The following is a 57,671-nucleotide window of genomic DNA, read 5'->3' as shown; positions in this document are numbered from 1 at the left end:
GCACCCTTCACTTCATCAGCACTGCGCTCTGCAATACTGTAGTTCTTTTGGTGACAAGGTAACGCACCATTATTCAATTTAAATTGTTTATCAGCACGCATACGAAGACAGCTCAGAAGCTCGTCTGAACTCGAGAAGATAGAGGCTTTACATCCACCAAACTCAGATTTTAGCTGTCCACCAAATGCGGTGTAGAGAGCAATTAGCCCCGGCTCAGTTCCTAGACGTTCACCGTAAGGTGGGTTTGAAACGATAACACCGTGTTCGAATCCTGCAGGACGAGTAATGGTTGCAGCATCACCTTGTGCAAACTCAATCAATTCTTCAACGCCTGCTCTGCGCGCGTTTTCTTGAGCAACTTTTAATACTTTAGGGTCGTTATCGAAGCCAAAAAACTTAGCGTCAACTTTCTTGACACCCCGTCTAGCTTGAACATTAGCCTCTGATTTAATCTCTGCCCAAGTCTCTGGTTCAAAGTCTTCCAACACTTCGAAACCCCATTGCTTTCGCTTAACGCCAGGGGCCATGTTGGCAGCCATCATCGCAGCTTCAATAAGCAAAGTACCAGAACCGCACATTGGATCGAGTAATGGTTGATGCCCATCCCAGCCACAACGCATGATAATCGCAGAAGCAAGCGTTTCACGTAACGGGGCACGACCCGATTCTGGTCGGTAGCCACGTTGATGCAAACCACTGCCTACCATATCTATCCCAAGCAACGCTTTATCTTTATGCAAACGAACGTGAATACGAACATCTGGACGTTCTTTACTGATGTTGGGACGCGGCAAACCTTTATTTTCAAAGCAATCTACGATGCCATCTTTGACTTTCATCGCACCGTACTGGCTATTTCTGATCTCACGGTTTGTGCCGTTAAAGTCCACAACAAAACGTTTAGAGCTATGAAATTGGTTAACCCAGTTAATAGCAGATGTAGATAAATACAAGTCCATGTCGTTGTTACACGTGAACTCAGATAAAACACGTACAAATCGAGACGCTAAACGGCTCCACAAACAACAGCGATAAACCTGTTCGTTTGTCGCTTTAAATTTTACGCCTGCCTGTACTGGTTTCGCATTTTCAATGCCTAGTTTAGTCAGTTCTTCAACAAGCAAATTTTCCATGCCATTTGAAGTTACCGCGAGATATTGATTCATAGTGTTCTTTCGCTGATAAAAAATGGCTTCAATTATACCTGACTTTACGATCAATGCCTCGTTTTTAAAGGAATTTCCCCACCTGTTAGTTCAAATCATCACCAACAAAATGATCTGAAACTTTCAACATCTTTAATTTGAGTGTTTTTTATTCACGAACGAAATTTTGTTCCCTTGGCAAGAAGTGAATACTTATTTACATTAATTTTGGTGTATACCAGGGCATGGTTGTTAATGTAAGTTACTTACATTTTTGCCTTATAGGGGAATAAATGGGGTCATTTTAAACGCTAGGTTGCCTAGTTAAGGGAGTCATCAGATTGAAATAAGTAAAATAAAAGTGACCAGCTTCATGTTTGCATGCATAGAAAGCATACAATTTCATGGTTGATGGGGCTCTAGTATCAAAGGAAAGGACAAAAAAAATCGACCTAACGAGGTCGACTAATGCAAACAAAGGAACGAAATAAAGAAAAAATTAAACAGGTTTACCCCACCATTGCCATAGGGGTTATTGCAAAGAGGTGATTTGCACAAGCCATGCGGTCATGCATTACTTTAATCGGCTGCCCAAACTGAAGCGCCTTATTGCCATCAAGCACAAACGCTTCTTGGTTAACATAAGCACATAAGCTCGACGTCTCGCCTGGTTCTAACACGATGAACATGCCATCAGAATATTGGTTTGTTAGAAAGACCATGTCCCCTTCTTCAGGCTCGTAACCTGAGGACTGTGCGTCAAAGAACCAGCTTTTAGGCTGTACAGGTTTATGAAAGCGCTTTGCTGCAACACAATACAGTGTTAACTCAGCTTGGCGGTATTCGCTGATGTCGAGGCATCGAATACGTTCATTAAACGTTTGGAATGCACTGGCGTCATCAACGGTAAATTCATTGTTTGAGAAGGCACAGTTAACCAACAATTTTCGGGATAAATTGGTTTGGAAAATCATTTCCTCCCCCAGATCCAGCATTAAGCAAGCTTTTTGCTCGTCAAAATACCAATTCCATTTGTCGCTGGGTTTAAGCATTATTCCGTTCTCTCTTGACTAGTTAAATCAGTGGTAAAGAGGTAAGACGCTTAATTACCTACTCGTGATTTTTAAATTTTACAAACGAACGGATAAAAAAAAAGAGGAAACAAAGTCCTCTTTTTTATGTAATAGCTACTGATTTTTCAGTGGTTTTTGATGTGTATGTTAAAGATTCTTAACAATATCACGTACTAGGCCTGGGCCGTGGTAAATAAAACCGGTGTAGACTTGAACAAGTTTAGCGCCTGCCATCAGCTTTTCTTTGGCTGCAACATAGGAATCCACACCACCAACACCGATAATTGGAAGTTTGTCTCCTAGCTCTTCATGAAGCTTACGTACGACTTCCGTAGAGCGTGATTGCACAGGGCGACCACTTAAACCACCTGCCTCATTGGCGTGTTTCATTCCTTCTACGATCGTGCGATCCAGAGTTGTGTTAGTCGCGATCACACCATCTATATTGTTTTTCAATAAAGAATCGCAGATTTGGCAGATTTCTTCGTCACTCAAATCAGGCGCAATTTTTAATGCTAGCGGGACGTATTTGTTGTATTTCTCTGAAAGTTCCGCTTGTTTCGCTTTTAATTCAGAAAGTAGTTCATCAAGCGCTTCACCATATTGAAGTGAACGAAGACCCGGAGTGTTTGGTGATGAGATATTAACCGCAATGTAGCCTGCGTACTCATACACTTTCTCCATACAAATCAGGTAGTCCTCTGCCCCTTTCTCAATTGGTGTGTCTTTGTTTTTACCAATATTAATTCCGAGAACACAGTTGAATTTTGCTTGCTTTACATTCTCGACCAAATTATCAACGCCTAGGTTATTAAAGCCCATGCGATTGATGATCCCTTCAGCTTCGACTAAGCGAAATAAGCGTGGTTTATCATTCCCTGGTTGCGGACGAGGTGTTACTGTGCCAACTTCGACAAAGCCAAAACCCATGGCATCAAATGCTTCAATGCATTCACCGTTTTTATCTAAGCCAGCCGCAAGACCTACTGGGTTACGGAATGTTAGTCCCATACACTCAACTGGACGAGTTGGTAATTGTTGGCGGTAGAAGAGATCAAGTGGTGTGCCGTTAAAGCGTTGGAAGTTCTTGATTGCAAGATCGTGTGCCTTCTCGGCATCGAGTTGGAAAAAGCCAGTTCTGGCTAGACGGTAAAGCATTGTGCCTCCGAAAGAAAAAAGCCCCGTATAAACGGGACAATATTATTTACTGTTTTTCATCGTAATTCAATGAAAATGAATGTATTAAGTAAAAACCTATATCTTTCTAATATTTTCAAATATAAAACAAACAATTAGAGTAAGATTTCAACAATAAAATTTATAACTAACCAGCCTAAAGCAATCGATTTCAGCCTATTTTAACTTCCCAACGCCGTTACACTGTAACTTAACTGGCGCTATAGTAGAAACGATGAGCAACAAAAAAGCCTCGCTAAATAACGAGGCTTTTACTTACAATTTGACTAACTCATCTACTCTTTCGACGAACAGTTGAGATTCAAGAGTACTAATTCTCGAAGTGCTACAGAAAACTTAGCAAATTCGTGGACAGAGCCAACTTTGAACTCATTCAAGATGCTTTCCCAACGGTGCAGTGATTGCTCGTTAGTTTCCATCCAATCTTCTAACGCTTTCATCACGTCTAGCTCTTCCGTTGCACAGCCGCAATTTAATACCTGAGCCGTAAGTTGACGTTGTTGCCAGTCCAGATCTTCTCGGAATGCAGCTCTTGCTAGTGCCTGCCAGTTATTATCAACGGCTTGGCTGTTAATTTGCTTCAAGAACCAGTGTAACGATAAACGGTCACCTAAGTTAAAGTAGAGCTTCGATGCTTGCTCAACCGTTTTGCCTGTTTCACTCGCCACTGATGAGATATCCAGTGCAGATTGTAAGCTGGATAAACGAGCGACTTGATGTGCAAGTTTCTCTTCTACCCCTTTCTCAATCCACCCTTGAGCAAGTTCATTGTGTTCTTCTACTTCAGACTCAACCAGCATAGTGTCTAAGGTTTCAGTGATAACATTGACATCTTGCTTGTAGATAGCAATCAGCTCACCAACTGTGCATTTACCACTGCGGTTGCGAAGCAACCAACGTGCAATTCGACGTAGTGCTCGACGAACATAAAACATGATTTCGTACTGAGCTTGAGCTGTGGCGATATTATCGAGTTCACGAGTCTGCTTAAGAATTGCTTCTAGATCGAAAATTTCACGAGCCGCACTGTATGCGTTAGCAATATCGACAACACTTGCACCGGTTTCTTCTTGCAAACGAGTGACGAAATTACAGCCCATTTCATTAACCATCTGGTTAGCCAATGCTGTAGCGATAATTTCAGCTCGCAGTGGGTGATTAACCATTTGATCTTTATAGTTACGTCGTAACGCACTTGGGAAATATTCAACAAGCTGTTTCGCATGGAATTCATCATTCGCGATTTCATCCGTAACAAGTTGCTGTTTAAGTACCATTTTACCGTAGGCAACTAACACTGATAGCTCAGGGCGAGTCAGACCTAGTCCCTGTTTTTCACGCTCGATTAGCGTTTCATCATCAGGGATGTATTCGAGAGCACGATCCAAGTACCCTGCTTTTTCCATGGTATGGATGAATCGAATTTGTTCCTTAACAATGCCAACACCTTGCTGTTCAGTCACGGAGATCGACTCCGACTGACGGTAAGCATCATCTAAGACAATTTCACCCACTTCGTCTTCCATAGACTCTAGAATTTGGTTACGTTGCTTAACCGTAAGATCGCCATTTGAAACCAGTCCATTAAGGAAGATCTTGATGTTGACTTCATTATCCGAACAGTCAACGCCACCCACGTTATCAACGAAGTCTGTGTTCACTCGGCCGCCAGTCAGTGCGTATTCAATACGACCAAGCTGAGTCATACCCAAGTTACCGCCTTCGCCAACTACTTTTGCTCTTAAGTCACGGCCGTCAATGCGCAGCATGTCGTTAGCACGGTCACCAACATCCGTATGAGTTTCTGTCGAGGCTTTAACGTAAGTGCCGATACCACCATTCCAAAGCAGATCGACTTTCATTTTCAAGATCATCTTAATCAGATCATTAGGCGCTAAAGATGCTTTCTTAGTACCTAACATTTTCTGAATTTCTGGCGTTAACTGGATCGATTTTGATCGACGAGAGAAGATGCCACCACCTTGAGAGATCAAATCTTTATTGTAATCTTCCCAGCTTGATCTTGGCAGATTAAACAAGCGGTTACGTTCTTCCCAGCTGGTGGCTGAATCTGGATTTGGATCAATAAAGATGTGCATGTGGTTAAAGGCAGCTTGCAATCGAATATGCTTCGATAACAGCATACCGTTACCGAACACGTCACCTGCCATATCACCTACACCGATTGCGGTAAAGTCAGTGGTCTGGCAGTTGATGCCCATTTCACGGAAGTGACGCTTAACAGATTCCCAACCACCTTTTGCAGTGATACCCATCGCTTTGTGGTCGTAACCATTTGAACCACCTGAAGCAAATGCGTCACCTAACCAGAAGTCGTACTCTGCAGAAACAGAGTTCGCTAGATCTGAGAATGTTGCTGTGCCTTTATCTGCAGCCACTACTAGGTATGGGTCATCTTCGTCATGGCGCACAACGTTTTGTGGTGGCATGACTTCACCTTCAATGATGTTATCTGATACATCAAGTAGCGCACGAATAAATCGTTTGTAACAACGTTGGCCTTCAGCAAAGATCTCATCACGGGTTGTGAGAGATGGCTGGCGTTTACAAACAAAGCCGCCTTTTGCACCCACAGGTACGATAACGGTGTTCTTAACTTGCTGAGCTTTTACGAGACCAAGAATCTCTGTACGGAAATCTTCTTGACGGTCTGACCAACGTAAACCACCACGAGCCACTTTTCCGCCACGAAGGTGAACACCCTCAATATCTGGTGCGTACACAAAGATCTCGAACGCGGGTACAGGCTGCGGAATCTCTGGAATATCGCTCGGTTTCATTTTCAAAGATAACCAAGGCTTAGGTTGCTTGCTTTCGTCTAATTGATAGTAGTTAGTACGAAGTGTCGCCATGATCATGTCGATGTAACGACGAATAATACGATCATCATCCAAGCTCTCTACACGATCCAACTGCTCTGTTAGCTTTTTAATCAGATCGTTTTGGCCTTTTTCACTGCCTTTGTGTTTCGGATCGAATCGCTTGGTGAACAGCTTGACTAGACCTGTTGCTAAGTCTGGGTAGTGGCTTAGCGTGTCTTCGATGTATTGTTGACTGAATGGGAAACCGACTTGGCGCATGTATCGAGCATAAGCACGAAGAATGGAAATCTCACGCCCAGATAGCGACGCACCTAGTACCAATCGGTTAAAACCATCACTTTCAAGGTTGCCCGCCCAAATTGCGGCAAATGCTTGTTGGAAACGGTCACGAGCCTCACGAAGATCAACCGTTTTCTCGCTCTTATGCAGCATAGAGAAATCAAGGATCCAGAATGTCTGTCCGTTGTTTTTCTCGATCTCATACGGTGATTCACCTATCACTCGTAAGCCAAGGTTTTCAAGCATTGGCATTACGTCAGAAAGATGGATTGGCTCATCGCGATGGTATAACTTCAAGCGAACAGCTTTTGAATCCGCCCCCTCTTCTTGAGGTCGGTAGAACAACATGCCAAGTTTATTATCATCACTTAACGCTTCTAAGCGTTCAATATCTGCAACCGCAGAACCTGGCATCATGTCCTCTTTGTATGAGCGAGGGAACGCACTCATATATTCTTTTGAAAGAGGAAGGCCTTTGCTTTCACCAAAGTTAGCAATGATGGATTCTTTTAGTCTGTCATCCCAAGAGGTAGAAACTTCCATTAGGTTTTGCTCGATCTTTTTCACGTCTACGTCAATGTTGTTATTGTCTACACGAACAATGTAATGTGTTCTCGCTAGCGGGCTTTCTGAGAAGAACGTTGTAAATTCAACTTCTTGCTCGCAACCAAAGTACTGCTTAAGAATGCGTTGAGTTTGACGACGTAACTCTGTGTTGTAACGATCTTTAGTGACATAAACCATGCAGCTAAAGAAACGACCAAATGGGTCCTTACGAACAAATAAACGCAGTAAGTCACGATCTTGCATTTGTACAACACCCATACCCACCTCAAGCAACTCTTCTTCATTTGCTTGGAGTAGTTCATCGCGTGGGTAGTTTTCTAAAATATTGTGCAATGCTTTGTATGAATACGATCCGTGACGGTATCCGCTCGCTTCAAGGATACGGTCCACTTTTTCACGAATCAGAGGGATGCTTTGTACCGCTTGGTTATACACGGCAGAGGTATATAGACCAGTAAAGCGATGCTCACCTATTACTTTACCGTTTTCATCAAACTTCTTAATACCGATGTAATCAGTATAAGCTGGACGGTGAATACGAGATGCTTTGTTACCTTTTGTGATGATCAGAGCGTATGGCTTTTTCGCTTCTAACCGCGCTGAATCTGAAAGCTCAGATAGCTTGACGCTACGCACACGCTTGTCATCAGCAAATAGACCAAGTCCTTTTTCTTTAGCAGGAACAAGCTCGGTATCACCATTGACTTCTTCTAAGTCATAATCTTTGTAACCCATAAAGGTAAAATTATGATCTTCTAGCCAACGAAGAAATGCGATCGTTTCGTCCATACGATCCGTTTGGATAGAAACACGATCTTTATTTTTCTCAAGTTCATCAGTCACAAGCTTAAGCTTATCAACCATTTGCTTCCAGTCATCAACGACTAAACGAGTGTCAGATAGAATTTTTAACAGCTCTTCTTTAAGCGCTTGCATCTCTTCTTTACTAGTAAGGCGGTCTACCTCGATATGGAACAGTGATTGAAGAACACCACCCTCACCGTTTACGTCGGTAACTTGGCCTTTTTTATCACGCTGTATCTGTGTTGGGTTGTTTAACATTAGGTGGCAAACAAGGTCCAAACGCGCTAAAGCCATTTTGACTGAGTCCACTAAGAATGGACTATCTGGAACAACAATTTCTACGATTGTGTGTGTGGATTGCCAGCCTTGACGACTTACGGTCGGGTTAAATACTCGTACCGAAATCTCTTCTGGTTTTTTTTCATTGATATGGTGCCAAAGGCTGACGACAGCACCATAAAGATCGGATTCGTTTCGCTGAATCAGGTCATCATCAGCAATGTTACTGAATAAGTGTTGAGCAAGTTTAGTTACAAGCGTTTGGTGAGAAAGCTCGAGTTTGTCTTGAATCAGTTGGTAAACTTTTTCAAGCAGAACCGGCACTACATTTTCACGCGCGGTCATATTCACACTCCACATTAGAATTGTTGTTTTGTAGGGGGACTTAGTAGCTAGGTTGTTACCTTAGAAACTAAGCATAGGTAATGCATGTGCCCATTGTAAAAGCATAATTACAAATGTTTAACAACTAATCGTGGTGGTAAGAGGTGAAATGTCCGATTCTGTGACTAAGATTCCTATTTAACTCTCTGCAAATACAATACATCACAGAGTTTCTAACTTAAGAAACTTATTATTTTGGTCAGTTGTTAGTCTAAACTGGCCTTTAATGCCTAATTGACTAAGAAATGGTCTGAATCGTGCGGCGGGTAACTGCAAACGTAAACCGTTATGTGTGACGACTTGAACAACACTTGCCGCGCCAGAATAATGGGATAAAAACGTTTGATATGAAATGTTGAGGTTGAAGTAGTAATAGTTCATGAAGTAAAAACTAAGTGACATAAACAATAAGGTGGCCTTAATGACCACCCTATTGTGTTGTTTACTATTCGTCTAGTGCTTTAGTCACTTTTTCGAATAAGTCTTTAGCAAGATTATCCATTGCTTTGAGCTTTTCAAGTTCTGCTTTGATCAAAGCTTGGCGACCTTCATCGTATTTACGGAACTTAAGCAAAGGATCAATCATTCTAGATGCAACTTGTGGGTTCGAATCATTAAGTTGGCGAAGGATTTCTCCTGCAAATTGGTAACCTGCACCGGATTTATCATGAAAACGCACAGGGTTGGCACTTAAGAACGAACCAATCAAACTGCGCGTACGGTTCGGGTTCTTCAAACTAAATGCTTCGTGGTTCATGGTAGCTTTCACTTTTTCAAGTGCATCCTCTGCAGGATTGCTACCTTGAAGTGCAAACCACTTGTCCATAACCAAACCATCGTGCTTCCATTTATCGCTATAATCTGCCATTAGAACTTCACGACACTCAAGCTGTGCACTATTTGCCGCACTCATCGCTGCAATCGTATCTGTCATGTTATTTGCAGATGCGTATTGTGCTTTCACTAAATCATTACCTTTTTCCGTATGTGCTAGGTATTGCAGACAACGGTTACGTAATGCACGCTTGCCAATCGCAGCATGATCGATCGTGTACTCTGTTTGCTTCAGTGTATGATAAGTTGCACTTAGCTCATCTTCTAACTCTTGAGAAAGTGACACTGTAATGCTGTTTAGCACTTTGTCTACGACATCGATGTCAATTTGCTGGTACCAGCCAGTAATCTCATTAATTGAAGGCAAAGAGAAAACTTGAGCAATGAAAGCTGGCTCAAGCGTCTCATCCAATAGCACACCACGGAACGCATCTATCACGCCTTCAGAAAGCGATACTTCTTGTCCGGCTTGAACGTTTTTCACGTTCTGACGAATGTACTTAGCCAATAGTATTTGGCTTGCATCCCAACGAGCAAAGTCATTCGTCGCGTGTTTCATCAAGAAGACTAATTCATCATCACTGTAGTCGTATTCTAGTTTTACTGGTGCCGAAAATTCACGCAACAAAGATGGCACTGGTTGTTCTTCGACATTTTCGAATACGAACGTTTGCTTATCTTGTTTAATATCTAATACGTTATGAACAGATTCACCGTTAATCAGCAATGGGATAACTTGACCTTTCGAATCGTACAGCTCGATATCAAACGGAATGTGCAACGCTTGCTTTTCAGCCTGGTCTTGCGTTGGCTCCGTAAATTGCTCTACCGTTAGCGCGTAAGTTTTTGCATTGGCATTGTATTCGCTATTTACGCGCAGCGTCGGTGTACCAGATTGGCTGTACCATAGACGGAATTGTTTTAAATCGACACCGGTGGCATCTTCCATTGCAGAAACAAAGTCTTCGCATGTCGCAGCAGTACCATCGTGACGTTCAAAGTAAAGTTTCATCCCTTTTTGGAAGCCCTCTTCGCCAAGGAGTGTATGGTACATGCGAATAACTTCGCTGCCCTTTTCATACACTGTTAGCGTGTAGAAGTTGTTCATCTCAATGACTTTGTCAGGACGAATCGGGTGAGACATTGGGCTTGCATCTTCTGCAAACTGAGGGCCACGGATGATACGTACGTTATCGATGCGATTATCTGCGCGAGAGCCTAAATCAGAAGAAAATTCTTGGTCACGGAATACGGTTAAGCCTTCTTTTAGACTTAGTTGGAACCAGTCACGGCAAGTGACACGGTTGCCAGTCCAGTTGTGAAAATACTCATGACCGATCACAGCTTCGATACCTAAGTAGTCACGATCGGTCGCCGTTTGGTCATTCGCCAGAACATACTTTGAGTTAAAGATGTTTAGGCCTTTGTTTTCCATTGCGCCCATATTGAAGAAATCAACGGCAACGATCATGTAAATATCCAGATCGTATTCAAGGCCAAAGCGTTCTTCATCCCACTTCATCGAGTTGATCAGCGATGTCATCGCATGGCCTGCACGATCTAAGTTACCTTTATCAACAAAGATTTCTAAATCAACACTGCGACCTGACATCGTTGTGTATTTGTCACGCAGTACGTCAAAGTCCCCTGCGACAAGAGCAAACAAGTAAGCTGGCTTTGGATGCGGGTCCTGCCATTGAACCCAATGACGACCGTTCTCTGCATCGCCTTCTGCAATTCGGTTACCATTGCTCAGCAAATATGGATAAGCGGATTTATCTGCGATCACTTTTGTCGTGTATTTTGCCAGAACATCAGGACGATCTAAGTAATAAGTAATACGACGGAAGCCCTCGGCCTCACACTGAGTACAAAATGCGCCGCCTGATTTGTACAAACCTTCGAGTGCTGTATTCGCTTCAGGATCAATTTTGGTGACGATTTCAAGTTCAAACTCGGATGGAAGATCGGTCAGTACAAGCGATGATTCTTTCACTTCGTGATGAGCCCAATCCTCACCGTTTACTTTTACAGCGCGCAGCTCAAGCCCCTCGCCATCGAGTTCTAGCGTTGTTGTATCGCCTTTTTGAGCAACCTTTGATATCGCCGTAACGATGGTGTCATTGTCATAAAGATCAAACGTAAGATCGATATCGGTAATCGCGTGAGATGGCTCTTGATAATCTTTACGATATTTGGCCTGGGGAGCTTGGGACATGAGCATAAATCCTTGTATGTCGAACAACAAAAATACCAGACTGCATGATCAAAAATGCAGTTCTGGTATCACTATATAAGCTATTTGTAGGGGTTGTGGTATCAGAATACAAGTCTTTCCATCAAAAAACGGAGCTTTTAGTGCTCTAGCTCCGTTTTTTGATTAACATTTAAACAACATTGACAATTTACCGTATGCTCGCGTAATTTGTCGTAGCAAGATAAGCTATCAAGGCGTTACCCGATTAAGTACCGCGTACATATCGCCATTTGAATCTTCGATCGTTAATTCATTTTTGTTGAGCTTATAGGTGGTCCCGTGCTCGCCATTTTCATAGAGCAAGACTAAATATTCATCTTCTGTGTAGAAAACACCTTGCTTGATTGACTCATCCCCTTCTTCGTTGGATACCCGAAACATAAACACGAAGTCAGGTTGAAGTATCAGATCCATATGGTTGATGTTGTTTGCCACAAGGCCATCTCCGGATACATAAGAGCTAGACCATATGCCCGCTAGCGAGTTAGACAACCCTTTAGTAAAAGTCACACCATTAAGATCAAGCGTATTGTGATTATTGCGATAGGCATAAATTTGAGGCTCATCTGTGTTTAAGCCAAGAACGATGGTGTCTTCATTGGCGTTATACAATCCTTCCCAATGATCGACAGAATAATCTTTCTTTTGAATATCAATAGAAAAGCTGTAGTCGGAACCCAGTGACAGTTTTATCGCACGAAAATTTTCAGCCGACTCTTCGGGGTTTGGGTTCATTAAATACCAGTCTCCGATGAGAAACGGCGTGTCAAAGTGACTTAATTCATCTTCTCTGGTGTTTTCTCCGCTAAACACACTAAAGCAGCAAAAGCTAAGTAAAATAAAGAACCATTTCATATCGGCATCCTTATCGTTTTCTTTTAGCTTAGGCAGTAGTCCTCACTTTCGCGAAATTTTAGATGTAGATCACGTAAATTATTGGGAAAAAATAAGCGAATATCTTACTTGATACTCAATACAAACAAAGATGAAAAGACATAAAAAAAGAGTGAGCCTGAAAGACTCACTCTTTTTACTTTGAATTGCCAGTTATTATGACTGATTTTTCTGCTTGAGCAGATCAACCATAATCGCGACAGACTCATCTAAATAAACATCAGGCGCTTCATAATCTTTAGGTATATCATCCAATGTTTTGAATGCTTCCTTACCTAAAGCAGCTTGACGCTCATTGATGCGTTGCAAACGAAGTGCTTCCGCTTTATCCGATTCAGCCTTACGAACTTTCTCGTTCAAAGACAACATATTATCGTCTTTTTCTTTACGATACTTCTCTATGTCTTCATTGATGAAACGGAATTCCATCTCATCAGAAATACGCTTGTTATGAAGAGCGGTGAGTTTTTCAACTAGTGCTTCGTTGCTTGGGAAGGTTTGATATTTTGCTTTATCAATCTGATCCCAAGGTAGTGCATTGTCTTCTACACTTTCACCCGTTTCAGAAGCTTCAATTGGTGTTGGGTACGAAATATCAGGTGCAACACCACGATTTTGCGTACTTCCACCGTCAATACGGTAGAACTTCTGAATCGTGTACTGAACGTAGCCTAGCTCTTTATCGAAAAGATCGTAGATATGATTCAGTGAACGATGCTGTTGAACTGTACCTTTGCCGAAAGAATTTTCACCTAAAATAATGGCACGATTATAATCTTGCATTGCTGCGGCGAAAATTTCAGACGCTGAAGCACTGTAGCGGTTAATCAACACCGTCAGCGGACCATCGTAGCTCACTTTTCCGTCAGTATCAGAGTTCACCTTAATACGACCATAGCTGTCACGAACTTGAACAACAGGACCTTCTTTAATGAATAACCCTGTTAATGCTGTCGCTTCCGTTAATGCACCACCACCGTTGTTACGTAGATCAACGATTACGCCGTCAACGTTTTTGGTTTTTAACTCAGCAAGCAGTTTATCGGTATCTTTCGACAAACCGACGTAGAAACTTGGCACTTCTAAAATACCAATCTTCTTACCATCTTTTTCGATGATCTCCGACTTAACTGCGCGATCTTCTAGGCGAACTTTGTCACGAACAATTGTGACAATGTAACTCTTCGCATCGTTACCTTCTGGCAAGATCTGTAGATTAACCTTTGTGCCTTTTGGGCCTTTGATTAATTGAACTACATCATCCAGACGCCAACCGATCACGTCGACAATCTCTTCACCATCTTGTCCAACACCGATGATTCGATCCCCTTCGCCAAGTTGCTTGCTCTTCGACGCAGGGCCACCAACAACAAGTGAACGAATTACTGTGTAATCGTCAGTCATTTGCAGAACGGCACCAATGCCTTCCAGAGAAAGGTTCATTTCCGATTGGAATTGCTCAGCATTACGTGGAGAAAGGTGGCTAGTATGAGGGTCGACTTGTCGGGCGAAGGCATTCATATATAACTGGAATGCATCTTCGTTATTAGTCTGTGTGATCCGCTTCATCGCGTTGTTATAACGCTTCTCTAAAACCTCTTTAATCTCTGGCCATTCTTTGCCAGTCAGTTTCAGATTTAACGCGTCATATTTCACGCGCTTACGCCATAACTCGTTGAGCTCCGCTTCGTCTTTTGGCCATGCAGCTTCAGAACGGTCTAACTCTATCTCGTCGTCAGTATCAAACTTGATCTCTTCGTCGAGTAGCGTTAACGCATAAGCAAAGCGCTCGAAACGCTTTTGCATTGAGAGGTTATAAACATCAAAAGCAATTTGGTTGTTACCAGCTTTTAGCTGATCATCAAGCTCAATTGACCAGTCTTTAAAAGAGTCGATGTCCGCTTGAGTAAAAATATTTCTATTATAATCAAGCAATTCTACATAGCGTTCAAAGATCGCTTTGGAGAAATCATCATTGAGGCTGAAATGCTTATAATGAGAGCGGGTAAATCGAGAGGTGACTCGTTTGCTAGCTGTTTCGTGCTGAACTTCAGGAGCGAGAACCGGCAAGTCATCTTTATGTAGTTTGGCTTCGAGAGCCTGAGCTGATGCTGCTAGCCATAAGCTAGCAGCAATCAGTGTCACTTTTGAACGGCAATTCATGCGTAGGAGTATCTCCTTTATGCGCGCAAGTGCTCCGCTTTCACAACCATTTGTAGGCCGTTAGCAAGTTGAACACGTACATCATCCTTATTGATCTCAACAATGGTCGCTGCCATGTTTCCTTTGCCCATGTTCACGTTAACTGCGTTACCTACTGTGATTTCGTCAGCATTTAGAGCGCGCGTTTCTACAGGCTTAGTTGTTTTTTGTACTTTTGGTTTGTTAGTACGACGAGGCTGTTGAGGCTTTTTAGCCGCTGGTTTCGCTTTCGCCTTACCCTCTTCACGAGCTTTTTGTGCTTGTTCTTTACGACGAGCTTGAACTTTTGCCTTGCTTTCTGCAAGTGTCGCTTTCGCGTGTTCAACGTGCTCTTCTTCTAGCTCACCACAAGGGTTGCCGTCTAGGTCTACACGTACTGCACCTGGTTTTACACCATGTAGGTAACGCCATGATGAAGTGTATTGTCTTAACGCTGCACGAAGCTGTGTTTTGCTTACTTTTTCGTCTTCACTTAGACGTTCCGCAAGATCTTGAAAAATACCAATTTTCAGAGGTTTTGCTTCACCTTCTAAAGTAAAGCACTTAGGGAAACATTCAGCAATATATGCAATAACTTCTTTGCTGTTTTTTAACTTTTCAGTCATGAGGGTTCCTGATTTGAGCGGATTTCCGCGAAGCATTAAGAAAAAATATTCTCGTATTATAGTGACATGCCAAGGAAAAACCACACTCGAGGGCTAATTTATGCGTCGTTCGCGTGTGAATTAGGCAGCTTTTCTACTTCAGCCATGAAATGAGTGAGACCTTCTTCGTCTGTTTCATTGAATCGACCAATACTTGGGCTGTCAATATCAAGGACACCAACCACCTCTCCATTGATAGAAAACGGAATCACAATTTCCGAATTACTCGCTGCATCGCACGCTATATGTCCCTCAAATTCATGAACGTCGTATACTCTTTGTATGGTGTTAGTTTTTGCAGCAGTACCACAGACACCGCGCCCCATAGGAATGCGGACACAAGCTGGTTTTCCTTGGAACGGACCAAGAACGAGCTCTTCACCTTTTGCTAGGTAAAAGCCAGCCCAGTTAAGATCGTCCAATTCCATGAAAAGCAGTGAGCTCAAGTTTGCTAGGTTAGCAATAAAGTCAGGCTCAGACTCAATTAGAGCAACGGCTTGTTTGGTTAGTCTATGGTATTGTTCTATGTTCATATTAACTTCCTACTTACTATAAAAGCTTCCATTCTCACGGTATGGCGCTAAAATGCAGCCCTACTTTATAATAGGACTTATTCTCAATTACAATGCTTCTGAAAAATGACACTATTAGCCGTTCTTGGTTGATAACACAAGTAAAAAAGCACAAGTCCAAGCTGATCATAGCGAACTTGATAGCGGTGCTTGCAACCTTGATTAGTGTTCCAATCCCCCTTCTCATGCCGTTGATGGTAGATGAGGTTTTATTGGACCAACCAGCAAAAGGCTTAGCTGCTATGAATGCCATTCTCCCTGAAGCGTGGCACACTCCGACGGGTTATATATTTTTCACCCTTTTCTTGGTCGTCCTGATGCGAGCTGCAAGTCAGGGGTTAAATATCCTTCAAAGCCGACAATTTACACTTGTTTCTAAAACGATCACGTTTGAGATGCGCAGTAAAATGATCGACAAGCTTGGTCGTATCAGCATCCGCCAATACGAAACCAAAGGCAGCGGAGGCATCAACGCCCACCTTATCACTGACATTGAAACCATCGATAAATTTATTGGTTCTACGTTAGCAAAATTTGTTATCAGTTTTTTAACGGTCATTGGTACTGCCATCGTTCTGCTTTGGCTCGACTGGCGACTTGGTCTATTTATTTTGCTAGTTAACCCTATTGTCATTTACTTCTCACGTAAACTAGGAAGTATGGTTAAACATCTGAAACGGAAGGAAAATCATTCTTTTGAAATTTTCCAAAATCGTTTAGTTGAAACATTAGATGGCATTTACCAGCTGCGCGCAGCCAATAAAGAGCGAGAATTTCTCCAACAACTCAAAGACAGTGCGAACCAAGTTCGTGTGGATGCAGACAAGTATGCGTGGCAATCAGAAGCGGCAGGTCGCGTCTCTTTCCTACTCTTCTTAATCGGTTTTGAGTTATTCAGAGCCGTCGCCATGCTGATGGTCATGTTTAGTGACCTCACTATTGGTCAAATCTTTGCTGTTTTTGGTTACCTATGGTTTATGTTGTCTCCTGTTCAAGAGCTGCTCGGCATTCAGTTTTCTTGGTACAGCGCGAAAGCTGCGTTAAAACGCATCAACGACTTATTAGTATTAGAAGAAGAACAAAGACCGGTACCTAAGGTAAATCCTTTCAAAGAAGACAGAGAAGTCGATGTTAAAGTAGAAAACGTAGACTTCTCTTATAATAATGAAAACAAAGTCCTAGATAACCTTTCTTTACATATACCGGCAGGAAAGAAAGTGGCGTTAGTTGGTGCGAGCGGAGGCGGTAAGTCGACCTTAATACAACTACTTATTGGGGTTTATCGTCAAAACTCCGGTAGCATTCGCTTTAATGATGAATTAACAGAAGATATTGGTTTTGAAGTAATTCGCGACAAAATTGCCGTGGTATTACAGCAACCTATACTATTTAACGACACCTTGAGGCATAATCTAACACTCGGTGGGAATTTTGACGAAATGTCACTTTGGCGAGCTCTTGAAGTAGCTCAGCTGCAAGATGTTATTTCTCAACTGAACCACGGTTTGGATACTCAAGTCGGCCGTAACGGCATTCGTTTGTCAGGTGGTCAACGACAACGCCTTGCCATCGCAAGAATGGTGCTGAGTGATCCTCAATTTGTTATTTTAGATGAAGCCACGTCTGCGCTTGATACCGCTACTGAAGCGGCATTGCACAAAGCATTGACTGAATTCTTACGTGGTAGAACAACATTAATCGTTGCGCACCGTCTATCAGCCGTAAAACAAGCCGATTTGATCTACGTGCTTGAAGATGGAAAAGTGACGCAAACAGGTACTCATGGTGAGTTAGTTGAGCAAGAAGGCTTATATCAAACCTTATATGGGGGCATACAGTCCCACGCTTAAATCGTTCAAGTTAGAGAGGTCGTTATGACCTCTCTGTCTAAGCACGCCATGCAGCCAAATAATGTGCGCTTGTGCCAAGGTTGCGAATTGCCTGTCGATATCGTCGACTTACCCAATGGAAAAAATGCACACTGTCCTCGTTGTGGCACACAGTTGTATCGAGGCGGTAGCCCTAGCCTCTCAGGTAATCTAGCCGTCGCGATAACCTGTATCCTGCTATTTATTCCATCACACTTTTTTAACTTTATTAGTATCCGACTCTTTGGTGTGATGATTCCGGCAACCCTACCTTCAGGGATGATCACATTGATGGAAGAAGGCTTTGTTCTTCTTTCACTGCTTATTCTATTTTGTAGCTCTCTAGCGCCTCTGACGGTTTGTGTTTCAGTGGTTACGGCACATATCTCGCTGCATCAACGGTGGTTTCGAGGGCTTCGTATTTCACTGTGGCTAATTCAACATTTGAAACATTGGGTAATGCTGGATGTGTTCTTAGTTAGCATCGCCATTTCCTGCTTCAAACTCCAAGATTATTCCGACATTTTTGTAGGCCCAGGGTTAATTGGTCTGGTTCTTTTGCAGATATTTACCGTTTTGTTAGTTTCTCGAATCAGTGTGCGTCGTTACTGGGAAGCCTGGAAACCAGAAAGCCTTTATTCCTTTGAACACAAAGACGTGCATTGCCATGAGTGCCACCTGTCTCAACCTGAAGGTGACCATTGTCGGCGTTGTCACCACGAGTTATATCATCGCAAGCCCAACTCCATTCAGAAGACGTGGGCTTACCTCATTGCGGCAACGATAGCGATTTTCCCAGCCAACTTGATTCCTATTTCCATCTTGCTGACCAATGGCAAACGTTTGGAAGATACTATTTTCTCAGGCGTAGCTGGGTTGGTAAAAAGCGGTATGTATGGCATCGCAGTGATCATTTTTGTGGCCAGTATTGTTGTGCCAGTTGTAAAAATACTTGGCCTTGCCTACATCATGCTTTGCATTCAATTCAAACGTTCGGTGTTTAAGAGACAACGAATGATGGTTTACTTTGTTGTTAAATGGATCGGTAAATGGTCTGTGATGGACTTGTTTGTTATTTCTATCATGATGACCTTAGTCGATCGTGGTCAGATACTTGATTTCACACCAGGTTATGGCGCCGTGGCCTTTGGTGTTGTCGTGGTGTTGACCATGCTTGCAGCGGAAAGTATTGATCCAAGGCTAATCTGGGACCAAACAGGCCCAACACAATCAGAAAAAGAGTCAATGAATGAGTGATCAGAACAGTTCTCAAACGTCATACGTACCAGATGTAAAGCGGAGCAAAGGCATATCTCCTCTTTGGCTTTTGCCAATTTTGACCATGGTCTTAGCTGGCTGGCTTGTGGTGAAGTCGATACACGATGCAGGACAACGGGTGCAAATCTATTTTTCTGACGCTGCTGGCTTGGTCGCCGGGCGAACCACTATCCGTTACCAAGGGCTAGAAGTCGGTATGGTGAGAGACATTAACCTCACTGAAGATCTCGGCAGTATTTATGTTGATGCCGATATCTACCCTGAAGCGGCAAAATTGCTGAACGATAAAACTCGCTTTTGGCTGGTAAAACCAACAGCAAGCCTAACGGGAGTTTCGGGGCTCGATGCGCTCGTGTCGGGTAATTACATATCGATTCAACCTGGAGATGGTCAAGAGTTTGAAACAACGTTCCATGCGTTAGACTCTGCACCAACAGATTTGCGCGTTTCACAAGGTTTGAACATTAAACTCAAAAGCCGCGATTTAGGTGGTGTGTCGATTGGTTCTCAAATTGTTTATAAGAAAATTCCAATCGGTGAAGTCTACAGCTACCAGCTGGATGAAGACGCAAAATCTATCACGATTCAAGCCAACATTCAGGATCAATACCGACATATCATTAACAACCGCAGTCGGTTCTGGAACGTAAGTGGAATCGGTGCCAGCATCGGTTTTGAAGGCGTCGATGTAAGGCTAGAAAGCATGAGTGCTCTACTCGGAGGCGCGATCGCCGTCGACTCTCCGGATGACGGTGAGCCTGTAGAAGAGAATACTGAATTCCGTCTGTATAAAGATTTGAAAACTGCAGGTCGAGGTATCGCTGTTAAAATCGTCCTCCCTGATGACAGTAAAATCAGTGGCGAAGGCGCACCCATTATGTATCGCGGAATCGAGATTGGCCAAGTTACAGACTTAAACCTATCCGAAGGGCGAGAAGTGATATTAGCGTCAGCTGCAATTCAACCTGCTTTCAGTGACATGCTGACGACAGGTACCCGATTCGTCTTAGAAGAAGCAAAAGTGTCCCTCTCTGGTGTTGAAAACATTGCCAATCTCGTGAGAGGAAACTTCTTAACCATCGTGCCAGGTGCCGGTGATCGCTCTCGCCGCTTTACTGCCATTCGTAAAAACGTTTTTAACCAACAGCAAGAAAAGTCCATCGCTATTCGTTTAGTGTCTGACAACTCGTTTGGCCTAGATAGCGGTGCCAACGTGCTTTACAAAGGCATCGTTGTCGGTTCAATTATCAACGTAGGCTTAGTTGAAGAAGGTAAAAAATCACAACATGAAGTATTTATGGACGTATTGATTGATCATGAATACAAACATCTGATCAAATCAAACAACCGTTTTTATGTAACCGGAAGTGCCTCTGCAGAGTTAACGGAATCGGGCCTCAGCGTTACCGTTCCTCCGGCAAAGCAGTTGTTAACTGGGTCCATTAGCTTTGTAAGCGAAGGTAAGCAAGATATTCAAAAAGAGTATCAACTGTTCCAAAACGAATCATTGGCAGAATTAGCACAGTACAACCAAAGTGGCTCTAGAGCACTCACACTGTTTGCTTCTGAATTGCCGCCGATTTCCAAAGGCAGCCCTCTGCTCTATCGTAATCTTCCTGTTGGTAACGTCTCCGATTTCCAATTGGTTGATGGCGGTGTGTTAATTAAAGCAACCATCGAAAACCGCTTTGCTTACCTCGTAACACCGCAAACCGTCTTTTGGAACCGTTCAGGGATCGAGATAGATGCATCGCTAGCCGGTGTGAGTGTGAAAGCTCACCCTTTAAAATCATTAATCGAAGGTGGCATCGCTTTTGACTCTGTTCCTGGCGTTGAAAACAAAATTGGAGACAACTGGAAGTTATATACAGATCAAAAAACCGCTCGCAAGTTTGGACGCGTTATTGCGTTAGAAACAGACGGCTCACAAGAAATTGCCAAAGGAATGCCGATAGAGTATCAAGGCGTCAAAGTTGGTGAAGTCACACTGGTTGTACCGAATTTTCGTCGCAATATGGTTGAAATTACCGCAAGAGTTCTACCTGAATACGTAGAAAATATTGCGGTGGAAGGCTCACATTTTTGGCTAACTGAGCCAGAGATTGGCTTAGGGGGCGTGAAAAACCTTGGCGCATTGGTGTCGAAATCCATCAGTGTTGAGCCAGGTAAAGGTAAAGCTAAATTTGATTTTCAGTTGGAAAACGGTTCAGAACGTGTTCAGGGCATGATGTTTACTTTACAAAGTGAACAACGAGGCTCAGTACAAGTCGGAACGCCTATTCTGTACCGCCAGATGGAAGTCGGCCAAGTAACCGACGTGAGCCTAGGAGAATTTGCCGATCGCGTCGTCACGACCATCAAGATACAGCCTGAATATGCTTACCTCGTTCGTCAAAACAGTGTGTTTTGGAATGTTTCAGGAGTAGATGTCTCCATCGGAATTACTGGTGCGAACATCAAAGCGGGCACATTTGATAGTTTAGTTCGCGGAGGAATTGCGTTTTCAACGCCAGAGCAATCGACTATTCCACCAGCGGCAAAAAGTGGGCAATCTTTCTTTTTGTATCCACAAGCTGAAGAAGGTTGGACTCAATGGCGTACTGCGATTCCTAAGCCGTAGAATAAAGCTCAATTCACATACAATTGAAGTTTGAGTACCTTAAAAGAGCAGCAATCGCTGCTCTTTTTTATTGCTCGGCCCTTGTCACTATTCGTTTCTGCTTCGCTTTCGTATATTATTTGCCACAAATTCTGCAAACGAGATCCCACATTGCATCCTCATGTTTACATCCCAGACGCGTTTCTGGAAAAAATCCAAACTATCCTTCCTGCTCACCTCAACATGGAAGACTTTATCGCATCGTGCCAAAAGCCACTGCGCAAAAGTATTCGTGTTAATACGTTGAAGATCAGTGTTGAAGCGTTTCTAGAACGTGCCGACGCAAAAGGCTGGAAGCTTTCTCCTGTGCCTTGGTGTGACACAGGGTTTTGGATTGAAGCGGACGAGTCAGTTGTACCATTAGGCAACACTGCAGAGCACATGTCAGGCTTATTCTACATTCAAGAAGCCAGTTCAATGATGCCAGTATCTGCGCTGTTTATGAATGACGAATCTTACGATGCCGTGTTAGATACAGCAGCTGCACCAGGATCAAAGACCACTCAAATCGCGGCTTTAATGAACAATGAAGGCGTTCTCGTGGCCAATGAATACGCCGCAAGTCGTGTAAAAGTGCTGCATGCCAACGTGGAACGTTGTGGTGTACGTAACGCCGCACTAAGTAACTTCGACGGGCGCGTTTTTGGTGGTTGGCTACCAGAACAATTTGATGCGGTTCTGCTCGACGCGCCCTGCTCCGGCGAAGGCACCGTTCGCAAAGACGAAGATGCAATGAAAAACTGGACGCAAGCTTCCGTGCTCGACATCGCTGACACACAGAAAGATCTTATTGAAAGCGCCTTCCATGCACTAAAGCCCGGTGGTGTGATGGTTTACTCAACGTGCACACTCAGTACCGAAGAAAACCAACAAGTTTGTCATCACTTGAAAGAAACCTTTGGTGATGCCGTTGAGTTTGAAAGCCTTGAGACCTTGTTTGAAAACGCAAATGCTGCTCTAACTGAAGAAGGTTTTTTGCATATCTTTCCACAGGTCTACGACTGCGAAGGATTCTTTGTAGCAAGAATTCGTAAACTGGCAGCTGTTGAACCACCAAAGGTCAAAAAGCGCATGGGCAAGTTCCCGTTTACCAAAGCATCGAAAAAAGAATCGGTTGAAATTGCCCAACAGCTGCAAAGTGCGTTAGGTATTGAACTTCCGAATGACAGTTCTGTATGGCTTCGCGATAAAGATGTCTGGTTGTTCCCTAATGCTTTAGAGCCAATGATCGGCGAATTACGCTTCTCCCGGATGGGTATAAAGATCGCGGAAGCCCATAAAAATGGCTACCGTTGGCAGCATCAAGTAGCAACGGCATTAGCGACGGGCTCTGAGGCAAACGCCATCGAGCTAACCATTGAAGAAGCGCGCGAATGGTACATGGGGCGTGATGTTCGCCCACAAACGATTCCTGAGGGAATGAAAACAGGTAAAGGCGAAGTACTTGTCACCTATCAAGGCGCAGTCATTGGCCTTGGAAAGTGGGTAAGCAACAGAATAAAGAATGGTCTTCCTCGCGAATTAGTACGAGATAAGAACTTATTTTAAAGAAGTAACGAATCATAAATAAATGAAAAGCCATCGTATTTGCGATGGCTTTTTAATTCGTAAGTATGAAAGCAACTGGGCTCGCTAGCGATCCGGATACGCTGTACTAAACTAGTTGTATCAAAGTAATGCTTTGATATGGCATTTCTCTCTATGTTCACCAACAAAATTATTGTTGGAAAAAGTTTAGCGCAGGCTCTGCGGAGCCGTTTCCCCTAGGCCCAAAAAAAGGAAAAGTTTGGGCCGTTTTTTTGGCTGCCGATCCGCTATACGTGAGTTTGGGCTACGCCAGACGAATGCCGTCTTTCTCGATAACAATCTTGCCCTGCTTGTACAATCCACCAATGGTCTTTTTGTAAGTACCTTTACTTGTACGGAAAGCGTCAAAAATCGCTTCAGGAGAAGACTTATCGTTCAAAGGTAAAAAGCCGCCTTTCTTCTCTAACAGATCAAGAATCTTGCTAGAAAGATCGTCCATTTTTGCCACGCCGACTTTTTGTAGCGCGAGATCGATTTTGCCATCTTCACGAATTTGCTTAATAAAGCCTTTCAGTTTCTTACCGATGTAAAGCTTACCAAACACATCTGATGGGAAAATCATGCCCCAATGCTTTCCGTTAACAATCGCTTTGTAGCCAAGTTGACTGCGCTCTGCGATGATCAAATCAACTTGTTCGTTAACTTCATAATTCGCCGGAGTTTTGTCTAACCATTTGTTGAACTTAGTCGTACCAACAATGCGGCCTGACGCTTTGTCAGTATAAACATAGACAAGAATAGTTTGTCCCGCAGAGAAGCGAGTGCGTTGCTCACTAAAAGGAATAAGTAAATCCTTCTCTTTGATGCCCCAATTTACAAAAGCACCTGTCGCGTTGACGCCCTCAATCTTCATTAAGCCCCATTCACCCACTTGGGCAATAGGTCTTTCAATGGTCGCAGCAAGCTGGCTTTCTGAATCGAAGTACAAAAATACGTCTACATGATCACCAATTTCAGTACCCTCTGGTACATACTTATTAGGCAGTAGAACAGAACCGTAATCATCACCATCCAGAAATACGCCAAAATCAGCCTTTTTAATGACTTCTAAGCTGTTAATTTGACCAATTTTAATCATTGATTTTGTCTCTTTTTAAATTTACGTGGAATTATACCTAAACTAACAAGAAAATCAGAGAGAAAAGCATAGTGCTCTGTTATGCTGTTGTCGTTCAGCTATATGCCCCAGTCACTCTTTTAGCACTTTTATGCTTACCTGCTCAACAGTACGCATAAGTTAAGAATGCTTTAACAAAGTCAGGAGCTTTCTTTGGTCACCGTCGATAAACAAGACTCAATAACATTAAAAATCAGTCATGCACTCGCAAAGAGCAAAAGTGTCGACCTAGATATTTACTTTTTTATACCTGGTGAGCTTGGTTTAAACGCCGATATCATCAGTGAATCCGAATTTTATTACACTTCAATCACACAGCAACGCTCTTATTACAGTACTGAAATCCTTCTACCGCTAGTACACAGTCGACTTGCCAAACGTGGACGCCTGTCGAATCAACAATACCGAGTAAGTTTGAGTTTGTTCGCGTACCAATACGTTATTGCGCTAGACAAAGCGGTGGCAAGTTTAAACAAGCATCAGAACAACTCCGTAACGGAAGATGAAGTAGACGAAGTTATCGAGCTCACGCTTGAGATCTTAAAGCGCTTGCGACGTTCTATTCCTTATGAAGAGAACTTAAAACGGTACTACGTTAACATCGATAACTACCTGTCTTGGTATACCGAGCAGAAGTTTTTATCTCTAGTGGCTCATCTCCCGCGTGAAGGCGATTATGGCACGATTAAGAAACGCTTGATCACGCTCTGTGAAAAAGAGCAAGCCCATCGAAAACTCAACAAGTACAACTCTCCAAGAGTCGTTGAAGACGTTACTCGCCTATCTAACAAAATGCGCTTGCTAAGACGCTTGATTGAACACCCTATCGTGCTTCGTGAAGAAACCATATCAATGGGTAACAACATCAAGCGTGCTATCAAAGGTATTGCTACTGGCTTGGTGATGGTTGTCGTGACCTCAACCGTGATTCTCGCTCGCGATTACCTTGGGGAAATTTCCGCGTCCTTCATTATCGCGATGTCATTTATTTATGCTCTACGAGAAATCTTTAAAGATGATTTGCGCGATGCGATGTGGCGATGGATCCGTAAAGGCAAGCCAAAGTGGCGTAAGAAGTATGTTGATCCAACAACGAAAAAAGTGGTCGGCAGAAAATTAGAGTGGCTCGATTATCGTACGTTAAGTAGCTTGCCAGATAAGATTCAAAGAATACGTAAGAAGCGCGTCGTGCAGCGCGAAGAGCAGATACTTCATTATCACGAGAAAACCGAAATGGCGACCTCTCTATTCTTGAGTGGTTATGAGCAAACAAGAGAAACACTGAACATCAGTTTGCGCCCTATCATCCGCTTGATGGATAAAAGCTCAAACCGAGTTTACCGTTTAAATGAAGGGCAAGTGACCAAAGAGTCTGTAGAGAAACGTCATTTGCTCAATGTGATTGTCAAAGAGGACAACCACACCGATGAGCCTGTTTATTACCGTTGGAAAGTGGTCTTAAACCGCTCCAAAATCGTCTCGATTGAGCAGATTGAACTCAATTAAAGCGATATTCTTTAAAAACAGCAAACCACTAAGCAGCCTCTTTTCTTTGTTGGGCTGCTTTTTTTATCGAAAGAGTCAACGAGAATTCAGCCATAGGTTCGTCACCATGTAAGCTAGGACACAACGCGACGATTTTTACATCGCGATTCACTCGTTCACCCGTTGCCAACGTATGATCGAGCATCTCATCAATGACATGACCATCGTTACACACAAAGTGTACATCCGCTTCCGGACGTTTTAAAAACTCGGCTTTGACGCCTTTAAATGCTAAAGAGATCGCTTCTCCTTTTTCTTGCGCCTTGCTCATAGCAAGAAAACCACCAGCTACATCCGCCCCAACCGCTAAAGCGCCGAAATACATGCTATTCAAATGGTTCTTTGTTCTTCTTCGCAAAGGGATTCGAACCTCAACGTGCTCGCTATCTATCGCAATGATCTTAGGATGACAAAGCCAAATCAGAGGCACTTTAGAAAAGCCAAATAGATTTAGGTACAAATTTGCACGACGTACAGCTGATAACATTTTGGTCTCCTTACCAATCTAGTCAGACCAGTTAATCAACGAAAGAAATAGATGTCAAAGAAATGTTAACAAAAGCTCGATCTCACGAGTTATTTAGCCACTAATTTAGTGACATTGTCACACAGATAAACATGAGGTTTGCCGCAGTTATCTTGATTGCCTAACGGTGAGATAGATGAAATGGTTATAAATTCAAATGTATATATATTGATTTAATGATCAAGTTTTGTCATTTATACATAAGTCATTTAAATGAATACCTACACCTTTGTATACAATTCGGTATTTCCTGGCGAAGATTCCCGTGAAACGGTTTATTCCTGCCTGTAATTCCGTTATCTTTACCCCTTCGCAATAGAGAATAAAGCTATAACATGCCTATAAAAACAGATGAATTGAGAACCCAACCTTTGGGTCCAATGCCTACCCCAGCAGAGCTAGGTAGTGTACATCCTATTACGGATGACGTTGCAGACCGTATCGCTCAATCTCGTCGTCAGATTGAAAACATTTTATCGGGTGAAGACGATCGCCTTCTTGCGATTGTAGGTCCGTGTTCTGTTCACGACACTGAAGCTGCCATTGATTACGCCACTCGCCTGAGTGAAATCCAAGACAAGTACAAAGACGAACTGTTTATCGTGATGCGTACTTACTTTGAAAAGCCTCGTACAGTAGTTGGTTGGAAAGGTTTAATTACCGACCCTAACCTAGATGGCTCTTACGCGCTTGAAGCTGGTCTCCATAAAGCACGTAAACTACTACTGGATATCAACAAGCTTGGTCTTGCGACTGCTACTGAGTTTCTTGATATGATTACTGGTCAATACATAGCGGATTTGATCACGTGGGGCGCGATCGGTGCTCGTACAACAGAATCGCAAATTCACCGTGAAATGGCATCGGCGCTGTCTTGCCCAGTTGGTTTCAAAAATGGCACAAATGGCAACGTAAAAATTGCAATTGATGCAATTCGCGCATCGAAAGCCTCGCATTACTTCTACTCTCCAGATAAGAATGGCCGCATGACGGTTTACCGTACAAGTGGTAACCCATATGGTCATATTATTTTACGCGGCGGAGAGAAAGGCCCTAACTTTGATGAAGCGTCAGTAAAACAAGCGTGTGATGCTCTAGCCGAGTTTGGCTTGCCACAACGTTTGGTTGTGGATTTCAGCCACGCAAACTGTCAGAAGCAGCACAGAAAACAAATCGACGTTGCTCAAGACATTTGTAACCAAATTAAGTCAGGCAGTACTCGTATTGCGGGTATCATGGCTGAAAGCTTTATTCTTGAAGGCAATCAGCCAATGACTGACATCAACAACCTAACGTATGGTCAATCTATTACAGACCCATGCCTAGGCTGGGAAGATACTGCTACAATGCTAGATATGCTGGCAAACGCCGTTAAATCCCGAAAGTCCCTATAACAAAATAATCAAGGAATCTTCATGCCATCGTTTGATATTGTTTCTGAAATCGATACGGTTGAACTACGTAACGCCGTTGATAATGCTAACCGTGAATTGTCTACTCGTTTCGATTTCCGCAACGTTAATGCGAGCTTTGAGCTAGTAGAAGAAAACGTAAAAATGTCTGCGGAAGGTGACTTCCAACTTAAGCAAATGCGCGATATTTTACGTGGCCACTTGGCAAAGCGTAATATTGATGCAAACGCAATGGATGCACAGGACCCAGATGTAACTGGTAAGAACTGGCACCAAACTCTGCTTTTCCGCCAAGGTATCGATACACCAACAGCCAAAAAAGTAGTGAAACTTATCAAAGACGCAAAGTTAAAAGTACAAGCCTCTATTCAAGGCGACAAGGTACGTGTTACTGGTAAGAAACGTGATGACCTGCAAGCGACAATGGCAGCGATTCGTGAAGCAGAGATGGGCATACCATTCCAGTTTAACAACTTCCGTGATTAACTCAGTCTGAGAAGTAACTTAGTTTAAAAACGCCAGCGCATAGTTCGCTGGCGTTTTTGTTGGCCTTTTAATCGAGCAAGCCAAGTACCCACTTTTTAACGTGGTTATATCACCAAGTCCTGCCCTTGCAGCAATAAGAACTCGCTCGTCCCTTTAGGGATAAACACGCAAACTCGAAGCTTTTCAGATTTAGCCTTGGTCAACATATCAGAGAGTTCAGCTGCGCTGGAGAAAGCTTCTCGCTCTGCATCTCTTCGTATTAGCTCTAGCACGTTCGCTTCGCATCGAGTTGAGTAAAGTGCTAGCTCGGCTTGTTGCATGTAGCGCACGGCCTTAATTGGCAACATCTCAACGTCTTTCCCTACCTGTATCCAAGTACAACTTCCCTTTTCATCCAAAGGTGTTGCCATGGTCGCTTGGTAAATCGTTTCTAACTCTCTATTATCTCGCGCGTTTTCAACCTCAGGATTCGAGAAGAATTGCTCCCAAAACTTACGACGTAAATCGACGCTAGGTAGTGCTTCTTTAATCGAATTACGCTTTGAGTTAGCAAAGTCCGCCATCAACCCCATGTTTTGTGGAAGTATCGATTCAAGCTTTTCACGGATGTTTCGAATTAAAACTGGTGAGGCACCGCCACTAGAAATAGCAATTTGTATGCGGCCACGATTGATCATAGAGGGCGTAATGAAGTCACAATAAGGCTTATCATCAACAACGTTCACTAGGATGCCTAATTCTTTCGCATCTTTATACACTTGGTGATTTAGCTCAGGATTATCTGTCGTGGCCCACACTTGAACAAAGCTTTTAGTGACAATGTCACTTGAATAGAAACGTTGCACCCAGCGCACTTGATGCTCTGCAGCAAGCTTAGACAGAAAGTCGACCAACGTTGGAGAAACGATAGTGACATCCGCCCCTGCCTTTAGCAACGCTTCCACCTTTCTGCTTGCCACTTCACCGCCGCCCACGACAAGAACGGGTTTATTGATTAAATCTAAGAACAGAGGAAAATATCGCATTTCAATCCATGATTACTCTAATTAGCTGTTGCAGACCATGCTACCAAAAATGGGGCAAGCTCATCACCCTGTTTCGGTATCACAAATAATTTTTGTTCGAATTTTTACTGAACTTCACCAAGCTCAGCTAATGACAGTTTTAATAACAACTTTTTATTCTCTTGTATTGTTCACTCTTTTATTGATTGTTCTGATGCACCAAATTGTCCATGATTTGCACTATTTACAAACAATTAACATTTCGTCATTCTAAATCTCAAGGCGCTTTGTAAGTTCTCTCAAAACTTCATTTAAATTATATATTTGAGAATTAACAGATCCTTTCCTACGCTTATAACTGGTTGATCTATCGAATACCGTTTCTTCGAAAATCAATCACGTAGGACGATAACTCTAACGAAATTGGACACGTTATTTCAGGTCACTCCTGATTAAACATGGATCATACAGGAAGGATACAAATGGCAAATAAACTCACAGTTCTTGCTTCCGTCGTAGCGGCTTCTACTGCGATGATGGCAACATCAGCTCAAGCAGCAGACACTACTCTGGACAAAGTCACAAAACAAGGTTTTCTTACTTGTGGCGTAAGTACCGGTCTACCTGGTTTCTCTAACCCTAACTCAAAAGGTGAATGGGAAGGTATCGACGTAGAATATTGCCAAGCACTGGCTGCAGCCGTTCTTGGGGATAAAACGAAAGTTAAATATGTACCCCTAACCGCGAAAGAACGTTTCACTGCGCTTCAATCAGGTGAGATTGATGTGCTTTCTCGTAACACCACCTGGACACTGCATCGTGATACTGCACTTGGCCTCAACTTCGTAGGGGTAAATTACTACGATGGCCAGGGCTTTATGGTGAAGAAAGATCTTGGCATCTCAAGCGCGAAAGAGCTTGATGGTGCATCAGTTTGCGTACAGTCCGGTACAACAACTGAGCTGAACCTTGCTGACTACTTCCGTAATAGCGGTATGTCATATAAGCCAGTCGTATTTGATACAGCAGCCCAAACGTCAAAAGGTTTCGATGCAGGACGTTGTGATGTGTTAACGACTGACCAATCTGGTCTTTATGCATTGCGCCTGAACCTGAAAGATCCCTCTTCTGCAGCCGTTCTTCCGGAAATCATTTCTAAAGAACCACTAGGTCCCGTCGTTCGTCAAGGTGATGACCAATGGTTCAACATTGCGAAGTGGACATTGTCAGCAATGATTAACGCCGAAGAGTATGGTATTAGTTCGAAAAATGCGGATGAAATGCTGAAATCGAAAGATCCAAACATCAAACGTATTCTTGGTGTTGACGGTCCGAAAGGCAAAGGTTTGGGTATTCGTGATGATTGGGGCTACCAAGTTATCAAGCAAGTCGGTAACTATGGTGAAAGCTTCGAACGCACAGTCGGTACTGGTTCGCCGTTAGAAATTTCTCGTGGCGTTAATGCGCTATGGAATGCAGGCGGCTTTATGTACGCGCCACCAATCCGATAGAACGAGTTAATCAGGGCGGTTCATGCCGCCCTTTTTCTTGATTTTATCCATCTGTATGAGTAAGGACCGCTCATTGAATGGCAAGAAGTATTCGCTTAGATAGGCTATTTCAACTCGAATATCGCCGTTTAGCTCTGGTGAAAACATGCTTCGACCAGCAAGGACGTGACTATTTATACAGGGAGATATCTATAACTAAGGTTTGAGGTTATCGCTGTATGAAACCGACAAAAGATGCATCGCCAAGTACGATGTCCAAACCGAGCGGAAGCAAGAGCTTGATTTATAATCCCGCCTTTCGTTCTGCTATTTTCCAGATCATTGCCATAGCTGCACTGGTATTTTTCTTTTACACGATTATAAATAACGCACTGAACAACTTAGATGCTCGTGGGATCGCTACGGGTTTCGGTTTTTTAAATCAAGAAGCCGGGTTTGGTATCGGGCTGACGCTAATTGAATACGATGAAACGTACTCTTACGGCAGAACGTTTATTATTGGCCTTCTTAATACAGCGCTGGTCTCCGTATTAGGTATTATTCTGGCTACCGTGATTGGTTTTACCATGGGGGTCGCTCGCCTTTCTTCTAACTGGTTAGTGAGTCGCTTGGCTGCTGTTTATATCGAAACGTTCCGAAATATCCCACTTCTTCTACAAATATTTTTCTGGTATTTCGCTGTTCTTCAAGCATTACCCTCACCGCGTCAAAGCTTGAGCCTTGGCGAAGCCATCTTCTTGAATGTTCGTGGTTTATATTTTCCAGCACCAGAAATGGAGCCAGGCAGTGGCTTTGTTATTGCTGCATTAATCTTCGGGGTGATCGCCAGCTTGTTGATTAATGTATGGGCGAATAACAAGCAACGCCTAACTGGGCAACAAACGCCAATGGGAAGAATAGCTTTAGGCTTAGTCGTTGGCCTTCCGCTGATTGTCTACTTCCTTGCTGGTATGCCAATTTCACTAAATTATCCTGAACTGAAAGGGTTTAACTTCCAAGGTGGTATTAGCATTATTCCTGAACTTGCCGCACTACTTTTGGCATTGAGCGTTTATACCGCCTCCTTCATTGCCGAAATTGTACGTTCTGGTATTAATGCGGTTAGCCATGGTCAAACGGAAGCGGCGATGTCGCTGGGCTTACCACGCGCGAAAACTTTAAAGCTTGTTGTCATTCCGCAAGCGTTACGAATTATTATTCCACCTTTAACCAGTCAATATCTCAACCTCACCAAAAACTCATCGTTAGCGATGGCGATTGGTTACCCAGATCTTGTCTCTGTCTTTGCTGGTACTACCCTGAACCAAACCGGGCAAGCGATTGAGATCATTGCGATGACGATGGGCGTGTACTTAACCTTAAGTTTGATTACGTCTGCATTAATGAACTTGTATAACCGTAAAGTTGCGCTGGTGGAGAGATAATATGAGTACTCATCAATTTCAACCGGATCTCCCACCACCAGCCAATACCGTCGGCTTTGTTGGTTGGATGCGGAAAAACCTATTTAATGGACCTGTCAATTCCATTGTTACCGTAACTCTTGCTTATCTTGTCTTTAGTGCAATTTGGCATATCGTTGATTGGGCGTTTATCAACGCAGACTGGATTGGTTCGACGCGTGACGACTGCAGCCGAGAAGGTGCTTGCTGGGTATTTATCAGCGTGCGCTGGGAGCAGTTCATGTACGGTTTCTATCCTGAGTCTGAACTGTGGCGCCCTCGCCTTTTCTATATCACATTGGCTATATTTACTGTGTTGCCAGCGTATGAAAAGACACCGAAACGGATTTGGATTTGGCTTTTCTTCGTAAACATCTACCCATTCATTATCGCTGGGCTGTTATACGGTGGGATATTTGGGCTAGAAGTGGTCGATACACACAAATGGGGCGGATTACTCGTTACGCTCATTATTGCGTTAGTTGGTATCGTAGTTTCACTGCCAATTGGTGTGGTGCTTGCGCTTGGTAGACGTTCAGAGATGCCCATCATTCGCAGTATTTGTACCGTCTATATTGAAGTTTGGCGTGGTGTGCCACTGATTACCGTTCTGTTCATGGCTTCCGTTATGCTGCCTTTGTTTATGTCCGAAGGATCAGAGACAGACAAACTTATTCGCGCTCTTATTGGTGTGGTGATGTTTGCCTCGGCGTACATGGCCGAAGTAGTACGGGGGGGCTTACAAGCGATTCCAAAAGGCCAATATGAGGCTGCCGACGCACTTGGGTTAAGTTACTGGAAAAAAACAGGGCTTATTATCTTGCCACAGGCGCTGAAGATTACGATCCCTTCTATCGTGAACACGTTTATCGGATTGTTTAAAGACACCAGTTTGGTTCTTATCATTGGTATGTTTGACGTACTAGGTATAGGACAAGCAGCAAACACCGACCCTGACTGGCTAGGCTTTGCTACTGAAAGTTATGTATTTGTCGCGTTAGTGTTTTGGGTATTTTGTTTTGGCATGTCGCGTTATTCGATATGGCTTGAAAACAAACTTCATACCGGTCACAAACGATAACTCATCAAGCTCAAGGACGTATTATGACGCAACAACAAGACTATATGATCCAATTGAAGGACATGAATAAATGGTATGGTGAGTTTCACGTACTAAAGAATATTAACCTCGATGTTAAGCGCGGGGAAAAGATCGTAATTTGTGGCCCATCAGGGTCAGGAAAATCAACGATGATTCGCTGTATTAACCGCCTCGAAGAGCACCAAGCTGGTAGCATCTATGTTTCCGGTACGGAGTTAACTGAAGATTTGAAAAATATTGAAGCTGTGCGCCGTGAAGTGGGCATGTGCTTTCAGCACTTTAATCTCTTCCCTCATTTAACCGTACTGGAAAACTGTACGCTCGCGCCTATTTGGGTGAAGAAGATGCCTAAAGATGAGGCAGAAGCGGTCGCGATGAAATATCTGGAACGCGTTAAAATTCCGGACCAAGCAGAGAAATATCCTGGCCAGTTGTCTGGTGGTCAGCAACAACGCGTGGCGATTGCTCGCTCTTTGTGTATGAACCCTAAAGTCATGCTTTTTGATGAACCAACATCAGCACTTGATCCGGAGATGGTTCGCGAAGTGTTGGATGTAATGGTCGAACTCGCCGAGGAAGGCATGACCATGCTCTGTGTGACACATGAAATGGGGTTTGCGAAAGAGGTTGCCGATCGCGTGATATTTATGGACGCAGGAGAGATCATCGAAGAGAACAACCCTGTTGATTTCTTTGAAAACCCTCAATCAGATCGAACTCAAAATTTCCTAGCGCAAATCTTACATCACTAAGATCTTTTCCAACTGGCATAATAAAAGCACTGATTTCAATGAAGTCGGTGCTTTTTGTTACTAAATTCAAAATTCTGTGTGACAATCACTATGACTTTGCTCTGCAGTAATATTGTGTTACAAGTTGTCAAATACATAACATCTTATTTCTATTATTATTTTATCTAAGTTACGCATGGTTAGGGCTTGATTTTTTGAACTTTCAATCCCATAAATGTACTTAAAAGAAAGTCTCTTATCGAGGAAGATTATGAACAGTCCAATGTTTACCCGCACTTCAACACAAGAAAGTGCTCTACAAACAAACAAAGTGTTGCGTAATACTTACGCACTACTTTCAATGACGCTTTTATGGTCGGCAGTCGTTGCTGGCGTAGCAATGGCATTTAACCTGCCACATCCAGGAATCATCCTAATGTTGGTTGGTTTCTACGGCCTGTTATTCTTAACAGAGAAAAACCGTAACAACAGCCTTGGCCTTGTGTTTACGTTCTTATTCACTGGTTTCTTAGGCTACACGATTGGTCCAATCTTAAACATGTACATCGGTGCTGGGATGGGCGATATCGTATTAACCGCTCTAGGTGGTACGGCGCTATCTTTCATGGCGGCATCAGCTTATGCACTAACAACAAAACGTGACCTATCTATGATGGGCGGCTTGATGCTATCGCTGTTTGTTGTGCTTGTTGTGGGTATGATTGCAAGTTTCTTTATTCAATCAACCATTTTACACTTAGCGTTGAGTAGCTTGTTTATCATTTTCTCTACGATGGCGATCCTGATGACAACACAAAGCATTATTCGTGGCGGTGAAACAAACTACATCTCTGCGACAGTAACTTTGTATGTATCAATCTACAACATCTTCATCAGCCTACTAAGCATTCTAGGTATTATGAACGACGATTAATCGTTCGCTCTAAGGTGAATACTAAAAGCCCGAAGGTAACTCCTTCGGGCTTTTTTCTTTGTTAGTGGTTAAGTGCATTACGCCTGTTCGACTGCTAACTCGATAACTTCATCAGCCTCAGGATTTTCTCTAAAACGTCTCACTTTAATCGTATCTTCACCCAACATGATTTGCTTAGCAATTCGGTGCATACCATCAAAAACGCGGTAATCATTGGTTAAAATTACGGGATACGACAAATCGGCATTGTTGATGCGTTGGCAATGCTTCGCGATCTCACGACAGGTTGGCTGTGGTCCATCATCACTAAACCAGGTCACTTCATTAGGGCCTTTGATATCATCAATAGCAATTTCTTCTACAGGTAGGGATTCTGCGAGCTTCCAAATACGCTCAATAGACCAAATGGATTTTACGTTGTCATTTATTTCAATGTAACGTTGTTTCGACATGACTAACTCCTTGTCATCATTATTGTTTACAACCAGAATGTAGGTTGCTTATCAACCAAGAGAATATCGGTCTATAAGAGCAAACACAACGTCGTAAGCTATTCATTCACAGATAAAATTCCATATTCAGACAAGTAGCCAAGAAAAAACCAAAACAAAAATGAATAAGTCTGGATATCCATGCAATTTTATTGGTACTCACCCCGAAAAATTCCTAACAAACTGAATAGTTTCCTATTTATTTGAATAAAAGAGCATTTGTATCAAAGCACCTAGCTTAGTCAAAAAGCACTCACCATTTTGTACGCTTTTGCTTCGCTCGGCACTACTTCGAGATTCTTTTGTTGAGAACATCCTCACCTGTCGCTAATCTATAAACATCCATGTTCACTTAGCGGATAAAACGTTATGTTCGTTTACAACGGCAAAGAAATTGAAACTGATGCTCAAGGCTACTTACTGGATCATACTCAATGGGAAGAAGGTATGATTGAGCTTTTAGCAAAAGAAGAAGACATCGAGCTTACGGATGCTCATTTGGAAGTTGTGCACTTTGTGCGAGATTTTTATGAAGAGTTTAATACTTCCCCTGCTGTGCGTATGCTTGTCAAAGCAATGGAAAAAGCGCACGGCCCAGAAAAAGGTAACAGTAAGTATCTATTCAAGCTGTTTAAAAAGGGGCCAGCCAAACAAGCGACTAAATTAGCCGGCCTACCAAAGCCAGCTAAATGCTTGTAGAATTTACAAAATCTTAAAACCGCGCAACGGCTTATATGACGCAGACTCCTGTATCACACTCTCTACTGTTGCCGTTCGCGGGCCTTCTTTCAACCACTCGGAAAACGCAGCTATTTGTGCATCTGTTCCACACGCCATCACTTCAACATCACCATCGTTTAGGTTCTTCGCGTAACCCGTCAAACCCAGTTTCAATCCTTGATGGGAAGTATGGTAACGAAAGCCGACGCCTTGAACGTGACCTTTTACTATAAATCTCTCACACTTTACGTTCATCTTTGTACCGCTTCTTTTTACTGAGTGATATATTCTTTTCGTCTATTCACCCCACTAAGGATAGTGGGTTTTTGCACGGTTATTATAATTATGAAAGAAATTCCATTCCGCTGGATTGATAAGTATCTCATTCACTTAAAGATTCAAGAAAAGTTCTATTTGCTCTTCGTTCTCCCTCTTCTTGCTTTAGTCATTCTCACTCTCGTCCTTAATAGCGCGGCTAATACGTTGATCTCAAGTATGTACCAAGAAGAGCTCATGCTTATGAAAGGTCTGATAGAGGCAGGCAACCTTTCTCAATCTCAAGTAGCAAGCCTCATAGCTGGTTCAGAAACCGTTTCTATTGGCTCAGGGCCGCAATCCGTGTCAGTTTTAAATGGTGCGTACAGCTTGGTTGCAAACCATGAACTTTCTTTATGGTCTGCCCTATCAACGACTCAAGTGAGCATCATCTGTGTGAGCTTGTTTATTCTCGCGCTTGGCGTTTACTACATCATGACGTTTATCGGCGGCGCAATGTTCACGATGAATAAAGCATTAAACACCCTAGCGGATGGTGACCTAACCGCGAGAATGAACTTCTTCCCAGTTCGCGACGAGTTTAGTGAAATTGCTATTACGATAGACAAAGTTGCAGAACGAGAACAACAAATGGTGCTGTCGATTCAAGAGTCTGTGGCGTTAATGCAACAAATTAGCTCAGACCTGAATCAATCAATTCATCACAGTTCAGATATTTCTGCGACGCAACAAGAGCACCTCAACTCTCTTGCGAGTGCAACGGAACAGATGGCATCAACGATTCGAGAAGTCGCGACATTAGCTCACGATTCAAGCGCACAAACCGATGATGCGCGCAGCGTGGCTCAGTCTGGACAAGTAAAAGTAGAGAATACGCTTCACTCGATTTCGAACCTCTCTAATGAGATTCAATCTGCGTCTCAGGCAGTAGCGGAGTTAGATGCCAATGCCGCACAAATTGATGAAGTCGTGACAACCATTAATGGGATTTCCGAGCAAACTAACCTACTTGCATTGAACGCAGCCATTGAAGCAGCACGCGCTGGTGAGCAAGGTCGTGGATTTGCGGTCGTTGCGGATGAGGTTCGCGCTCTTGCGGGACGCACTCAGCAAGCGACGGTTGAAATCCAAGCGATGATCGAATCATTACAGCGTAACAGTCAATCACTTACTAAACTGATGGAAGTGACTGTCAACAATGCAAATGAGGGACAAAACCTCATGACGGAAGTGAATCACGAAATCGGCTCTTTGGCAGATAAAAATCAAACTATATCCGACAGTAGCATTCAAATTGCAACAGCGGCTGAAGAACAAGGTGTAGTCGCGGACAATATCGCCTCAAGCGTTGAAGAGATTCGAGTTCAAGCAGATAACGTGTGCAATATGATCAGCACGACTTCACAAAACGTGGATCAACTGCGTAAGCAAAGCGACACCATGGAGTCGCTCCTTACTGGACTTAAAGCGTAGCAACGTAATCTGTTACGACCAGTTCAAATAAAAGGGTTACTTTAGTGACCCTTTTTTGTATTTAAAAGTCACTACAATGTACTGGATTGCCGAGGGATATTGCTTTTACCATTCACATCCCGGACAATACGCCCCTTTCAAAATTCAACAAGAGCTAATGAAATGACAGCTGCTATCTATTTGGTAAAAGGTCGTGAGAAATCGGTCAAGCGCAAGCACCCTTGGATCTTCTCTCGAGGCATCAACAAAGTTGAGGGCGAACCCGCTCTTGGCGAAACGGTTGATGTATTCACTCACGACGGTAAATGGCTAGCTAAAGCGGCATATTCGCCAGCTTCACAAATTCGTGCTCGTATTTGGAGTTTTGATAAAGAAGAAATCGACACCGCGTTTTTCGTAAAACGATTAAAAGACGCACAACTTCTTCGTGAAGACATTATCGAACGTGATGGCCTTACGGGTTACCGCCTTATCGCGGCAGAGTCTGATGGCATGCCAGGCGTTACGATTGACCGTTACCAAAACTTCTTTGTGTGTCAACTTCTCAGTGCTGGCGCAGAACACAATAAACAGGCCATTGTTGATGCTCTAGTTGAGTGCTTCCCTGATTGTAATGTGTACGAGCGTTCTGACGTCGCGGTACGTAAGAAAGAGGGTTTGAAAGAAGCCACTGGTGTACTGCACGGCGAAGAGCCACCTAAATCGGTCGTCATCGAAGAAAATGGCGTAAAGATTAGTGTAGATATCGTTGGCGGTCATAAAACAGGTTTCTACCTAGATCAACGTGATAGTCGCCAGCAAGCGATGAAATATGTGAAAGGCAAAGAAGTTCTTAACTGCTTCTCCTACACAGGTGGCTTCGGACTTTACGCTCTGAAAGGTGATGCAAAGCGTGTGATAAACGCTGACGTATCACAACCTGCTCTAGACACTGCGAAGTTCAACGCAGAACTGAATGAATTTGATATCTCGAAGAAGCGCGCTGTGTTCCTAAACGCAGACGTGTTTAAACTGCTTCGCGAGTATCGTGACCAAGGAACTCAGTTCGATGTGGTTATCATGGATCCACCTAAGTTTGCAGACAGCAAAGCCCAACTAAACGGCGCATGTCGTGGTTACAAAGACATCAACATGCTAGCAATGCAAATCCTAAAACCTGGCGGTACGCTACTGACCTATTCGTGCTCTGGCTTAATGGATCAAGTTTTGTTCCAGAAAATCATTGCTGACGCAGCCTTAGATGCTAACCGCCAAGTAAAGTTTGTGGAGCGCTTTGAACAAGCTGCTGACCACCCAACCGATACAGCATACCCGGAAGGTTTCTACCTGAAAGGTTTTGCATGTAAAGTTCTGTAATCACAGTGTTAGTTTACCGTATTATTAAATAAAAAAACGGAGCGAAAAAACGCTCCGTTTTTTATCTTTGGCCATCTATTCTCGTAATTGATCGAGATTAGAAATCAGACTATTGGCAATATCGGCTGCAGAGGCACCATCAAAGTTAACCTCTAGCTGTTGTCCATCTTTGTTGATGGTCAACGTCGAGTTACCTCCACTTTCAGTCACTTCAACGGAAATGTCATCCACACTGCCGCGATAGTCACCCGAACCAAGATCATCAAGCAAGGCGGAGATATCCGTACCACTCATATCATCAAATACATCGGTAAAATCAAGCTGATCCCCGTCACTGAAATCTGTCACGGTATCCGTTGCGGATTGCATTTCTGTCCATTTGAATACGTCATCACCTTCACCGCCAGTCAAGATATCATTACCTAAACCACCGATGATCAGGTCATTGCCTTCAGTACCAACCAGAATATCATCGCCATCTGTCCCCATAACCAGATTCAGATCCGAATTTAAGGCCATGGTTTGATAACCAAGCGCCGTGACAGCCTCTACCGTGACGTTCTCGAAATCAACCGCTACCGTAGCTTCGTTACTTACCGCACCATCAGTGTCGATTGCCTGATAAGTAAAGTCATCGTTCACATCAGTAAAGCTGGTAATTTCAGTCCCCACCAAGGTAAAGCCCGCTTTATCACTCGCGCTATCGGTTTCTGGAGTAAGTCGAATTTCATCAAAGCTCCCATTTGCTAACGCAACAGTAATAGAACCTTCGTGGTTGCTGGTATAAGTAATATCCGTTGAGTAAAACTGCTGAACATCAACAAGTGCACCATTTAGGAAGATGTATGCCGTTAACCATGCACCACCACTGTTGAAGCGGTCATTCAGACTGGCTAAGTTCAGTTTCGCTTCGTTTGCTGATAAATCCTCATCCAGTTCTAACGTAATATATTCACCAGTACTGATTTCATCACCCTGACCCGTTTCATTTGGCGAAACGACAACCAACCCGACCTGTTGATTCGCAAAATCGACTGAAATCTGAGCGTCGGAATCAAAGATGATGCTGTTGCCAATGGTGGTGATCTGACCTCCAGTGAACGTTAAGTTCGAGTTAGGAGGAGTGTAAGAACCAACCAAGATATCTTTCCCTTGATCTTCAAGAAGATCGGCTGAGTCAAAGCTCTGCTCCTCAAAGAAATCTTCAGTCAGACGATACTTAACCTCTGTGTTTTCAGGGAACTGTGTGGTTTCGTCTATAATGACTTCCTGTCCATTTCCATCCACATAATACAGTTCACCGTGTTCAGGAAGGCTAACGACCTGAATTAAAATATCATCATCATTTGCAGTAACTGCGTCATCTTCGAGATCTTCAACACGCTGTTCCCCAGACGTCGTTAATCCATCAAATTCAACATCCTGAACCGGGAAAATACCATTTTGAACATCGAGCGAAATGATGAAATCACGGGCTGTAGGTGGTGAGTTATCCACGATGGTCGCCAGACCAGTATCGCTGCCTTGCACTGCTCCCAAGCCAGTTACTGTAACGCTGAAATCTTCAGGGCCTTCGTACACACCGTCATCAATTGATTCGATGCGTAGATCAAATTCCGTCATACCTGCCGGCACCGTCACGATGCCACTGACAGGTACACTTACCCAACCTGAACCGGTGTTGTACTCTAGAGTGCCAAGGTCACCTACTTCTGTTTCATCCAGGTTCAGCGTTAACTGAACCTGGACCGCGGCTTCTGAAGCATTACTCAATGACACGGTAAATGTAGCGAAACTACCTTCATCAATGGTACCCGCATCCGAGATAGACACAGTTGGTCGATCGTCGTCCGTTTTAGTGCCATCATCCACAATGGTCGCTAAACCAGTATCGGTGCCCTGAACTGCGCCCAAACCCGTCACGGTCACGCTGAAGTCTTCCGGACCTTCATAAACTTCATCATCAATGGTCGCAATGCGCACATCAAATTCGGTAAGCATTGCTGGCACTGTTACGATGCCATCGACAGGCACAGCAACCCAACCTGCTCCGGTGTTATATTCTAGCGAGCCAAGATCATCCACTTCTGTTTCGTCTGGGTTTAAGGTCAACTGCACCTGGACTGTACCTTCCGAAGCATTACTCAATGACACGGTAAACGTCGCGATATCACCCTCATCTACGATACCCGCATCTGAGATAGATACGGTCGGGCGATCATCATCCGGGTCAGGACCAGGGCCGTTACCGCCGTCGTAAATAATGCCCAACGCAGTGTCAGTACCAAGTACTCCAGTTGCACCTTGCACTGCAACCGTGAAGGTTTCATCTCCTTCATACACATCGTCGTCCGTGGTTGGGACAAACAGTTTGAGATCGGTTTCACCTGCTGGGATAGTATACGTGCCATCACTGTTGGCGGTCACGACAGTTACTCCATCAGATAATGTCAGCTTAATAGCACCAATGTCGCCAGGCTCTGCCGTATTAGTTCCTCCTGTTGATGTGCTCAACCTTACCGTCACGTCAATATCGGCAGCCTCCGACAACCGGACGGTATACACAGCCTCAGTACCTTCATTCACGCCCACGCTATCTTCGACAATATAGACACTTGGACGGTCATCGTCTGGATCGGGACCAGGGCCGTTACCACCGTCGTAAATAATGCCCAGCGCACTGTCACTGCCTAGGACGCCCGTGTCACCTTGTACCGCCACAGTGAAGGTTTCATCCCCTTCGTAGACGCCATCATCTGTGGTTGGCACAGTGACTTTCAGCTCGTTCTCACCGGCGGGAATAGTATACGTACCGTCACTGTTGGCATTCACCACTGTCACACCATCAGCAAGGGTCACCACAAAGCTACCTATATCGTCCGCTTCCGCCGTGTTGCTGCCGTCGGTTGAGGTGTTCAACCTGACGGTCACATCGATATCGGCCGCCGCCGATAATCTAACGGTATACACAGCATCGGTACCTTCGTTAACACCCACGCTATCTTCAACGATGTAGACATTTGGACGGTCATCATCTGGATCGGGTCCTGGGCCAGTGCCGTCATCCACAATCGTCGCCGTGCCCGTATCACTGCCTTGTACTGCGCCAATGCCCGTTACCGTAACACTGAAATCTTCCGGACCTTCGTACACCGCATCATCAATGGAAGCGATACGCACATCAAACTCAGTCTGCCCGGCAGGAACCGTCACCACGCCATCGTTTGGTACTGTGACCCAGCCACTTCCCGTGTTGTATTCCAAGGAGCCTAAGTCTCCGGCTTCGGTATCGCCTAAGTTGAGGCCGAGTTCAACTTGAACACTCGACTCTGAGGCATTCGATAATGTGACTTTAAAGTTCGCCGTATCACCTTCATTAATGGTGCCAGCGTCGGTAATAGTCACACTCGGGCGGTCATCGTCTGGATCGGGGCCCGGGCCACTGCCGTCATCCACAATCGTCGCCGTACCTGTATCGCTGCCTTGCACCGCCCCAATGCCCGTCACCGTAACGCTGAAATCCTCTGGGCCTTCATAAACGGCGTCATCAATAGAAGCAATACGCACATCAAACTCGGTTTGCCCGGCTGGCACCGTCACCACACCATCGTTTGGTACTGTGACCCAGCCACTTCCCGTGTTGTATTCCAAGGTGCCTAAGTCACCGGCTTCGGTGTCGCCGAGATTAAGACCCAACTCTACTTGCGTTTCCGCTTCAGACGCGTTCGATAGCGTCACTTTGAAGTTAGCTGTTTCACCTTCATTAATGGTGCCAGCATCCGTAATAGCCACACTCGGACGGTCATCGTCTGGATCGGGACCTGGGCCACTGCTGTCATCCACAATCGTTGCCGTGCCGGTATCACTGCCTTGTACCGCACCAACGCCCGTTACCGTTACACTGAAATCTTCTGGACCTTCATAAACGGCGTCATCAATAGAAGCAATACGCACATCAAACTCGGTTTGCCCGGCTGGCACCGTTAGCACGCCATCGTTTGGTACTGTGACCCAGCCACTTCCCGTGTTGTATTCCAAGGTGCCTAAGTCACCCGCTTTGGTATCGCCTAAGTTGAGGCCGAGTTCAACTTGAACACTAGACTCTGAAGCATTCGATAACGTGACTTTAAAGTTCGCCGTATCACCTTCATTAATGGTGCCAGCGTCGGTAATAGTCACACTTGGACGGTCATCATCCGGATCAGGCCCCGGGCCACTGCCGTCATCCACAATCGTTGCTGTACCCGTATCACTGCCTTGCACTGCCCCAATGCCGGTTACCGTGACACTGAAATCTTCAGGGCCTTCATAAACGGCGTCATCAACAGAAGCAATACGCACATCAAATTCGGTTTGCCCGGCTGGCACCGTCACCACGCCATCGTTTGGTACTGTGAACCAACCACTTCCCGTGCTGTATTCCAAGATGCCTAAGTCTCCAACTTCGGTATCGCCCAAGTTGAGGCCTAGCTCGACTTGAACAGTAGACTCAGATGCGTTCGATAGCGTCACTTTAAAGTTGGCTGTCTCCCCCTCATTAATGGTGCCAGCATCATTAATGGTCACGCTTGGACGGTCATCATCCGGATCAGGCCCCGGGCCACTGCCGTCATCCACTATCGTCGCCGTACCCGTATCGCTGCCTTGCACCGCACCAATACCGGTCACCGTCACACTGAAATCTTCAGGACCTTCGTACACCGCATCGTCAATAGAAGCAATGCGCACATCAAACTCAGTTTGCCCGGCAGGCACCGTCACCACACCGTCGTTTGGCACCGTAACCCAACCGGAGCCCGTGTTGTATTCTAAGGTGCCTAAGTCACCCGCTTCGGTATCGCCTAAGTTGAGGCCAAGTTCAACTTGAACAGTAGACTCTGAGGCATTCGATAAGGTGACTTTGAAGTTCGCAGTCTCACCCTCATTAATGGTGCCTGCGTCGGTAATAGCCAAACTCGGACGGTCATCGTCTGGATCGGGACCTGGGCCACTGCTGTCATCCACAATCGTTGCCGTGCCCGTATCGCTGCCTTGCACCGCACCAATGCCCGTTACCGTAACACTGAAATCTTCTGGACCTTCGTACACCGCGTCATCAATAGAAGCAATGCGTACATCAAACTCAGTCTGCCCGGCAGGCACCGTCACCACACCATCGTTTGGCACCGTGACCCAACCACTTCCCGTGTTGTATTCCAAGGTGCCTAAGTCGCCGGCTTCTGTATCACCTAGGTTGAGACTTAGTTCGACCTCAACATCTGTAGCTGATGGATTCGATAAAGACACTTTAAAGCTGGCTAACTCACCTTCATTAATCGTCCCTGCATCGCTCATCGTTACCGTTGGACGATCATCATCAGGACTTAAACCAGACCCACTACCATCATCAACAATGGTTGCAATCCCAGTTGCAGGTGTACTTTGTTCTTCTGTGTTGCCAGAAAGCGTAAATGTTTCTGGACCTTCGAATATAGAGTCATTTATAGAGTCGAGAGAAACCGTAAAACCATTTTCACCTAACGGGACCGACACAGTAAAAATACCGTTGTCACCGACTGAGATCTCTTCTGTTGTACCATCGGAAAATGTTATGAGAACACTCTCGTTGACGTAGTCACTTCCGCTCTCGTCAGTAGATCCACCAGTCGCAGTCTGATCGAACAGAGAAAAAGTGATATTGATATTGTCTTCCGTTGGTTGGTTAAGTGTGATGTCGAAGGAAACTAGATCACCCTCATTGACAGTTGGGCTGGAAATCTCTTGAACAATTACTGTTGTAGGAACTGATATTGCTGTTGGTTCTGGTGGTTGTATTTGGAAAATATCGAGTAGCGTCTCTACCTGAGTACTTGAAAATCCTGTTCCGTCAGTTCCCACTGTCTCAAAATTGGTACTGGCGAGTAATTCAGCACCTGTGCGATCTATAGCCCCCGTATTTTGTGGGCTAGACCCGTTTCCTTCACCTGCAGCAGGATCAAACTCTTCACCCAGCTCAGTCGGGTCTTCCCCACTAGCAATTGCTTCAATTAACGCTGTGATATCATCAGTTACGTTTATCGAACTTCCTTGTGGTGTCACCTGCTCGATCACAAGCTCAGAAGTATCTGATACCTCATCAATTATTAACTCTCCTGGTTGAGGTAGTTGTCCCTCTTCTAGGGTCCTAATTTCCCCATCCAGCCCGATAACCACGATGTTGCCCATCAATGAGCTCAAAGTTACTCGATCCATATCTACCTCGCCCCACTTCAAACCAAGTCAAAAGTTTGTCACCCCTACATTTACGTCTATAGTTTAGTCAAAATCATCATTTTTTCGTTGTATGCGCAGCTCGTGGGATGCTTGATAACTCAAGGGGCGGAGTTATTCAAAAAGTATAGAGTTACGCTAGCTGCGAAACGCTATGATATTAAGAATTCAAGCTTTTCTCTGGCCTAAACATGCTGTGTTGCTGAGCAACATTTGCCATATGTGCTAAGGTTTAAAAAGGCGAAATTCTGGAATTTTTAAACAAAAGCCTAGTTTTAACAGTAGGTTGATAAATCCCTTACTCAAGCACTGTTATTTATGATGTTTCGTCTCAGTTATGAGATGAAATAGCAAAAAGCAACACGAATTTTTAGGAGAAATACCGTGAAATGGAACCGACTAAATATTGCTTGCTGCTGTAGTTTAATAGTGTCTTTACCCGTTTTCGGTCAAACTTTAGAGCAAGCCGTGGCATTGACGTTAAAAAACAATCCTGACATTAAGAGCGCATTTAACGAGTTCACCAGTCGAAAATACGTAAATGAAGCCTCTTCGGGCGCCTACTTACCTTCTATTGATTTAGATGCGGGCATTGGTTACGAGGGATTAGACCCTTCTGACGAGGTGGGACGTGGGGATACAGATTACACTCGAAAGGAAGCTTCGGTAACACTAACTCAGCTCATATGGGATGGCAGTGCAACCTTAAATGATATCGATCGTACCGCTGCCGATGCAGAGTCAGTTAGATTTCAACTTTTGGCCGATGCATCAGATAAAGCACTTGAAGTCACCAAAGTGTATTTAGACGCAGTAAAAGCTTACGAAATACTCAAGCTTTCTGAAAATAACTTGGCGGTTCACAAAGATATTTACGAAGACATTAAAAAACGAGTCAATTCAGGTATCGGCTCTACCGCTGACTTAACACAGGTAGAAGCACGTTTGGCAAAAGCGCACGGTAATTTGGCAGCTGCTCAAAATAATTTGTACGACTCTCACACTATGTTCACTCGTTTAGTGGGTCAAACCCCGCAAGGGTTGATCTTTCCAAGAGCGGATCAGAATTTCATTCCATACACCATTGATGAAGCGGTAGGTTTGGCATTTGAACTACACCCTGTCATTCAAGTCGCGCTCGCAGACGTAGACTCTGCTAAGTTTCAATACAAACAATCTAAAGGTGTTAATTACCCAACCATTTCCATTGAAGCTTCACAAACATGGCGTGACGACGCTGATGGCTTAAAAGGCCGCAGTGATGAGACACTTGCCATGCTACGTCTACGCTACAACCTATTTAATGGCGGCAGTGACGCTGCAAACTCAGAAAACTTCGCCTATCAGTTAAATAAAGCGAAAGACTTACGTGAAGGTGCTTATCGCAATGTTGAAGAAGGCTTAAGGCTTTCATGGAGCGCACTGGATTTGACCCTACAGCAAAAAGAGTTCCTGTCAGATCATGTAGACTCGGCATCTGAAACCGTTATTGCGTATGAAAAACAATATCGCATTGGTAAGCGAACACTGCTTGATCTATTGAATACTGAAAACGAACTCTTTGAGGCACGTAAAGACTACTTAGATTCTAAATACGCAGAGCAGTACGCCAAATATCGAGTGATGAACGCAACAGGTCAACTGTTGAGTGCATTAAGGGTTGAAATGCCTAAAGAATGGCTAGAAGAAGTGGAGTATTAATTATGAAATACATAACTCTTATTGCACTCTCATTGATGATTTCGGCATGCAGTTCATCCGATAAAGGCGATGAATATGATTATATTGATACGCCCATTGCCGATCAGTGGGCAGATCATCTTGATGATGATTCTGATGGAGTCATTAATGAGCGCGATTTATGTCCGGGTACTCCTTTAGGTGCCGAGATAGATAACGATGGCTGCGGTTCGTATGTCGACTCCTCACAAGAAATGCAAATTCGAGTCCTATTTGCGAACGATTCCGATGTTATAAACCCTATCTTTACGCAACAAATTCGTGAGTTGTCCGATTTCTTGAAAGAGTACCCAAATACGTCTATCGAGATTCAGGGCTATGCTAGTCGCACTGGTACTGCAGAACACAATCTCGACTTATCCAAGCGCCGGGCTGAGAACGTTAGAAAAGAACTCATGATGAATGGTATTAGTGGGGATAGAGTTACCATTGTGGGCTATGGAGACACAGTGCTTGCAACACAAGGCACCGACCAAGTGAGTCATGCGTTGAACCGTCGAGTCACCGCAACGGTGATTGGCCACAAAGGTGAGGTGAAGAAAGAATGGACCGTTTTCACTACACTTCCTAAGAGCTAACATCGCAATGAACTGATTTTAAAAGTAAAAGGTCTAGCAAAATGCTAGACCTTTTTTGATTTTCAATTTCACCTGTGGCTAGACATGCTACATGTCTTTGTATTGCGCTTCTAAACTTGCAATCAGACTTTGAGTCACATCATCGACACTTGCACCATCAAAATGGATGTCCAATGTCGAGCCACCTTTCGTAATACTCAAGTTCGCTTCCGAGCCGCCATCTGGTGCCACTTCTACGTGATACTCTCCGACATCACCAGTATGATCACCGGACTGAAGATCAGTAAGAAGCTCACCAACTTCATCTTTTGATAAGTCATCAAACAGATCGGAGAAGTCTAAAGTATCCTCATCTTTGTTGAAATCAGTAATGGTATCAACCTCGTTGGTCACTTCACTCCACTTAAAGATGTCAGAGCCCTCATCTCCCGTTAAGATATCATTACCTAAACCACCAATCAGAATGTCATCACCTTCACCGCCAACGAGTATGTCGTTACCACCCTGACCAAACAGTAAATCGTTGCCAGCACCACCAGATAAGTTATCCGACTTATCACCTTGGTGAGATTGGTTGAATTCTTCTAAGTTACTTTTAACGTATTCATGGATGTCTTCACCATCAATGGTAGAAACATCTTGACCCGTTTGCTGTGCCACATGTGATTGAATCGCACTCAAACCTTGCTCATTACCGCCAAATTCAATTAAATCACCCAGCAAGATATCGTCACCTTCTCCACCCTGAATAGTGTCTGAGCCTTGTTTTAGGGGTACATCTTGACCCAATATCGTTTCAGCAAGTTTAGTAACATCGATATCTGACTCTACCACACCATCAGTGTCATACTGCTTAAGTGTCTGTTCATCAACACCACTACCAAGACCTATCGACTCTACTGAAGACAATGCTGCTAACACTTGATACATATGTTGAGCTTGTGTTGAGCTGCCACCTTCATCGTAGTAACGGATAGAGCCATTATATCTGTCGATATCACCAAGGGCTCTGCCTGTTAGCGGTGAATATACTTGACCGTAACTATCTATAACGACGTCACCTTTGTAGGTAACCGTCTGTCCGTATGAATAACTACTGTTACTAACTATATCTTGCAGGGTAACAAGCTTGCCAGAATCATCGACATCCAAAATCACTTTCGAGAATTCATTCGGCGCTAAATGATAGAGATGCGTTGCTCTATTTGGTTGACCATCAGTAACAAAGTACGTGATATTTTGGCCATTAGGGTTAGGTTGACTGCTAAACCATTCAACAGCTGACTGTAAACCCGCCTCATAGTTTGTGCCGCCGTCACCCTCATCACCTATAGCACTATTCAGTTCTTTTACAAACTCATCTCTTGCTGTTGGAGAACTCAAGTCAACGGAAATAACTGCTGACGCACTTGAAGCAAACTCACTGAGGTGAATATTCACTGTTCCAGGCTTCTCACCCTGATTTGCAGCGCTTAACAGTTCATCAAACACATCTAGTACTTCTTGCTTCGCAGTTCCTACCCAGTTACCCATGCTCCCTGAAGTATCCAAAACAAAGGCGATGTTGTAGTCCTGACCCGCAATAATCTCCAATCCTTGGACATCGCCAACAATAATATCGTGATCGTCACTGCCCGTTATCTGATCGTTCCCATGTGAACCCGACTCTAGAACATAGTCACGAGCTGTAAGCGCAACAGACTCTGTTGTTGAAGCGGCATCATTATTTGCTTCTTCAACCGACGTCGCGGTAACGCTTAGTGGGAACTCTAGACTACCTTCATAATCAAACGGCACTCTGATATCTAAAGAGACCTTACCGTTAGCATCCAGGGTGACAAGATAACTACCGTTTGCGTCCTGATTAACGGCATGTCCATCGATATACAGCTCTACACCATCCGGTAAACCTTCCACAAAAACAGTTTGCGCCAAGCTTTCACTTCCATCGACATCAACCAAATCAACGTTAATATCAACGGGAATCCAACGCTCTTGAAGCACTTCATAGGTGCCGTCAGGCTTCAATTCAACGACTTTGTCTGCAAAAACAATTCGTTCAATTTCATATAAGTGATCACCACGATCATCACTACCTGTGTGGTCGTTTACCGAATCGATAGAACGATTATCTAGCAAAATCCAATATGGAACTTGACCTCCATGATCGTCTTTGAAGGTCATTTTGTAGTCACTGAAGTTTCCAGTTAAGTAAACCGTATCTTGGCCATCATAATCTGTAATAGTGGACGCATCATCACCATAGAAAGAGTCGTTATTACCACCGCCAATAAATACGTCATCACCGCCGCCACCATAGAAGGTGTCATTGTAATCAGTCCCAACGAATAAGCTATCGGTATCACTTCTATCGTTGTTGTCACCTAGCATCACTCCGGCGTATGAGTGATTTTTTTGCACGACATCATCCAAACCAAGATCAGCAGCGACGAGTTCATTCTCTGTAGGCGTTTTATCTATCGCAGAAGTGGCTAAGTTGTGATTAGGATCAACAGCATCTCTTTTTACTAACTCTCCAACATTAATCGTGATCGCAGGGGCATCTGCAACTGCGACAACGTTGATATCAAGCGTATTTGTTGCGCCAGTATTTGTGGTGTAATTAATTAATGGAACATCACCTGACCAGTGCTCGGTAGGTTCAAATACGTAACTACCATCTTGGTTTACTAAGAAAGTGCCACTGGTCAAAGATACGTTTTCACCTACCGCATAGTCAGTGCCATTAATAGTAATGTGATCAACCATCAGGGTGTTGTCGTCATCAAAGTCATTACGCAATACGTTACCCTGTAGCGAATTATCTTCGTTGGTCTTCCCAATATCACTTTCCGTTTCCGTCGGTAAGTTCTCATGTACTACAACATTGATCGCCAAGTTAGATTCTGCTGAATCACCATTCGCGCGTTCTGTACTCGTTGCCGTCAAATTGATTGTGAAGTCATCATGGGAGCCCGCAGGTGGAGTCACAGTAAGTGCATCTAATGCCCAACTTGTCACGTCCAGTTCTTCATCAATAGTTGCGACAGTAATAGAACTGTTTCCATCTGAAAGGATCGCACCTACAGGTAAGCCAGTTAGCGTGACTTTAAGTGATTCAGAGCCATCTGTATCATTTAAGCTTGCTTTAATTTCAGAGAGCGGTATCGCTGTATCTTGTAACCCTTCGTTCAGCTGGTATGTTTCGTAAAACGCAACACCATTAACTTCTTGTAGTTCAGACGTTCTGATATCAGTTGCTTCTAGTGCACTTTCATCACTAACTACGTAAAGACTGCTGTTGCTCAGATTGACAGGTGCTTGTCCATTAATGGATACATCCACATTAAAGTTACCCGGACCACTTTGGTTATGGTGATAAATTTCAATTGGATAAAAGCCAGATACCGAAGGGGTAAAGCTAGCACCCTTAATATCACCACTGTCACTACCCCAACGAGCTTGATCAAGTAACGCACCACCCAACTTGATTGCAAGGCTATCATCGGCTTGACCGACAAAGTCGTAACTCGAGCCAGCTTCGAGATAAACAAGAGATGTGACTAGAACGGCCTCATTTGCCAAGGTTGCATGAGTCCCTAAATCTTCCACATTTGCCCAACTCAATCGAGTACCATCGGCTTCATCAAGAGCGTTGATCGCTGAGATTAGAGTCTCTCCATTGACCCCCATACCATCACTAGAACCAACTTGAACATTACTCCATGTCGTAACGTTAAACTCTTGTTGGGGTAATGAGTTCTCGTGCGTCACTGCGATTAAGTTCGGTTTATCAGCGATAGGGTTTACGTCTATTGTCAGTGTTGACTCTTGACCGGTACTCTGTCCATCTGTTGGTTTAAAGCCAATTTGAGCGTAACTAGACTCCTGGTTTCCGACTTGATTTCCGCCGAAACTGTCACTGCCAGACTCATTTAATTCAGGTACAAAACGAACACTGTTTTCATCAAAGAGCGATTTATCAAGCACTTGATCGATTTGGACAGACTGCCAATCGCCCTGCGAATCTTTATACTCTAATGACCCATCGCTAGGAAGCGTTGTGATTTGGACGGAGAGCTCTGATACGTTAGAGTCCACATCGCTAATACCGAATGATGACCAATCAAGCATCACTTGGGTATCTTCACTCATCTCAACCGCGGAAGGCGAAGATTCAGGTGCATCATTCACATTTACCAGAGAAACATTGACCTCGGCAGTATCAATCCCGCCAGTTCCATCGATAACCTCAACCTGAAGCGTATAATCGCCCAAGTCAACATCATCGATTGTCTTGTTCAATGAAATCTCTCCGCTTGTCGGGTCGATATCAAAAATACCATTAGTGGTCGAGCCATCTGCAAAGCGGTATACAAGCACGTCATTATCGTGATCTTCAGCAACGACCGTACCAATAACGGACCCACTCACCGTGTTTTCGTTAACTGACCCGAAGTCGTAAACATCATCATTTGGTTTGTCACCAGCACTATCGCCGTCAGAAATAAACTCTGGAGCGTGCTGAGCATCTATAATAGAGACTGTTGCTTCATTCGAGTCACTTGCAAGCGTCGAATCTGCACCAACCGTATCAATTAGAGTCACAGTTAGGTTTTCAAGATCTTCGTAAATACCATCATCGAGAGTTTTTATATCAATCGGCGCCGACGTTTTACCCGCTGGAATCGTGACTGTGTACGTACTTGGAGCAATATAATCTTTGTCATCAACATTCCCGCCGATTGTGAATGTTACCAGTACATCTTCATCTGCTTTTTGGTCAATGTTGACGATAAATTTTGCATAACTACCTTCATCAACTGAGGATTGATCTGAGCTAATAGTCACTTTCGGTGCACTTTGGGCATCAACGATCACAACACTTGCGCTGTTATTTGAAGCAATGCTCGCATCAGCGCCATCCACCTCTTTAATGGTTACTGTGAAAGATTCTGCGCCCTCATAAATACCATCGGTGAGCGTCAGTAAGTCAAGAGCAGCTGAAGATTGACCCGCAGGAACTTCAACACTAAGAACGCCAACAAAATCTTTTCCATCTTGGGCCACGCCACTATATTCGACATGAACCGTAACGCTCTCATCTGCAACTTTATCAAGTGTCAGCGTAAAGCCTGCCGTTTCACCTTCATTTACGCTGTTTTGATCGGCACTAATACTAACTAAAGGTGCAGGATCAGAATCCACAATATTTGCGTTACCAGTTGCAATACCATTACTGGTGACACTACCGATTTCCGTAACCGTCAGACCAAAGCTCTCATCACCTTCATGGACATTATCTAGTTTGGTCGAGACTGCGACTTTAATTTCAGCGACACCTGGAGGTATAGTAACGTCTCCATTAGGCGCTATATCTAATGTTTGAGTTTGACCATGAGTATCCACATAGGTCACTACCATAGTGCCTAGATCAACATCTTCCGCAGTATAGCTATCATTTGTTGTTGACTTCAGATTGACGACAACGGCCTCTTGAACAGGGTTAGAGAGTAAAACGGTAAATATTGCGTCAGTTCCTTCAATGACATCGCCGGCATCTACTACGCTAAGTTCTGAACTATCATTATCAAGAACTGTTGCCGTCCCCGTTTCACCGCCGAGCTCAAGAACGATCGTTTCGCTGCTTTCCACAACCAAGTCATCAATAGTCGGAATCGATATTTCGAAGCTACTTATACCTGCAGGAACAATCAAGTAACCACCTAAGAAAACAACACCATTTGTGTAGGTTGCATTTGATAGATTTACGTCATTCTTATCAACTGAAGAACCTTGAGCAAGCATATCAACTTGGTACTTAACAGCAGTACTGGTGACTTCATCTAGAACAACCGAAAAAGTGACATTGTCACCCTCAGTCACGCTATCACCGACCACAGACAGACTTGGCCCATTTTCAGCAACATTACCACCTAGCATTTCATTAACGATATTGACTGTAGATGGATCGCTAACGCCACTTTCAGAGTCGACGGCCACATATCCAAAGCTGTCCTCTGCAGGAACACCTTCTACATAACGTAACTCCCAGTTACCTTCATTTTTCGTAGAAAAATCTAACTGAGTAATGACCGAACCTTCAGGAAGAGCTAGATCTTTCCCATAACCAACGCTTGTTTCTTGGAATAGCATGAAGTTGCCTTCAGGCTTCAAAAACTCGAACGTTTGAGTCTGTTGGACATTATTTGAATCTAAGTATGTAACCGTAATAAGCGCTGCGTTGTCATCACCGTAATCAAACAATCCACCTAGTCCATCTAGTCCAAGGTTTACGCTGCCCACAGGGTTATTAGACAAATCGATCGTAATTGTTTCACCCTTCTCAATACCCTGCCCATCATTGTCAGCGATACCATTGCCGATATGTGACACCTGGCGGTTGTACTGTGCAAGCTCACCGCTATCAGAAGAAATGGTGATAGAGGCTCCATTTGCTAAATGCTCAGTACGTGAATTTGATGGACCACCATCCTCACTTAATCCCCAGTTATTGAAATCTGTTGTAGATTCCGAGCCATTAGGCGTATTTGGACGATCTTTGATACCTAATAAGAAGCCAACATTATCAGCTTCATAGTAAAGACTGTCTTTGTCATAAAGCGTATCGCTTACTTCTTTAATTTCGTGCAACTCACCATCACTATCTTTAAAGAACAACGTACCTGAGGTTGGCAGTTCAGTAATTCGGACATGTAGATCGTTGTCTTTTAAGTCGTCTTCAACATCCGCGATATGATCTTGAGAGTCACCGCTACCCAGAGGTTTCGTATCGGTATCAAACACAACGTGCGTAAGCTGATCATCGGCCACATGCGTAAAGTCTTCACTGTCAGGTTTGTCGTTTACTGGCGTGACATCAACTTTAACAATGGTGGATTCACTGACACCACCGGAGGTGACGATATAGGTGAAAGTATCTTCACCATGATAGTTGTCGTTTGGCGCGTAAGTTACGCTACCGTCAGGATTGACCGAGACCGTGCCGTTAGCTGGGCCTTTATTGGTATCAAGCGACACTACTTTATCGTCGCCGTCAAACGTGTCGTTACCTAAGACCTTGATGATAGTTGGCGTGTCTTCAACAACCGTCGCTTTGTCTGCCACGATGTCCGCCACAGGCGCTACCGTGAAGTTCACCGTTTGACTGGCGCTCTCGCCGTTTGGATCGGTAGCAGTAAACGTTAGGATTTCTGAGCCGTTCCAGTCTGCGGTTGGTGAGATGGTCGCGATGCCATTTTCAATCGAAACCAACACGTTGCTGTTACCGGCTACTGAGAAGCTAAGCACGGAGTCGCTGTCTTTAAATGCGTCGTTTAACTCAATCGTGTAGGTCGCGAAATCTTCCGATAACACTTGATCTGCAATGGCACTTTCAACAATCGGTGCATCATTAACACGATTCACAACCAAGCTATCACTGTCGCTAGCCGTTGGATTAACACCATCCGACACTGACGCGCTGATAGTAAGGTCTTTAAGGTTGAGTTCATCGTTGTTAACCGCGTCAACACCCGCTTGAGTTAGCTTGACTTCATTGCCAACCAACACGAAGTAGCCGTTTGAGTTGTTTTCTAGAGAAATGGTTAATTGGTCTTCTGGCGTATCAGTATCACGAACCGTTAAGGTTGCGACTACCGTATCAGTGCTCACTGCATCTTCAGTGATGCTTTCCACGGCATCAACCTTGATGGTTGGTGCATCGTTTACTGGGTTAACGGTAACGGTCACCTTCGCTTGGTCAGTCAGCGAACCATCGGTGACGGTGTAAGTGATTTCAGCGTCACCATGGAAGTTCTCGGCCGGTGTGAACACCAGTTTGCCATCAACAATCTCAACCTTACCTTGCGCTTCAGGTACGGACGCTGATTGGATAGACAGTGTATCACCGTCCACATCGGTGTCGTTTGGCAGGACATCAATTGTCACTGGCGTGTCTTCGTCAGTAACAGCGGTATCATCTTTTGCCACTGGCGCATCGTTGACTGGCGTCACATCGACGTTCACCGTGGTGGATTCCGATACCCCGCCTGACGTAACGATGTAGGTGAAGCTGTCTGTACCGTGGTAGTTGTCGTTTGGCGTGTAAGTCACGCTGCCGTCAGGATTGACCGAGACAGTGCCGTTGGCTGGACCGTTGTTGGTATCCAGCGACACCACTTTGTCGTCGCCTTCGAACGTGTCGTTACCTAAAACTTTAATGATGGTTGGCGTGTCTTCCACAACCGTCGCTTTATCAGCCTCAATGTCCGCCACAGGCGCTACTGTGAAGTTCACCGTTTGGCTGACGCTTTCACCGCTTGGATCGGTGGCAGTAAAGGTTAGGATTTCTGAGCCGTTCCAGTCCGCGGTTGGAGTGATCGTGGCAATGCCATTGACGATCGCCACTTGAATGTTGCTGTTGCCAGAGACGCTGAAGGTCAGATCGCCATCAGCGTTATCTACATCACTGAAGGCGGTATTCAGATCGATGGTGTATGGCATAAAGTTTTGGTCTGCGATACTGCTTTCAACCGCAGGCGTGTCGTTCACCGCATTCACGGTGACGTTGACCGTCGCTTGGTCAGTCAGTGAACCATCAGTCACGGTGTAAGTGATTTCAGCGTCGCCATTGAAGTTCTCGGCCGGAGTGAAAACAAGTTTGCCATTCACCACTTCAACCGTACCCTGCTCTTTAGGTACAGAGGCTGATTCAATACTCAGCTTATCGCCATCCACATCATTGTCGTTTGTCAGAACATCAATAGTAACTGCGGTGTCTTCTTGTGTCGTAGCGATGTCATCTTTCGCCACAGGCGCATCGTTGACCGGTGTCACATCGACGTTCACCGTGGTGGACTCACTGACGCCCCCAGATGTGACGATGTAGGTGAAACTGTCTGTACCGTGGTAGTTGTCGTTTGGCGTGTAGGTTACGCTGCCATCCGGGTTGACCGAGACCGTGCCGTTAGCTGGACCGTTATTGGTATCCAGCGACACCACTTTATCGTCGCCTTCAAACGTATCGTTATCTAAGACCTTGATGATGGTTGGCGTGTCTTCCACAACCGTCGCTTTATCAGCCTCAATGTCCGCCACAGGCGCTACTGTGAAGTTCACCGCTTGGCTGACGCTTTCACCGCTTGGATCGGTGGCAGTAAAGGTCAACGCTTCAGAGCCGTTCCAGTCTGCGGTTGGTGAGATGGTCGCGATGCCATTTTCAATCGAAACCAACACGTTGCTGTTACCGGCTACTGAGAAGCTAAGCACGGAGTCGCTGTCTTTAAATGCGTCGTTTAAATCAATCGTGTAGGTCGCGAAATCTTCCGATAACACTTGATCTGTAATGGCATTATCAACTGTTGGCGCATCGTTAACACGATTCACAACCAAGCTATCACTGTCGCTAGCCGTTGGATTAACACCATCCGACACTGACGCGCTGATAGTCAGGTCTTTAAGGTTGAGTTCATCGTTGTTAACCGCGTCAACACCCGCTTGAGTTAGCTTGACTTCATTGCCAACCAACACGAAGTAGCCGTTTGAGTTGTTCTCTAAAGAAACGGTTAATTGGTCTTCTGGCGTATCAGTATCACGAACCGTTAAGGTTGC

34 protein-coding genes (1 of these 34 running past the window's edge) are annotated in these 57,671 nt (G+C 44.2%); 17 read left to right on the top strand and 17 right to left on the bottom strand.

Annotation, left to right across the window (positions count from 1 at the left end):
• From rlmKL to EX191_RS02510, 10 genes are all read right to left on the bottom strand, one after another.
• Positions 1-1,166 carry the 5' portion of a bifunctional 23S rRNA (guanine(2069)-N(7))-methyltransferase RlmK/23S rRNA (guanine(2445)-N(2))-methyltransferase RlmL gene (gene rlmKL / locus EX191_RS02555; RefSeq protein WP_193447073.1) on the bottom strand. Its footprint begins 955 nt before the window's first position, so 1,166 of the gene's 2,121 nt are visible here — the first part of the coding sequence; its start codon is at positions 1,164-1,166; its stop codon lies beyond the left edge, outside the window.
• 488 nt (positions 1,167-1,654) lie between these two features.
• Positions 1,655-2,197 (bottom strand): cell division protein ZapC, encoded by a 543-nt coding sequence (locus EX191_RS02550; protein WP_005396505.1) that lies wholly within the window; start codon positions 2,195-2,197, stop codon positions 1,655-1,657.
• 168 nt (positions 2,198-2,365) lie between these two features.
• A complete protein-coding gene (gene pyrD / locus EX191_RS02545) occupies positions 2,366-3,376 on the bottom strand; it encodes a quinone-dependent dihydroorotate dehydrogenase (RefSeq protein WP_006743218.1) in 1,011 nt (336 codons plus the stop codon).
• A gap of 314 nt (positions 3,377-3,690) precedes the next feature.
• Positions 3,691-8,532 (bottom strand): NAD-glutamate dehydrogenase, encoded by a 4,842-nt coding sequence (locus tag EX191_RS02540; RefSeq protein WP_193447072.1) that lies wholly within the window; start codon positions 8,530-8,532, stop codon positions 3,691-3,693.
• A gap of 201 nt (positions 8,533-8,733) precedes the next feature.
• Positions 8,734-8,952: a DUF2835 domain-containing protein gene (locus tag EX191_RS02535; RefSeq protein ID WP_046876238.1), complete on the bottom strand. Its 219-nt coding sequence runs from the start codon at positions 8,950-8,952 to the stop codon at positions 8,734-8,736.
• Between the two features lie 64 nt (positions 8,953-9,016).
• The gene (gene pepN / locus EX191_RS02530) at positions 9,017-11,623 is read right to left on the bottom strand and encodes an aminopeptidase N (protein WP_193447071.1); all 2,607 of its coding nucleotides are present in this window, start codon (positions 11,621-11,623) and stop codon (positions 9,017-9,019) included.
• Between the two features lie 228 nt (positions 11,624-11,851).
• Positions 11,852-12,517 (bottom strand): hypothetical protein, encoded by a 666-nt coding sequence (locus tag EX191_RS02525; protein ID WP_005396553.1) that lies wholly within the window; start codon positions 12,515-12,517, stop codon positions 11,852-11,854.
• Positions 12,518-12,712: 195 nt separating this feature from the next.
• Positions 12,713-14,719 (bottom strand): carboxy terminal-processing peptidase, encoded by a 2,007-nt coding sequence (prc, locus tag EX191_RS02520; RefSeq protein ID WP_193447070.1) that lies wholly within the window; start codon positions 14,717-14,719, stop codon positions 12,713-12,715.
• Between the two features lie 17 nt (positions 14,720-14,736).
• Positions 14,737-15,363 carry an RNA chaperone ProQ gene (gene proQ, locus EX191_RS02515; RefSeq protein WP_046876216.1) on the bottom strand — a complete coding sequence of 209 codons (627 nt, stop codon included), beginning with the start codon at positions 15,361-15,363 and terminating at the stop codon, positions 14,737-14,739.
• 98 nt (positions 15,364-15,461) lie between these two features.
• Positions 15,462-15,935, bottom strand: a complete 474-nt coding sequence (locus EX191_RS02510; protein WP_193447069.1) for a GAF domain-containing protein — start codon at positions 15,933-15,935, stop codon at positions 15,462-15,464.
• A gap of 92 nt (positions 15,936-16,027) precedes the next feature.
• On the opposite strand from EX191_RS02510, the gene EX191_RS02505 reads away from it, so the two are divergent.
• From EX191_RS02505 to rsmF, 4 genes are all read left to right on the top strand, one after another.
• A complete protein-coding gene (locus EX191_RS02505) occupies positions 16,028-17,824 on the top strand; it encodes an ABC transporter ATP-binding protein (protein ID WP_053807440.1) in 1,797 nt (598 codons plus the stop codon).
• A gap of 24 nt (positions 17,825-17,848) precedes the next feature.
• Positions 17,849-19,099 (top strand): paraquat-inducible protein A, encoded by a 1,251-nt coding sequence (locus EX191_RS02500; RefSeq protein ID WP_170891446.1) that lies wholly within the window; start codon positions 17,849-17,851, stop codon positions 19,097-19,099.
• Positions 19,092-21,740: a PqiB family protein gene (locus EX191_RS02495; protein ID WP_193447068.1), complete on the top strand. Its 2,649-nt coding sequence runs from the start codon at positions 19,092-19,094 to the stop codon at positions 21,738-21,740. The genes EX191_RS02500 and EX191_RS02495 overlap by 8 nt, the downstream gene beginning before the upstream one ends.
• A 150-nt stretch (positions 21,741-21,890) precedes the next feature.
• A complete protein-coding gene (gene rsmF / locus EX191_RS02490) occupies positions 21,891-23,327 on the top strand; it encodes a 16S rRNA (cytosine(1407)-C(5))-methyltransferase RsmF (protein ID WP_193447067.1) in 1,437 nt (478 codons plus the stop codon).
• A 283-nt stretch (positions 23,328-23,610) separates the two neighbouring features.
• On the opposite strand, the gene EX191_RS02485 is transcribed toward rsmF, so the two are convergent.
• Positions 23,611-24,444: a CvfB family protein gene (locus EX191_RS02485; protein ID WP_005396561.1), complete on the bottom strand. Its 834-nt coding sequence runs from the start codon at positions 24,442-24,444 to the stop codon at positions 23,611-23,613.
• Between the two features lie 192 nt (positions 24,445-24,636).
• On the opposite strand from EX191_RS02485, the gene EX191_RS02480 reads away from it, so the two are divergent.
• Positions 24,637-25,989 (top strand): hypothetical protein, encoded by a 1,353-nt coding sequence (locus EX191_RS02480; protein WP_006743263.1) that lies wholly within the window; start codon positions 24,637-24,639, stop codon positions 25,987-25,989.
• 28 nt (positions 25,990-26,017) lie between these two features.
• Here EX191_RS02480 and EX191_RS02475 read toward each other — a convergent pair whose 3' ends face one another.
• The gene (locus EX191_RS02475) at positions 26,018-26,515 is read right to left on the bottom strand and encodes a DUF4442 domain-containing protein (protein ID WP_005396564.1); all 498 of its coding nucleotides are present in this window, start codon (positions 26,513-26,515) and stop codon (positions 26,018-26,020) included.
• Positions 26,516-26,889: 374 nt separating this feature from the next.
• Here EX191_RS02475 and EX191_RS02470 point away from each other — a divergent pair, with 374 nt between their 5' ends.
• Together EX191_RS02470 and EX191_RS02465 are read left to right on the top strand one after the other, a co-directional pair.
• A complete protein-coding gene (locus tag EX191_RS02470) occupies positions 26,890-27,948 on the top strand; it encodes a 3-deoxy-7-phosphoheptulonate synthase (protein WP_006743262.1) in 1,059 nt (352 codons plus the stop codon).
• A gap of 21 nt (positions 27,949-27,969) precedes the next feature.
• Entirely contained in the window at positions 27,970-28,452 is a 483-nt protein-coding gene (locus EX191_RS02465) for a YajQ family cyclic di-GMP-binding protein (RefSeq protein ID WP_005377415.1), read from the top strand.
• Positions 28,453-28,556: 104 nt separating this feature from the next.
• Here the strand turns inward: EX191_RS02465 and EX191_RS02460 are convergent, their stop codons facing one another.
• On the bottom strand, positions 28,557-29,477 hold the full coding sequence (locus tag EX191_RS02460; protein WP_006743261.1) for a precorrin-2 dehydrogenase/sirohydrochlorin ferrochelatase family protein: 921 nt from the start codon (positions 29,475-29,477) through the stop codon (positions 28,557-28,559).
• 461 nt (positions 29,478-29,938) lie between these two features.
• Between EX191_RS02460 and EX191_RS02455 the strand changes: the two genes are divergently transcribed.
• The 5 genes from EX191_RS02455 (at position 29,939) to EX191_RS02435 (ending at position 35,176) form a co-directional block, all read left to right on the top strand.
• Positions 29,939-30,967: an amino acid ABC transporter substrate-binding protein gene (locus EX191_RS02455; protein ID WP_005396567.1), complete on the top strand. Its 1,029-nt coding sequence runs from the start codon at positions 29,939-29,941 to the stop codon at positions 30,965-30,967.
• A 218-nt stretch (positions 30,968-31,185) separates the two neighbouring features.
• The gene (locus tag EX191_RS02450; protein ID WP_006743259.1) at positions 31,186-32,391 is read left to right on the top strand and encodes an amino acid ABC transporter permease; all 1,206 of its coding nucleotides are present in this window, start codon (positions 31,186-31,188) and stop codon (positions 32,389-32,391) included.
• 1 nt (position 32,392) lies between these two features.
• The gene (locus EX191_RS02445; protein ID WP_193447066.1) at positions 32,393-33,490 is read left to right on the top strand and encodes an amino acid ABC transporter permease; all 1,098 of its coding nucleotides are present in this window, start codon (positions 32,393-32,395) and stop codon (positions 33,488-33,490) included.
• A gap of 23 nt (positions 33,491-33,513) precedes the next feature.
• Positions 33,514-34,263, top strand: a complete 750-nt coding sequence (locus EX191_RS02440) for an amino acid ABC transporter ATP-binding protein (RefSeq protein WP_005377400.1) — start codon at positions 33,514-33,516, stop codon at positions 34,261-34,263.
• A gap of 250 nt (positions 34,264-34,513) precedes the next feature.
• Entirely contained in the window at positions 34,514-35,176 is a 663-nt protein-coding gene (locus EX191_RS02435) for a Bax inhibitor-1/YccA family protein (RefSeq protein ID WP_005396571.1), read from the top strand.
• Positions 35,177-35,253: 77 nt separating this feature from the next.
• Here EX191_RS02435 and EX191_RS02430 read toward each other — a convergent pair whose 3' ends face one another.
• Complete coding sequence (locus EX191_RS02430; protein ID WP_085343819.1) at positions 35,254-35,628, bottom strand: chromosome partitioning protein ParB; 375 nt, start codon at positions 35,626-35,628, stop codon at positions 35,254-35,256.
• A 408-nt stretch (positions 35,629-36,036) separates the two neighbouring features.
• Between EX191_RS02430 and EX191_RS02425 the strand changes: the two genes are divergently transcribed.
• Positions 36,037-36,366 carry a TusE/DsrC/DsvC family sulfur relay protein gene (locus tag EX191_RS02425; protein WP_005377396.1) on the top strand — a complete coding sequence of 110 codons (330 nt, stop codon included), beginning with the start codon at positions 36,037-36,039 and terminating at the stop codon, positions 36,364-36,366.
• Between the two features lie 3 nt (positions 36,367-36,369).
• Here EX191_RS02425 and yccX read toward each other — a convergent pair whose 3' ends face one another.
• Positions 36,370-36,642 carry an acylphosphatase gene (gene yccX / locus EX191_RS02420; protein WP_005396574.1) on the bottom strand — a complete coding sequence of 91 codons (273 nt, stop codon included), beginning with the start codon at positions 36,640-36,642 and terminating at the stop codon, positions 36,370-36,372.
• A 90-nt stretch (positions 36,643-36,732) separates the two neighbouring features.
• Here yccX and EX191_RS02415 point away from each other — a divergent pair, with 90 nt between their 5' ends.
• Both EX191_RS02415 and EX191_RS02410 read left to right on the top strand, forming a co-directional pair.
• Positions 36,733-38,136, top strand: a complete 1,404-nt coding sequence (locus tag EX191_RS02415; protein WP_104971746.1) for a methyl-accepting chemotaxis protein — start codon at positions 36,733-36,735, stop codon at positions 38,134-38,136.
• 162 nt (positions 38,137-38,298) lie between these two features.
• Positions 38,299-39,492: a class I SAM-dependent methyltransferase gene (locus tag EX191_RS02410; protein WP_167713295.1), complete on the top strand. Its 1,194-nt coding sequence runs from the start codon at positions 38,299-38,301 to the stop codon at positions 39,490-39,492.
• Between the two features lie 75 nt (positions 39,493-39,567).
• On the opposite strand, the gene EX191_RS02405 is transcribed toward EX191_RS02410, so the two are convergent.
• A complete protein-coding gene (locus tag EX191_RS02405; protein WP_193447065.1) occupies positions 39,568-45,723 on the bottom strand; it encodes a Calx-beta domain-containing protein in 6,156 nt (2,051 codons plus the stop codon).
• 402 nt (positions 45,724-46,125) lie between these two features.
• Here EX191_RS02405 and EX191_RS02400 point away from each other — a divergent pair, with 402 nt between their 5' ends.
• Both EX191_RS02400 and EX191_RS02395 read left to right on the top strand, forming a co-directional pair.
• Entirely contained in the window at positions 46,126-47,442 is a 1,317-nt protein-coding gene (locus EX191_RS02400) for a TolC family outer membrane protein (protein ID WP_048626423.1), read from the top strand.
• Between the two features lie 2 nt (positions 47,443-47,444).
• Complete coding sequence (locus tag EX191_RS02395) at positions 47,445-48,059, top strand: OmpA family protein (RefSeq protein ID WP_168187803.1); 615 nt, start codon at positions 47,445-47,447, stop codon at positions 48,057-48,059.
• 87 nt (positions 48,060-48,146) lie between these two features.
• Here EX191_RS02395 and EX191_RS02390 read toward each other — a convergent pair whose 3' ends face one another.
• The gene (locus tag EX191_RS02390) at positions 48,147-57,590 is read right to left on the bottom strand and encodes a tandem-95 repeat protein (protein WP_341480763.1); all 9,444 of its coding nucleotides are present in this window, start codon (positions 57,588-57,590) and stop codon (positions 48,147-48,149) included.
• Between the last annotated feature and the right edge of the window lie 81 nt (positions 57,591-57,671).

It is taken from the genome of Vibrio chemaguriensis (genome assembly GCF_012275705.1).
GTDB lineage: Bacteria > Pseudomonadota > Gammaproteobacteria > Enterobacterales > Vibrionaceae > Vibrio > Vibrio diabolicus.
The sequence above is the reverse complement of the archived record's forward strand: the minus strand, read 5'-3'. Positions and strand labels throughout refer to the sequence as shown.

What these genes read in the sequence shown, in the direction of transcription:
- EX191_RS02550 (WP_005396505.1), bottom strand. Translation starts at nt 2,197, where the DNA reads ATGCTTAAACCCAGCGACAAATGGAATTGGTATTTTGACGAGCAAAAA.
- pyrD (WP_006743218.1), bottom strand. Translation starts at nt 3,376, where the DNA reads ATGCTTTACCGTCTAGCCAGAACTGGCTTTTTCCAACTCGATGCCGAG.
- EX191_RS02540 (WP_193447072.1), bottom strand. Translation starts at nt 8,532, where the DNA reads ATGACCGCGCGTGAAAATGTAGTGCCGGTTCTGCTTGAAAAAGTTTAC.
- EX191_RS02535 (WP_046876238.1), bottom strand. Translation starts at nt 8,952, where the DNA reads ATGAACTATTACTACTTCAACCTCAACATTTCATATCAAACGTTTTTA.
- pepN (WP_193447071.1), bottom strand. Translation starts at nt 11,623, where the DNA reads ATGTCCCAAGCTCCCCAGGCCAAATATCGTAAAGATTATCAAGAGCCA.
- EX191_RS02525 (WP_005396553.1), bottom strand. Translation starts at nt 12,517, where the DNA reads ATGAAATGGTTCTTTATTTTACTTAGCTTTTGCTGCTTTAGTGTGTTT.
- prc (WP_193447070.1), bottom strand. Translation starts at nt 14,719, where the DNA reads ATGAATTGCCGTTCAAAAGTGACACTGATTGCTGCTAGCTTATGGCTA.
- proQ (WP_046876216.1), bottom strand. Translation starts at nt 15,363, where the DNA reads ATGACTGAAAAGTTAAAAAACAGCAAAGAAGTTATTGCATATATTGCT.
- EX191_RS02510 (WP_193447069.1), bottom strand. Translation starts at nt 15,935, where the DNA reads ATGAACATAGAACAATACCATAGACTAACCAAACAAGCCGTTGCTCTA.
- EX191_RS02505 (WP_053807440.1), top strand. Translation starts at nt 16,028, where the DNA reads ATGCTTCTGAAAAATGACACTATTAGCCGTTCTTGGTTGATAACACAA.
- EX191_RS02500 (WP_170891446.1), top strand. Translation starts at nt 17,849, where the DNA reads ATGACCTCTCTGTCTAAGCACGCCATGCAGCCAAATAATGTGCGCTTG.
- EX191_RS02495 (WP_193447068.1), top strand. Translation starts at nt 19,092, where the DNA reads ATGAGTGATCAGAACAGTTCTCAAACGTCATACGTACCAGATGTAAAG.
- EX191_RS02485 (WP_005396561.1), bottom strand. Translation starts at nt 24,444, where the DNA reads ATGATTAAAATTGGTCAAATTAACAGCTTAGAAGTCATTAAAAAGGCT.
- EX191_RS02475 (WP_005396564.1), bottom strand. Translation starts at nt 26,515, where the DNA reads ATGTTATCAGCTGTACGTCGTGCAAATTTGTACCTAAATCTATTTGGC.
- EX191_RS02470 (WP_006743262.1), top strand. Translation starts at nt 26,890, where the DNA reads ATGCCTATAAAAACAGATGAATTGAGAACCCAACCTTTGGGTCCAATG.
- EX191_RS02465 (WP_005377415.1), top strand. Translation starts at nt 27,970, where the DNA reads ATGCCATCGTTTGATATTGTTTCTGAAATCGATACGGTTGAACTACGT.
- EX191_RS02460 (WP_006743261.1), bottom strand. Translation starts at nt 29,477, where the DNA reads ATGCGATATTTTCCTCTGTTCTTAGATTTAATCAATAAACCCGTTCTT.
- EX191_RS02455 (WP_005396567.1), top strand. Translation starts at nt 29,939, where the DNA reads ATGGCAAATAAACTCACAGTTCTTGCTTCCGTCGTAGCGGCTTCTACT.
- EX191_RS02450 (WP_006743259.1), top strand. Translation starts at nt 31,186, where the DNA reads ATGAAACCGACAAAAGATGCATCGCCAAGTACGATGTCCAAACCGAGC.
- EX191_RS02445 (WP_193447066.1), top strand. Translation starts at nt 32,393, where the DNA reads ATGAGTACTCATCAATTTCAACCGGATCTCCCACCACCAGCCAATACC.
- EX191_RS02440 (WP_005377400.1), top strand. Translation starts at nt 33,514, where the DNA reads ATGACGCAACAACAAGACTATATGATCCAATTGAAGGACATGAATAAA.
- EX191_RS02435 (WP_005396571.1), top strand. Translation starts at nt 34,514, where the DNA reads ATGAACAGTCCAATGTTTACCCGCACTTCAACACAAGAAAGTGCTCTA.
- EX191_RS02430 (WP_085343819.1), bottom strand. Translation starts at nt 35,628, where the DNA reads ATGTCGAAACAACGTTACATTGAAATAAATGACAACGTAAAATCCATT.
- EX191_RS02425 (WP_005377396.1), top strand. Translation starts at nt 36,037, where the DNA reads ATGTTCGTTTACAACGGCAAAGAAATTGAAACTGATGCTCAAGGCTAC.
- yccX (WP_005396574.1), bottom strand. Translation starts at nt 36,642, where the DNA reads ATGAACGTAAAGTGTGAGAGATTTATAGTAAAAGGTCACGTTCAAGGC.
- EX191_RS02415 (WP_104971746.1), top strand. Translation starts at nt 36,733, where the DNA reads ATGAAAGAAATTCCATTCCGCTGGATTGATAAGTATCTCATTCACTTA.
- EX191_RS02410 (WP_167713295.1), top strand. Translation starts at nt 38,299, where the DNA reads ATGACAGCTGCTATCTATTTGGTAAAAGGTCGTGAGAAATCGGTCAAG.
- EX191_RS02405 (WP_193447065.1), bottom strand. Translation starts at nt 45,723, where the DNA reads ATGGATCGAGTAACTTTGAGCTCATTGATGGGCAACATCGTGGTTATC.
- EX191_RS02395 (WP_168187803.1), top strand. Translation starts at nt 47,445, where the DNA reads ATGAAATACATAACTCTTATTGCACTCTCATTGATGATTTCGGCATGC.